The organism is Ureibacillus aquaedulcis, from assembly GCF_030418165.1.
GTDB classification, from domain to species: Bacteria; Bacillota; Bacilli; order Bacillales_A; family Planococcaceae; genus Ureibacillus; species Ureibacillus aquaedulcis.
The window spans coordinates 346030-403700 of sequence record NZ_JAUHTQ010000002.1 but is presented as its reverse complement, the minus strand read 5'-3'; the positions used below and the strand labels follow the sequence as shown (position 1 = coordinate 403700).

59 protein-coding genes, 1 riboswitch and 2 other annotated features (2 of these 62 only partly in view) are annotated in these 57671 nt (G+C 38.1%); of the genes, 48 read left to right on the top strand and 11 right to left on the bottom strand.

Going from position 1 to position 57671, the window contains the following annotated elements:
* A protein-coding gene (putP, locus tag QYB95_RS04570; RefSeq protein ID WP_301136989.1) for a sodium/proline symporter PutP crosses the window boundary here: on the top strand, positions 1 to 652 show its 3' portion. Its footprint begins 818 nt before the window's first position; 652 of the gene's 1470 nt are visible here — the last part of the coding sequence; its start codon lies off the left edge, out of view; the stop codon is at positions 650 to 652.
* Positions 653 to 1199: 547 nt separating this feature from the next.
* On the opposite strand, the gene QYB95_RS04565 is transcribed toward putP, so the two are convergent.
* On the bottom strand, positions 1200 to 3401 hold the full coding sequence (locus QYB95_RS04565; RefSeq protein ID WP_301136988.1) for a YhgE/Pip domain-containing protein: 2202 nt from the start codon (positions 3399 to 3401) through the stop codon (positions 1200 to 1202).
* Positions 3402 to 3615: 214 nt separating this feature from the next.
* Positions 3616 to 4509, bottom strand: a complete 894-nt coding sequence (locus QYB95_RS04560) for a LysR family transcriptional regulator (protein WP_301136987.1) — start codon at positions 4507 to 4509, stop codon at positions 3616 to 3618.
* Between the two features lie 303 nt (positions 4510 to 4812).
* Here QYB95_RS04560 and QYB95_RS04555 point away from each other — a divergent pair, with 303 nt between their 5' ends.
* A complete protein-coding gene (locus QYB95_RS04555; RefSeq protein WP_301136985.1) occupies positions 4813 to 6882 on the top strand; it encodes a DNA topoisomerase in 2070 nt (689 codons plus the stop codon).
* A 48-nt stretch (positions 6883 to 6930) separates the two neighbouring features.
* Here QYB95_RS04555 and QYB95_RS04550 read toward each other — a convergent pair whose 3' ends face one another.
* Complete coding sequence (locus QYB95_RS04550) at positions 6931 to 7194, bottom strand: hypothetical protein (protein WP_301136983.1); 264 nt, start codon at positions 7192 to 7194, stop codon at positions 6931 to 6933.
* A 4-nt stretch (positions 7195 to 7198) separates the two neighbouring features.
* Between QYB95_RS04550 and QYB95_RS04545 the strand changes: the two genes are divergently transcribed.
* The 3 genes from QYB95_RS04545 to QYB95_RS04535 all read left to right on the top strand — a co-directional run bounded on the left by QYB95_RS04545 (position 7199) and on the right by QYB95_RS04535 (position 9203).
* On the top strand, positions 7199 to 7576 hold the full coding sequence (locus QYB95_RS04545; RefSeq protein WP_301136981.1) for a hypothetical protein: 378 nt from the start codon (positions 7199 to 7201) through the stop codon (positions 7574 to 7576).
* 23 nt (positions 7577 to 7599) lie between these two features.
* A complete protein-coding gene (locus QYB95_RS04540; protein ID WP_301136980.1) occupies positions 7600 to 7806 on the top strand; it encodes a hypothetical protein in 207 nt (68 codons plus the stop codon).
* Positions 7807 to 7895: 89 nt separating this feature from the next.
* The gene (locus tag QYB95_RS04535) at positions 7896 to 9203 is read left to right on the top strand and encodes a copper resistance CopC/CopD family protein (protein WP_301136979.1); all 1308 of its coding nucleotides are present in this window, start codon (positions 7896 to 7898) and stop codon (positions 9201 to 9203) included.
* A gap of 1 nt (position 9204) precedes the next feature.
* Here QYB95_RS04535 and QYB95_RS04530 read toward each other — a convergent pair whose 3' ends face one another.
* A complete protein-coding gene (locus QYB95_RS04530; RefSeq protein ID WP_301136976.1) occupies positions 9205 to 9612 on the bottom strand; it encodes a hypothetical protein in 408 nt (135 codons plus the stop codon).
* An 84-nt stretch (positions 9613 to 9696) separates the two neighbouring features.
* On the opposite strand from QYB95_RS04530, the gene QYB95_RS04525 reads away from it, so the two are divergent.
* From QYB95_RS04525 to epsC, 10 genes are all read left to right on the top strand, one after another.
* A complete protein-coding gene (locus QYB95_RS04525; RefSeq protein ID WP_301136975.1) occupies positions 9697 to 10392 on the top strand; it encodes a hypothetical protein in 696 nt (231 codons plus the stop codon).
* A 163-nt stretch (positions 10393 to 10555) separates the two neighbouring features.
* Entirely contained in the window at positions 10556 to 10846 is a 291-nt protein-coding gene (locus tag QYB95_RS04520) for a hypothetical protein (protein ID WP_301136974.1), read from the top strand.
* Between the two features lie 33 nt (positions 10847 to 10879).
* On the top strand, positions 10880 to 11194 hold the full coding sequence (locus QYB95_RS04515; protein ID WP_301136973.1) for a hypothetical protein: 315 nt from the start codon (positions 10880 to 10882) through the stop codon (positions 11192 to 11194).
* Complete coding sequence (locus QYB95_RS04510; RefSeq protein WP_301136972.1) at positions 11187 to 14981, top strand: multicopper oxidase domain-containing protein; 3795 nt, start codon at positions 11187 to 11189, stop codon at positions 14979 to 14981. The genes QYB95_RS04515 and QYB95_RS04510 overlap by 8 nt, the downstream gene beginning before the upstream one ends.
* A gap of 35 nt (positions 14982 to 15016) precedes the next feature.
* Positions 15017 to 15745 carry a hypothetical protein gene (locus tag QYB95_RS04505; protein WP_301136971.1) on the top strand — a complete coding sequence of 243 codons (729 nt, stop codon included), beginning with the start codon at positions 15017 to 15019 and terminating at the stop codon, positions 15743 to 15745.
* A 427-nt stretch (positions 15746 to 16172) separates the two neighbouring features.
* Complete coding sequence (locus QYB95_RS04500) at positions 16173 to 17534, top strand: aspartate kinase (protein WP_301136970.1); 1362 nt, start codon at positions 16173 to 16175, stop codon at positions 17532 to 17534.
* A 182-nt stretch (positions 17535 to 17716) separates the two neighbouring features.
* Positions 17717 to 18247, top strand: a complete 531-nt coding sequence (locus tag QYB95_RS04495; protein ID WP_301136969.1) for a tubby C-terminal domain-like protein — start codon at positions 17717 to 17719, stop codon at positions 18245 to 18247.
* 18 nt (positions 18248 to 18265) lie between these two features.
* Positions 18266 to 18493: a thymidylate synthase gene (locus QYB95_RS04490; RefSeq protein WP_301136967.1), complete on the top strand. Its 228-nt coding sequence runs from the start codon at positions 18266 to 18268 to the stop codon at positions 18491 to 18493.
* Between the two features lie 434 nt (positions 18494 to 18927).
* Positions 18928 to 19902, top strand: coding sequence for a 2-hydroxyacid dehydrogenase (locus tag QYB95_RS04485; protein WP_301136966.1), 975 nt, complete (start codon positions 18928 to 18930; stop codon positions 19900 to 19902).
* A 182-nt stretch (positions 19903 to 20084) separates the two neighbouring features.
* Positions 20085 to 20984 carry a serine O-acetyltransferase EpsC gene (epsC, locus tag QYB95_RS04480; protein ID WP_301136965.1) on the top strand — a complete coding sequence of 300 codons (900 nt, stop codon included), beginning with the start codon at positions 20085 to 20087 and terminating at the stop codon, positions 20982 to 20984.
* Between the two features lie 111 nt (positions 20985 to 21095).
* On the opposite strand, the gene QYB95_RS04475 is transcribed toward epsC, so the two are convergent.
* Both QYB95_RS04475 and pdxR read right to left on the bottom strand, forming a co-directional pair.
* Positions 21096 to 21305, bottom strand: coding sequence for a hypothetical protein (locus QYB95_RS04475; protein ID WP_301136963.1), 210 nt, complete (start codon positions 21303 to 21305; stop codon positions 21096 to 21098).
* Positions 21306 to 21380: 75 nt separating this feature from the next.
* Positions 21381 to 22745, bottom strand: coding sequence for a MocR-like pyridoxine biosynthesis transcription factor PdxR (gene pdxR / locus QYB95_RS04470; protein WP_301136962.1), 1365 nt, complete (start codon positions 22743 to 22745; stop codon positions 21381 to 21383).
* Between the two features lie 93 nt (positions 22746 to 22838).
* Here pdxR and QYB95_RS04465 point away from each other — a divergent pair, with 93 nt between their 5' ends.
* Positions 22839 to 23426, top strand: coding sequence for a GNAT family N-acetyltransferase (locus QYB95_RS04465; RefSeq protein ID WP_301136960.1), 588 nt, complete (start codon positions 22839 to 22841; stop codon positions 23424 to 23426).
* Between the two features lie 213 nt (positions 23427 to 23639).
* Here QYB95_RS04465 and QYB95_RS04460 read toward each other — a convergent pair whose 3' ends face one another.
* A complete protein-coding gene (locus QYB95_RS04460; protein WP_301136958.1) occupies positions 23640 to 25112 on the bottom strand; it encodes an amidase family protein in 1473 nt (490 codons plus the stop codon).
* A 115-nt stretch (positions 25113 to 25227) separates the two neighbouring features.
* On the bottom strand, positions 25228 to 25728 hold the full coding sequence (locus tag QYB95_RS04455) for a GNAT family N-acetyltransferase (protein ID WP_301136956.1): 501 nt from the start codon (positions 25726 to 25728) through the stop codon (positions 25228 to 25230).
* A gap of 92 nt (positions 25729 to 25820) precedes the next feature.
* Between QYB95_RS04455 and QYB95_RS04450 the strand changes: the two genes are divergently transcribed.
* The 3 genes from QYB95_RS04450 (at position 25821) to QYB95_RS04440 (ending at position 29228) form a co-directional block, all read left to right on the top strand.
* Positions 25821 to 26267: a MarR family winged helix-turn-helix transcriptional regulator gene (locus QYB95_RS04450; protein WP_301136955.1), complete on the top strand. Its 447-nt coding sequence runs from the start codon at positions 25821 to 25823 to the stop codon at positions 26265 to 26267.
* 68 nt (positions 26268 to 26335) lie between these two features.
* Positions 26336 to 27685, top strand: a complete 1350-nt coding sequence (locus tag QYB95_RS04445) for an NAD(P)-binding domain-containing protein (RefSeq protein ID WP_301136954.1) — start codon at positions 26336 to 26338, stop codon at positions 27683 to 27685.
* An 835-nt stretch (positions 27686 to 28520) separates the two neighbouring features.
* Entirely contained in the window at positions 28521 to 29228 is a 708-nt protein-coding gene (locus QYB95_RS04440) for a DNA alkylation repair protein (RefSeq protein ID WP_301136952.1), read from the top strand.
* 99 nt (positions 29229 to 29327) lie between these two features.
* Here QYB95_RS04440 and QYB95_RS04435 read toward each other — a convergent pair whose 3' ends face one another.
* Together QYB95_RS04435 and QYB95_RS04430 are read right to left on the bottom strand one after the other, a co-directional pair.
* Entirely contained in the window at positions 29328 to 29525 is a 198-nt protein-coding gene (locus tag QYB95_RS04435; RefSeq protein ID WP_301136950.1) for a YwbE family protein, read from the bottom strand.
* Positions 29525 to 29716, bottom strand: a complete 192-nt coding sequence (locus QYB95_RS04430) for a hypothetical protein (RefSeq protein WP_301136948.1) — start codon at positions 29714 to 29716, stop codon at positions 29525 to 29527. Before QYB95_RS04430 ends, QYB95_RS04435 begins: the two co-directional genes overlap by 1 nt.
* 15 nt (positions 29717 to 29731) lie before the next feature.
* Between QYB95_RS04430 and QYB95_RS04425 the strand changes: the two genes are divergently transcribed.
* The 18 genes from QYB95_RS04425 to QYB95_RS04340 all read left to right on the top strand — a co-directional run bounded on the left by QYB95_RS04425 (position 29732) and on the right by QYB95_RS04340 (position 47505).
* Complete coding sequence (locus tag QYB95_RS04425; protein WP_301136947.1) at positions 29732 to 30055, top strand: hypothetical protein; 324 nt, start codon at positions 29732 to 29734, stop codon at positions 30053 to 30055.
* 383 nt (positions 30056 to 30438) lie between these two features.
* Positions 30439 to 30485, top strand: a riboswitch (PreQ1 riboswitch).
* A 123-nt stretch (positions 30486 to 30608) separates the two neighbouring features.
* Positions 30609 to 31109 carry a preQ(1) synthase gene (gene queF / locus QYB95_RS04420; protein ID WP_301136945.1) on the top strand — a complete coding sequence of 167 codons (501 nt, stop codon included), beginning with the start codon at positions 30609 to 30611 and terminating at the stop codon, positions 31107 to 31109.
* A gap of 114 nt (positions 31110 to 31223) precedes the next feature.
* Positions 31224 to 31883: a 7-cyano-7-deazaguanine synthase QueC gene (gene queC / locus QYB95_RS04415; RefSeq protein WP_301136944.1), complete on the top strand. Its 660-nt coding sequence runs from the start codon at positions 31224 to 31226 to the stop codon at positions 31881 to 31883.
* A gap of 3 nt (positions 31884 to 31886) precedes the next feature.
* Positions 31887 to 32360 (top strand): 6-carboxytetrahydropterin synthase QueD, encoded by a 474-nt coding sequence (gene queD / locus QYB95_RS04410; RefSeq protein WP_301136941.1) that lies wholly within the window; start codon positions 31887 to 31889, stop codon positions 32358 to 32360.
* Positions 32353 to 33081 (top strand): 7-carboxy-7-deazaguanine synthase QueE, encoded by a 729-nt coding sequence (queE, locus tag QYB95_RS04405; RefSeq protein WP_301136940.1) that lies wholly within the window; start codon positions 32353 to 32355, stop codon positions 33079 to 33081. The genes queD and queE overlap by 8 nt, the downstream gene beginning before the upstream one ends.
* Before the next feature lie 41 nt (positions 33082 to 33122).
* Positions 33123 to 33662 (top strand): VUT family protein, encoded by a 540-nt coding sequence (locus QYB95_RS04400; protein WP_301136939.1) that lies wholly within the window; start codon positions 33123 to 33125, stop codon positions 33660 to 33662.
* 479 nt (positions 33663 to 34141) lie between these two features.
* The gene (locus QYB95_RS04395; protein ID WP_301136937.1) at positions 34142 to 35161 is read left to right on the top strand and encodes a mannonate dehydratase; all 1020 of its coding nucleotides are present in this window, start codon (positions 34142 to 34144) and stop codon (positions 35159 to 35161) included.
* Positions 35162 to 35290: 129 nt separating this feature from the next.
* Positions 35291 to 36229 carry a 5-dehydro-4-deoxyglucarate dehydratase gene (kdgD, locus tag QYB95_RS04390; RefSeq protein WP_301136936.1) on the top strand — a complete coding sequence of 313 codons (939 nt, stop codon included), beginning with the start codon at positions 35291 to 35293 and terminating at the stop codon, positions 36227 to 36229.
* Positions 36216 to 37676: an alpha-ketoglutaric semialdehyde dehydrogenase GucD gene (gucD, locus tag QYB95_RS04385; protein ID WP_301136935.1), complete on the top strand. Its 1461-nt coding sequence runs from the start codon at positions 36216 to 36218 to the stop codon at positions 37674 to 37676. Before kdgD ends, gucD begins: the two co-directional genes overlap by 14 nt.
* 179 nt (positions 37677 to 37855) lie before the next feature.
* Entirely contained in the window at positions 37856 to 39202 is a 1347-nt protein-coding gene (locus tag QYB95_RS04380; protein ID WP_301136934.1) for an enolase C-terminal domain-like protein, read from the top strand.
* A 69-nt stretch (positions 39203 to 39271) separates the two neighbouring features.
* Positions 39272 to 39952, top strand: a complete 681-nt coding sequence (locus QYB95_RS04375; protein ID WP_301136933.1) for a FadR/GntR family transcriptional regulator — start codon at positions 39272 to 39274, stop codon at positions 39950 to 39952.
* Between the two features lie 502 nt (positions 39953 to 40454).
* Positions 40455 to 42053, top strand: a complete 1599-nt coding sequence (gene nikA, locus QYB95_RS04370; protein ID WP_301136931.1) for a nickel ABC transporter substrate-binding protein — start codon at positions 40455 to 40457, stop codon at positions 42051 to 42053.
* Entirely contained in the window at positions 42054 to 43001 is a 948-nt protein-coding gene (gene nikB, locus QYB95_RS04365) for a nickel ABC transporter permease (protein ID WP_301136930.1), read from the top strand.
* Complete coding sequence (gene nikC, locus QYB95_RS04360) at positions 42998 to 43846, top strand: nickel transporter permease (protein WP_301136928.1); 849 nt, start codon at positions 42998 to 43000, stop codon at positions 43844 to 43846. The genes nikB and nikC overlap by 4 nt, the downstream gene beginning before the upstream one ends.
* The gene (locus QYB95_RS04355) at positions 43843 to 44643 is read left to right on the top strand and encodes an ABC transporter ATP-binding protein (RefSeq protein ID WP_301136927.1); all 801 of its coding nucleotides are present in this window, start codon (positions 43843 to 43845) and stop codon (positions 44641 to 44643) included. Before nikC ends, QYB95_RS04355 begins: the two co-directional genes overlap by 4 nt.
* A complete protein-coding gene (locus QYB95_RS04350; RefSeq protein ID WP_301136926.1) occupies positions 44640 to 45401 on the top strand; it encodes an ABC transporter ATP-binding protein in 762 nt (253 codons plus the stop codon). Before QYB95_RS04355 ends, QYB95_RS04350 begins: the two co-directional genes overlap by 4 nt.
* A gap of 139 nt (positions 45402 to 45540) precedes the next feature.
* Positions 45541 to 46878, top strand: a complete 1338-nt coding sequence (locus QYB95_RS04345; RefSeq protein ID WP_301136924.1) for an MATE family efflux transporter — start codon at positions 45541 to 45543, stop codon at positions 46876 to 46878.
* A gap of 129 nt (positions 46879 to 47007) precedes the next feature.
* Positions 47008 to 47505, top strand: a complete 498-nt coding sequence (locus QYB95_RS04340; RefSeq protein ID WP_301136922.1) for an SRPBCC domain-containing protein — start codon at positions 47008 to 47010, stop codon at positions 47503 to 47505.
* Between the two features lie 124 nt (positions 47506 to 47629).
* Here QYB95_RS04340 and QYB95_RS04335 read toward each other — a convergent pair whose 3' ends face one another.
* A complete protein-coding gene (locus tag QYB95_RS04335) occupies positions 47630 to 48391 on the bottom strand; it encodes an MBL fold metallo-hydrolase (RefSeq protein WP_301136920.1) in 762 nt (253 codons plus the stop codon).
* A 131-nt stretch (positions 48392 to 48522) separates the two neighbouring features.
* On the opposite strand from QYB95_RS04335, the gene QYB95_RS04330 reads away from it, so the two are divergent.
* The 11 genes from QYB95_RS04330 to QYB95_RS04280 all read left to right on the top strand — a co-directional run.
* Positions 48523 to 48936, top strand: coding sequence for an Lrp/AsnC family transcriptional regulator (locus QYB95_RS04330; RefSeq protein ID WP_301136919.1), 414 nt, complete (start codon positions 48523 to 48525; stop codon positions 48934 to 48936).
* Positions 48937 to 49119: 183 nt separating this feature from the next.
* Complete coding sequence (locus QYB95_RS04325; RefSeq protein ID WP_301136918.1) at positions 49120 to 49464, top strand: metal-sensitive transcriptional regulator; 345 nt, start codon at positions 49120 to 49122, stop codon at positions 49462 to 49464.
* 12 nt (positions 49465 to 49476) lie between these two features.
* A complete protein-coding gene (gene copZ / locus QYB95_RS04320; protein WP_301136917.1) occupies positions 49477 to 49683 on the top strand; it encodes a copper chaperone CopZ in 207 nt (68 codons plus the stop codon).
* Positions 49684 to 50070: 387 nt separating this feature from the next.
* Positions 50071 to 50323: a binding site (T-box leader), on the top strand.
* Between the two features lie 90 nt (positions 50324 to 50413).
* Positions 50414 to 51628, top strand: coding sequence for a tyrosine--tRNA ligase (gene tyrS, locus QYB95_RS04315; protein ID WP_301136916.1), 1215 nt, complete (start codon positions 50414 to 50416; stop codon positions 51626 to 51628).
* A 183-nt stretch (positions 51629 to 51811) separates the two neighbouring features.
* Positions 51812 to 52062, top strand: a binding site (T-box leader).
* Between the two features lie 79 nt (positions 52063 to 52141).
* On the top strand, positions 52142 to 53497 hold the full coding sequence (locus QYB95_RS04310; RefSeq protein WP_301136915.1) for an amino acid permease: 1356 nt from the start codon (positions 52142 to 52144) through the stop codon (positions 53495 to 53497).
* 126 nt (positions 53498 to 53623) lie between these two features.
* A complete protein-coding gene (locus QYB95_RS04305) occupies positions 53624 to 54220 on the top strand; it encodes a class I SAM-dependent methyltransferase (protein ID WP_301136913.1) in 597 nt (198 codons plus the stop codon).
* A 79-nt stretch (positions 54221 to 54299) separates the two neighbouring features.
* Positions 54300 to 54515: a hypothetical protein gene (locus QYB95_RS04300; protein WP_301136912.1), complete on the top strand. Its 216-nt coding sequence runs from the start codon at positions 54300 to 54302 to the stop codon at positions 54513 to 54515.
* 122 nt (positions 54516 to 54637) lie between these two features.
* Positions 54638 to 55588, top strand: coding sequence for a nucleoside hydrolase (locus QYB95_RS04295; protein WP_301136911.1), 951 nt, complete (start codon positions 54638 to 54640; stop codon positions 55586 to 55588).
* Between the two features lie 199 nt (positions 55589 to 55787).
* Positions 55788 to 56186, top strand: coding sequence for a cytidine deaminase (locus QYB95_RS04290; protein WP_301136910.1), 399 nt, complete (start codon positions 55788 to 55790; stop codon positions 56184 to 56186).
* A gap of 245 nt (positions 56187 to 56431) precedes the next feature.
* Positions 56432 to 56884, top strand: coding sequence for a carbon monoxide dehydrogenase (locus tag QYB95_RS04285; RefSeq protein ID WP_301136908.1), 453 nt, complete (start codon positions 56432 to 56434; stop codon positions 56882 to 56884).
* Positions 56885 to 57107: 223 nt separating this feature from the next.
* Positions 57108 to 57671, top strand: partial view of an MFS transporter gene (locus QYB95_RS04280; RefSeq protein WP_301136907.1) — the start only. It continues 681 nt past the right edge of the window; only the first 564 of its 1245 coding nucleotides appear in the window; its start codon is at positions 57108 to 57110; its stop codon lies off the right edge, out of view.

Genomic DNA, 57671 nt, shown 5'->3' with positions numbered 1-57671 from the left:
AATCTGGAATGTAGCGGCCATATTAGGTGCGATTTTCACGGGCTTTTTTGGAATCGCTTACTTTGTTGGAGACCCTCTAGCCAATCCTGAAACAGTATTTATCGTTTTTGCACAAACGCTGTTTAATCCATGGGTTACGGGTTTATTATTAGTCGCCGTTTTATCGGCTATTATGAGTACGATTAGTTCCCAGTTAATTATTGCGGCTTCTGCTTTATCTGAAGATTTGTATAAGGGGCTTTTCAGAAAAAATGCTTCTCAGCGTGAGTTGATGTGGGTAGCACGTTTGGCTGTTCTAGCAATTTCAATCTTCGCAACTATTTTGGCACTCAATCCGGAAAGTTCCGTGTTATCGTTAGTTGGTTATGCATGGGCAGGATTTGGGGCTGTATTTGGTCCAGCAATACTACTATCGTTATTCTGGAAGAAAACAACAAAAAATGGTGTTCTTGCGGGCATGATTGTTGGCGGTGTAACAGTTATTGTTTGGAGTGAACTTACGAAGGCCGGGATTATTCCATTTTATTTATACGAAATTATACCAGGCTTCTTCGGATCTCTATTAGCAGTGATTGTTGTTTCTCTTATGAAAGATACTGTTTCGAAAGAAATGGTAGAGGAATTTGAAGCCGTAAATCTAAGTGAAATCTAAGATAGAGGTGATCTTTATTTTTTTAATAGCTGTGTATAGAAAACAACGTATATCTTTCTATGAATTTGAATGCCAAAATGAAGCAGTCCAATTCTTCAATAAGATTAAGGGAACAAAAATTTTCACAACTTATGTTGATTCGACTAAGGCACCTCTAAACAATCCAGCCCAAGTTATTGTTGAAGAACCAGTGAGTAAAAAAGAAATAGCAATTGGATAGTAATGAAGAAACATCGTAAAAGTGGTGGGTACCTTTATATTGAGACGATTCAAGGGGGAAACAACTCCAAAAAGTGGCAAAGCGCTTGAAATTGCGAGGATTCAAGAAGAATACAGAATCAAAAGGTAACAAAGTGCCAGGTATTACGACGATACAAGCGGAAAAATACTCCGAAAGGTAGCAAAGCTCGGTGATATTGCTGCGATTCAGTAGAATAAGCGTTTTCAATAACAGGTTTTTAAAGGGCAGGATTATGAGACAAGATTCTAAATTTTAAAAGAGGAATTGCTACTTAATGCAGCAATTCCTCTTTTAATCATTTGCTATTTAATTAACAATTTCTTTGTTTGTATTCAATTGCTTCTTTACCGTAAAAGTTAAGTACAAATTAGTTAGTATGATAAAGACAACACCAAATACACTCAAAATCAATGCTTGATGGAGTAAGTACTCATAGTCAATTGTATTTGACATTAACTCTCTGAAGCCATTTATAGCGTAAGTTAACGGTAAATAAGGATTGATATCTTGGAAGAATGCTGGTGTTAAGACCTTTGGAAATGTTCCGGCACTGCCTCCAATTTGAAGCAACAGCAGGATGAAAATTAGATATTGTCCTGTTTTGTCCAATGCTACCGTCAAGAATTGTATGATTGTATAAAGCGTCAAACTTGTGAAAATAGTAAATACATAAAAAGAAAATTCACTTTGCACGTCCAACCCTAATCCGTATATCAAAATTGTATCGGCAAAAATGGCCTGAAAAACACCGACAACTAATAATACACTATATTTACTGATGAAATAAGAAAAACCGGAAGTCGGATTTTCCAGGGTTGTTCTCATCGGATAGGATGAAGTGAACATTAATCCTCCCGATAAAAGTCCAATCGCAAGTATATATGGAGCTAGGCCCTCTCCATAATCTTTAACATCATCAATTTTGTGAGCAACTAGATTAACGGGACTTGCAAACATACTATTTGTTTCTTCGTTCGTATTTAGATCATTGATTTCGTCGGCACCATCCTTCAATGAGTGCTGAAGCTCACTTGTTCCATCCGAAAGGTCGTTTGTTCCTGTTACTAATTCATCCGATCCGGCTGCTAACTTTTCTGAACCATTATATAGCTGGTCGGAACCGTTGTTTAATTGTTGAACACCATCAACCAGTTCATTGCCGCCTGAGTTCAATTGTTCTAGACCAGCAGCTAATGCAGAACTTCCATCGCTTATCTTTTCTAAACCGTTAACTAAATCATTACTTCCTTGCGTCAGATTTTGTGAACCGGCTTCGGCTTCACCAAGTTTACTATTAAATAAGGCAAAATTAGAGCTGAATTCATTCTGCCCGTTTATAAGACTACCTGAAGCTGTATATAATTTATTTTGACCCTCTGCAAGTTGGGAATAATTTGTATGAATCTGTTGCCCACCTTGATTTAATTGGTCCATTGATTGTGCAATTGTTTGAAGTTGAACAAGCACTTTTTGTAAATCCTCCTGGGAGGTAGATTCACTCTTACTTAATGCAGAGATTTCATTAGTTACGTTTTGAATAGAGCTATTTACAGAGGAAATGCTATTAGTATATTGAACAATATTGTCTTGAAGTTCCATTGTCCCATCAACGGATTCTTTTAATCCGATAGCCAATTGATTGTTCCCATTGGATAATTGATTGAATCCATCCTCTAGCTCTTTGCCGGCTTCCGATAAACCCTGTAGTCCAGTATGAAGGTCGCTGGCTCCTGTTCTTAATGAATTAGCTCCATCCGAGACTGTTTCAATACCAGTGTTTAACTCGTTTGCTCCATCACTGGATTGTTTAATGCCATTGGCAACCGCTACAGTACCTGATTGTAATGTGGCTGCTCCATTTTTAAAATCTAAGGTGCTTTCTTTTAATTTCTTCAAGTTTTCGTTTAATGTTGTTGTCCCGTTTGCAAGCTGGTTAACCCCATCGTTTACCTTTTTGGCACCGTCACTTGCATCCTGCATACCATTGCCGACTTCTTTAAAACTTTTAAAAACCGTATCCGCATACTGTTCAGTGACTTCCTTTGAAATACTTGTGTTTATTTCCTTAATTGCACTAGCGCTAATTTGAGAGCCTGAATAGTTTTTTCCGGGATTTGTATAATAGCTCAACTTCATCTTCTGTGGATTTTCATCAAGTAATGTTGAAGCATTTTCTGAGAAATCACTTGGAATCTCTATTACCATGTAATAGTCTTCATTATTTAGTCCTTCCATAGCTTTTTCTTTGGTCGTAAATTTCCAATCAAATTTGTCATTTTCTTTTAATCCGTCTACAAAATCATTACCGATATTTAATGTTTTGCCATCCAGTTCAGCACCATTGTCGTTATTAATTACTGCGATAGGCAGATGATCAGTTTTGGAATACGGGTCCCAATATGCTGATAAAAAGACTAAAGAATATAACATTGGTACTAGTATGATTGCCAATATAACTACTATTAAAAAGGGATTTTTATATATATTTTTCCACTCTTGCTTTAGCATCCGATAACCTCCTGAAATAATATTATCTATATACCTAAATGAGTTCATTTAGCACGATGAAACATATTCTATCAGCAGTTGTATTAAAGGTAAATTTAAATAAAGTTAATCTACATTAAATTATTTTTAAGTATAAACACACTGAATTAATAGCAAAAAGACCTTGCAAATATGGCAAGGTCTCCCGGTATTTGTAGATGCAGTCGTAACGGGGTCAGGTTAATTGTGATAAAAGATGTTCTGTAAACTGTTCAAGAATTGTAGAGACCTTCTCATTCTGCCTTGTTAATCTCCAAAGGAAATTAGATTGTATCGCGTATTCATTAATGGAAATCGTGATTACTTCATCTTTAATATGAGAAGGCAGTGAGTTAACAATATAATCTGTAGCGATGGTGATGGCATTTGCTTTGACAACCATTTGGAAAATGGCATCTACATTATTGGAGATTAAACTGACCTTATTTGATGATTGGTCATCAAGGAGGAATTTTTCAGCAATCAATTTTATATAAGGATCATTGTATAACACAATTGTTTCATCTTTTATTTCATTACTAGAAATACTTTGGTGAAACCGGAATGCTGAACTTTTACTAACAACCAATATTGCCTCATCCTTGATGATAGGTTGCCAGGATATTGCCGAATCATGATTCGTTGTTGAAAATGTGACGAAGCCCATATCAACAACACCATTTTTGACGTGATTTAAAACAGTGGCAGTATCACCTTCAACAATTTGTACATTTATATAGGGATACCTTTTCTGATAATCCAACGTGGTATTTATGATCTTCGGAACGATTCCGGGAATAGTAGCAATTGAAATACTTCCCTGATTCGTGTTTCTGGAAATACTTATATCGTTTTTCATTTTATCGATGGTTTTAAGAATCGAGATGGCATACTGTATGACCTTTTTACCTTCATTTGTGGGAGTTACGCCTTTCCTGGAACGCGTAAAAAGCGAAACCTCTAATTCTTCCTCTAGTTGGCTAATGGATATACTTATAGCTGGAACAGTCATAAGGTTTTTTTTAGCTGCTTCTGTAAAAGTGCCGAGCTCTGCTACATCAACAAGGTATTGGAGTTGTATTATATTCATTTTGTTCACCTTAAATAGTATTTAATAATGATTAGCTTTTGTTATATTTATTTTATCAAAAATGCAATTAAGAATACATAATTACAAAATACCTTGGTGGTTCCCGTGGTTCGGGTTCGGGTACAAAAGGTAAAGCAGGTTAAATATTTAACATGATTCCTTGGAAATTTTCAATAGCCTTTCATTTCTATTAGTACAGCCAATCATAAGGGGTGCGAAATAATTAATTTAGCAATAAAATAGATTTCACTTAAAAAGTGAGTCTATTTTATATTATGATGAATAGAAAAGGGGGATCTGCTAATGAAAGCATTGCTAATCGCAGAAAAGCCATCTCTCATGCGTGATATTCAAAAAGTTTATAAAAAGATGCAATTACCCTATGAAATTGATTTTACATCTTTTGTCGGGCATGTCGTGGAATTAAAAGAACCACATGAATATAAGGCGGAATGGAAAAAGTGGGACTTGAATCTATTGCCGATGATTCCTGAACGTTATGAATTTCGGGTAAAGAAATCAGCTTATAAAGTATATAAGGAGATTGAACAAGTACTGAAAACGAATCGCTATGATTTTATCATTAATGCCTGCGATGCCGGAATGGAAGGGGAAAACATCTTTTACTCGTTCTATAAACGTGTTGGGTGCAAGCTGCCGGTGAAACGTTTTTGGACATCTCAAACAACAGACAATGCGATTTTCAAAGCTTTATTGAATTTAATCGATGAACAGGATCTATTAATTCGGAACCTGCGTAATGCAGCAATGTACCGAACGATCTTTGATTGGCTAATCGGCTTGAATTTAACGCGAGCAGCCACTGTCAAGGGCGGACGGATTATTAAAATTGGGCGAGTGATGACACCGACACTGGCTATTGTAGTGAAAAGAGAGTTAGAGGTTTTGCAATTTAAGCCTGAACCATATTTTCAAATCGAACTGGATTTAGGTCAATTTAAAGCTCTATGGTTTAGCCCAAAAACGAATGAGAACAAGCTAAAAACAATGGAAGAAGCTCAAAGCATCCTTTCACGAATAGGTAATACCGCCACTGTGCAGGATATTAAAACGGAACGAAAAACGATGAGTGCACCACCTTTACACTCACTTCTTGAACTGCAAAAGGAAGCAAACAAGTTTTTTGGCTTTACTTCCTCGGAAACTTTAAAAATAGCTCAGAGTTTATATGAGAAAAAGCTAATTACCTATCCTCGTACAGAATCCAAGCATTTGCCGACAAGCTTTGCCCAAAATATCAAGATGCAACTGCAGACACTGGCATCTTTAAATGAATATGGCTCTATTGTACAAGAGGTACTAAATCGTCCGGATGCTATACAAAGGACAATTCGTTCAAAAAAATATGTGGATGATAAGAAATTAACGGATCACCATGCCATTACAGTGACAGAAGTTGCCATTGGAAAGAAGAAGTTATCGCTGCAAGAACTGAAAATCTATCATCTGATTGCAAGAAGGCTGCTGGCGATTTTCATGCCTGCTTATGTGATTGATAAAACAGCCGTCCTATTAAAATCAAATGAAGAATTCTTTAAAGCAAACGGCAATATGGTCATTGATAAAGGATACACGATACTATACGATGCATTCAAAAAGAAGCAGGAGTTGCCGTTGCCTCCGCTCCAGTTGAGTATGCAGTTGCCAATTAAGGATGCAAAAATTCTATCCAAGGTGACGGAGCCACCTGCACGGTATACAGATAGTACGCTATTGGATGCGATGTTCCATGCGGGACGCTTTATAGAGGATAAAGAATTGCAGAAAATCTTAAAAGATGCCGAAGGAATTGGTACGTCTGCCACTCGCGCAGAAATAATAGAGAAGTTGATTTCCATTGGCATGATTGCCCGTGAAGGAAAATCGTTTAAGGCAACGCAATTTGGTATCGATGTCATTCAAAGCATAGGTGAACACGATATCGTTTCGCCTGAATTAACGGCTATCTGGAGTAAAAAGCTAAAGGATATTGTGGATGGCCAATTAAGCTCAGGTCAATTCTACAAAGAGATGCTAGCTTATGTAAAACAAACGACAGATGGTTTTGTATCATTGAACTTGAATGTAGCAGAGAAACAAATGGTCGTTGTAGGGAAATGTCTGCAATGCGGACAAGCGGTTGTAGAAGGATTTAAAGGGTATTCTTGTTCCAATAAAGCCTGTAAATTCTTTATTAGCAAGACCATCATGAAGGGGAAGATTACCCCTACAGATGCAAAGAAATTATTGAATGGTAAAGAAACGCGAGAAATCCGATTTACATGGAAAAGTGGGAAAAAGGGGAAAGCAAAATTAAAATTAGTAAATGAAAAACTAGAATTTGTTTTCCCTGCCCCGACGAAAGATAAATAGTTCTATAATATGTTTTAGCCTCCCTTGGGTTAGTAAAGTTTGCATATATTAAATGCAGATTCTCAAATCTAGAAGGGAGGTTTTATTTTGAGAAGGAAAACGAGAATCGAAAGAAACCGCGCTAAACGCAATCGACAAAGAAATAACGAGCATGATTACTTTGATAGATTCCATCATAACTTTGTAAAAAATGGTTTCGATCACCACGTAAAGAACCATTGCGACTGTAGATGCTGTCACAATCATGAACACCAATGCGAGTGTGGATGTGGCCACTGTCACGAGCATCATTGCAACTGTGGATGCGGTCACCGTCATGAGCACCATCACGACTGTGGATGCGATCACCGTCATGAGCACCTTGATGACTGTGGATGTGGTCACCGTCACGTGCATCATCATGACTGTGGATGCACTCAACAACATCATGGGCACCATCATGACTGCAAGTGCCATCACAATTCAATGCACGACCATGATTGCGAATGTGAGCATGACTGCGATTGTGATCACCGTGATAAACACCATCATGATTGCGGCAGCAGCCACTGCCGCGGAAATCATCATGATTGCAACTGCCGTCACCAACGGAGGAAAAACCATTTTGTTCTATTCGATTGTGATAGCTGTAATAAGCATCGCGATTTTTCCCATTCTCACAACCGTTGTGATTGCAGATGTCATTTATGCCTAAACTTGGCACGCTTAGATGATAATTTGAATTTTAAGCTGTTGAGAAACCAGCGTCGTCCGTTGGAAATGGTCACAGTCGGGAACAGACGTCTTAGAGGGAAAACGAAGCATGTAGGTATTGACTATGTAGATATTAAAGGAAACAACGGAAAAATGGTCACAGTTTTAAAGGACAAAATTGAGTTTGTTGATTGGAAAAAAGAAAGAAATAACGAACGGGAACGTTGGTAATCGCTTTATCGGGAATTTTAATCTGTTAAAAAGGATTCCAAAAATGAAGGCAATGAATAACATAGGTAGTAGAAAAGGAGATAAGGAAGATGATCTTGAAAATTTCCCGAATTACTATCTATTGCTTATTTATTGCTTTTCTTTTTGTTTCGATGGGCAAGCAAGTCAATGCCCACGTCTTTGTGGAAGAAGAGTCGCCCGTTTCAGGTAGTGTGTCTGAAGAGTCACCGAGTGAAGTTTCAATCAAATTTAGCGGTAAAGTAGACAAAAGCTTTTCAATGAAGGTATTCGATCAAAATAACCAGGAAATTATCACGAATTCTCTTTCCATCAGTGATGATCGTAGAACTATTTCCATCCATATTCCGGCACTGCCCAATGGACATTACAAGGTACAATACTATGTGATTTCATCGAATGATGGGCATACGATTGAAGGTTCCTACTTATTTCAAGTGAAATGGCAACATCACCCGTCAATTAATGAGGAACATATAAAAGAGGAGGCAGCCGGTGGAGCCGTTAATAAAGAAGACTCAGGGAATGGAAAAAATACGGCCACGACCCAAGGTGATAACGGTGTAATAGACATTTCGGAGTTATTTAATTATAGCGCCAAAGCAATCTATTATCTTGGATTATTATTGATTATGGGCTGGTTAATGATTTGGCAAGTCATAAGGTCCTATTCTATTGAACTTAGAAAAAGATTTCTATTCTATGGGATGGTTTTCCAGTTCCTGCATTTGATAGGTTTAGTCGCATTTCTATTAATCCAAATGAACACTTTTACGGCAAATGGCATTAGTTTTGAATTCGATTTCCCTTTGGAGACGAACTTTGGCAAGCTATGGATTGTTTCTCTGGCATTATCATTAATTGGTTTTCTAACATTGTTTAAGAATCAATGGCTTGATTATCTATGGATTCTATTGATTGGCATCGCAAAAAGCCTTAGTGGTCATACGCAAGAGTTTGAACCCTCTTCACTATTGGTTGGTTTAAATAGTGTCCATATTTTTGCTGGTGCTTTTTGGGCCGCGGGGTTGGTTTTTATCCTGCTATTTTGGCGTAAGCAGCAGCTCTATGTTAAATCTTTTCTACCTGTATTTTCAAATGGCGCCTTGATTAGTGCTGTTTTGCTGAGTATCTCGGGCAGCATGATTTCCTATTTCTATTTACCGGGAAAAGAGGCTTTGTTGACGGATTGGGGAGTTGTTTTATTGTCGAAAATTGCCATTGTGCTCGGCGTCGTCATTATGGGGGCAATCATTCGTAAAAGAATGAAAAGAGGTAGACTAGCGGATTTAAAAATACCGGTAATGATAGATTTTATCTTTATGATTTTGCTGATTATTGTCGTTGCTATTTTAACATCTTTAAATCCGCTGCCTTGATTTAGGACCTAATGGAAAAACACATCAAGCCAAACATCGCGTATACAAGTAAGGAACAAAAAGTGACAAGGGTAAGATCGGCTACAACCCCGATCATTGGACCCATTATACCTGCCATCAGTCCGCTTGATACACCGGTAAGCAATGTTTGGTAATCGACTAATGCGCCAAAAATGGCCCCAATAACCATCGCCAGTAAAGTGGCAACAATCGTAATAAGTGAATAATGTGAGGGGAATGCATAGCCAAGTAGTGTTCCAACGGCTATTCCCATCACGCCGCTGCTTGTCATAGCCAGGTTCATCCCTAAATGATAGCTAATCAAATACCGCAACTTCTTTAAATATAAATAAGTAAAGCTACATACAAACAAATAACTAATCAAAACAAAGAGTATTAATAAACTCATGTTCATCTCCTCCATGTATTTAGTATATGAAAACGATAAGTAAGCTGGTTACTTGTAAAACATTGAAGGGATGATTGGGCTTTTATGTATGAAAATGATTATCCGGAATTAAAAAAAGAGGATAGATATACTTCACCGGCAAGTCCTAAGCCATTACATGAATTGAAAATGCTGCAAGAGTATATTCATAGTGTGAATTTGCAGAATTTAGGTACCATCTTGCCTCATTATAAACAGCAGATGATTTTACTGAAGTTTTTCAAGTCGAAAAAAAATCAACTAGTTGAAATCTACTCAAGAAATAAAGATGAGGTCATTCATACCATCGGGAAAGTATCTGTTGTGGGAAGAGATTTTGTCATGGTCCGGACACTCCTAACTAGAATCTGGATTCCATACAGGGCAATCCATTCAGCAAAAACCCCTTTTGGTCTTCCGGATATGCCTGGTTCGCATCAAAATATATTGATAGACGAAGAATTAAGAAGAAAATTACTAACGAATTTTGCAGTAACCGTTGCGGAAAAACAAACACTTAGGCAGCAATTTTTTGAGGAATTGCTGCAGACTAATTTGAAAAGTTGGATTGGCACGAACTTAACCATCTACACCAGTAATATCTTCAACGGAAAACTACGAGGAGTAAGCCAAGGAAAGGTAACATTTAAAGAGAAGGAAATTGCTATAAGCAACATTACTTATATGAAGCAAGGCAGAATCCTCTCTTTCTTTGAAAAAATTCTTAAGAAATTGAAAATAACAAAATCGAAAAATAGTTAGCAAGAATGTCTCAATGGTCAAAAATACCGCTTTAGCTTTTGAGCCATTCTTATTTAGATGGACTACGTTATTTGAAATTGATTGTGTTTTTGTTTAAGTCTTTAACTTTATTTTCCATAGAATAGGTTGAAGAAAAAGTATCGTTTTGGAGGGGGAAAGTTAGATGAAAGAATCCCAAGATGTATTTGGTGATCAATTGTTCAGGGAAGTGCTCGGTAAATCCATCCTGCTTGTAACTGAAAGTAGACAATTAAATATCCTGGGCCAAACATTCAGACCGATATTCACCGGGGTTGTTACGACCGTGGGTAACGGTTTCATTACCTTAGATCCAGTAATTATTAAAATGCATAATGCACCATTTTTTAGATTTCCTACACCATTAAGTTTTCCAATAGAGCATATTGCGATATTTACCGAATTTGATCTGGATAGAAGAATACCATTGATTTAATCGACCAAAATCTAAAAAGAAAGGGTGAAAACGATGGGAAATGATTATAGGAATGAATGTGACTACCCAACCGATATCAATGCTTTTCGGGAATATGGCGTAACACAAGAATTCAGGGAAAATATAGGAATGAGGGCTTTAATTTTAATTGCTCCATTTCCATTTTTGATAATTGGCAGGATTGAAGATGTGGTAACCGATTATCTGATCATTTGTGCTGAGGTTACAAATATAAATGAGCTGGATGGCGAAGAATTTAGAATTCATATTGATGATATTGAAGTGTTTTATATAGAAAAGGATAATCGACGTCCGATTCCTGACATTAGGAATGGTTTTCATGCTTAGAAAGTACCATGTTGTAGCAATTCCAATCCGAATTGTGGTGAACCGGTTTGGAGATCATGATCCAAACGGCATGATGTATGTGTTGAAAGAAAATGAAAGTCTCGTAAAAAAGCAAGTAGAATTAAATCCTTATTCTACAGTAGATTTAGTGGAACCCTTGGTAATTCGTGCGAACGTTGGAGATGAAATTGAAGTTCTATTTGAAAACCAGCTCCCGTTTAACACAGGGATGCATATTCAAAATGCTGAGTATGATGTCTTTACGTCGGACGGTGCATTTGTCGGAATTAATCCGGACACTACAGTACCCAAAGGGAAAACCATTCTTTATAAATGGAAAGTGGATAATGAAGGAGTTCATTTTTTCTCGGATTTAGGAAATCCTTTATCCAGTGAAAAAGGCAGTAATGTCCATGGTTTATTTGGTGCGCTTTTCGTGGAACCAAGGGGCTCATGGTGGACCGATCAAGTCACGGGCAAACCGATAAACAGCGGGTTATATGCAGATATCCATAATCCATTTTTACCTTCCTTCAGGGAATATGGGTGGTTTTTCCATGATGAGATGGAAGTCGATGACCTAACTGGCCAAGCACCAATCAGCCCTCATACACTTCAGCCAGAAGCTACACATCTTGTAAATTACCGATCCGAACCCATGCGAAATCGAATGCGCCTCATTCAGGAAGGTGTAGTATGTCCGGACTGCGAGGGAGAAGAGGTTCACCATGATTCATGGGTCTTTGGTGACCCGGATACACCGATTCTGCCAGCATATATAGGAGACCCCGTCAAGATTCGACTTGTCCATGGTGGAGTTCAAGAAACCCATTCTTTCCATTATCATGTGCATCAATGGTTATTTGATCAAAATGATATGGATTCGGCTGTTCTTGATGTTCAGGCAATTTCACCTCAGGCCCAATATACAGTAACCCCGGCATATGGTTCGGGAAGTTTGCATGGCGCCTTTGGAGACGTAATCATCCACTGTCACCTTTACCCACACTTTGGGGAGGGGATGTGGGGGATGCAGAGGATTTTTGATACGTTGCAGGATGGCAGCATGTGCTATCCAAACGGTGTACAGATAAAGGCGCTGCAGCCGCTGCCGGATAGACCATGTCCACCAAAACCAACTCCTGAAAAACCCGGCTTTCCAAACTTTATCCCCGGTATTCCAGGGTTTAAGGCGCCAAGACCACCCCTTGGTATAGAGGGCGGCAGAGAGTCAACCAAACTTGAAGAAAATCACTTTGCTAAAAATGCTGTCCCTGGTGCTGTTTTTGTAAATCCAGCAACTAAGAAAACGCCAATCCGAGAATTTGATGTTGCCTTAATTCAAATGCCGATTGTTTATAACAAAGAAGGTTGGTATGACCCGGAAGGCAGACTTTACGTTTTGGAAGAAGATGAAGAAGATATCAGATGTGGTCGAAAACAACCTGAACCACTCACAATCCGTGCCAACGCTGGTGAAGCGATACGTTTTAGATATACAAATAAATTGCCGGAAATAATCGGGGGCAATGCATTTCAATTAGTCAACAGAACTTATGAGGCAGGGATGCACGTACATTTCGTTAAATTTGATGTTCTTGTTTCAGATGGGGCCAATGTAGGATGGAACTATGATTCTTCTGTATTGCCGGGTGAAACAATTAGATATCAATGGTTTGCAGATGTCGAGCTAAAATCAACCTTCTGGCATGACCATCTTTTTGCAAACGAACATCAGCAGCACGGAGTATTTGCAAGTATCAACATTGAGCCAAGAGGATCACAATACCTGGATCCCTACACAGGGGAAAAAATGAATGCCGGAACCCAGAGCATGATTGTCAATCCACTTATTCCGGACTTTAGAGAAATTAATTTATTTGTTCACGATTTTGCCTTGTTGTTTGATAAAAACGGAAATCCACTAAATCCACCTCCTTTCCCGGGTTCACCAGATGACCCTGGAGTTATGGGTGTGAACTACCGGAATGAGCCATTGCAATTCCGATTAAAAGAGCCCCATTGTGATCCCGCCTATGTCTTCAGCTCATGGATGCATGGAGATCCTGTAACGCCATTACTCGAGACCTATAACGGAGATCCAGTACGTGTCCGCTTGATACAAGGTGCTCATGAAGAATCGCATAGTTTTAACCTTCATAGGCAACGATGGCACAGGGAACGAGGAGATCTGGATTCCGAACTAGATCAACAACGACATCTTGCCATTGCCGAATCATTTACATTGGAATTCAGCATCGAAGGAAAAGGCGATTTCGACATGCTTTACCATTATGGATCGATTGATGATCTCTGGCTTGGCAACTGGGGAATCTTCCGTACATTTGAAAAACGCGTAGAGCATTTGAAACCATTGCCTGATCGTTCAGATATCCCATGGAGAGAAGAACCGCTACCGCAAAAAACGGGTGAAAGACCACTGCCAGCTATCGTAGAAAAGACAAGATATCCAAAAGGTGCCAAGGTTCGAAAATATGATATTGTGGCACTCAATACCAATATTGAATATAACGATGATGGGGATCATGACCCCTATGGTATTATCTTTGCCATGATGGAGGATGTTGAAGATATCCTAAGTGGGAAATTAAACCCGGAACCACTAATTCTACGAGCCAATGTTGGAGAGTATGTGGAGGTAACGTTAACAAATTTATTGACTGGCAAAGATCATCACCATGGCAGACACGGCTATCCAGAAGTGCCTGTAGATGCATTTTTCCCGCCATCGAGTCGCATCTCGTTACATGCACAGTTGGCTGAATATGATGTAAGACATTCGGATGGTGCTACGGTTGGCTTTAATTATGACCAAACCATTGGGCAAGGTGAGTGCAGAACGTATTATTGGTATATTGATCAACGCTTTGGAGCAGCAAACCTCTGGGATATGGCCGATATCCGAAATCACCGCCATCATGGAGCATTCGGTATGTTAATAGCGGAATCTAGAGGCGCAATCTATCTAGATTCAAAAACACGAGAAGAAGTTGATAAAGGAAGCCAATTGATTGTCTCCGTTCCGATCCTACCTGAATTTAGGGAATTTTGTCTTCAAATGCATGATGGTGTGAGGTTGTTGGATAAGAATGACAACTTAATCATCGACCCTCAAGTACTGTTTGAAGATGAGGATGAAGAAGACCGTCCTGATTTCGAAGACCAAGGTTCAAGGGGATTCAACTACCGAAACGAAAGATTCAGTAATCGTATAAAAAAATTCAGGGATATCCACAAGGTGTTTAGTTCCAAGAAGTTTGGAGATCCAAGTACCCCAATTTTTTTAGCCTACCCTGGAGATCCCATTATCATGAGGTTGACTTTCCCTGCCGATCGTGCAAGAGCTCATTCCTTTGCGATACATGGCCATAAATTCCTTAGTAGTGAAAGGGATATGAATTCGGCTATTGTATCTGTAGTGGATCATAACACAGTAGGGTCCAATGATAACCTCCAACTATTCTATGGTGCTGGTGGATTTTTAAATAGACCTGGCGATTATATGTATCGTTCAGGCAACATTCGTTGGGATATTGAACTTGGTTTATGGGGGATAATGCGTGTACTAAAAAGAAAGCATAAAGATTTGGCCCCTTTAAAGAAAATTAAAGTAAGGGCAGGCAGGACTCTTAGAGTCAATGCAATTCCAGCAAACAGCAAAGAGGATACTCATTCGAGGCGTACGATTAAAGGGAGAGTAAAAAGGAATATTGAAACAGTAAGAACAACAAAGAATGAAGGTAAAGATATATGGAAAGATGTATAAATTGCCATAATTCACCATGCAGATGTCCTCGGCCCATGGATTTGTTTGGTTCTCCTTATTTTTGCCAAAGGCGGATACGGACAAGAAAGTTTGCATCACCAAATAGCCCATTAGATCAAGAAGCGTTGGATGACTTGCAATCCTGTATAGAAGGAGCTAATGATCTACTGCGTTCATTAGGATCCAGGAGAGATGAAGATAATACAAGACAACTACAGCTTCATTTTATGGAAATGAGGGGAGAGATTGTTTCAGCCAAGATTCTTTGTGAATGTGAAAGCTTTGAAGCTGAAGAATCGCCTAATACACTGGAAAACAACAGCACAATGACAAGTACGATTTGTTTGGATGGAAAGATTGCGACAGCAGGTAAAGACTTCTTGCAAATCAATCAAAATGGCTCAGCAGTTTTTATTCTCTACAAAAAGCTCCTTTCCATAAAAATGAATGATTTTATAGAAGAAGTAGATCTAGAACCGCAATTTATTGACGCAGAAAAAAATCTCAGAAGAAAGTTGGCCTTCAATTTTGGTGAATTTGTTTCAAAAAATCCAAACTTTCTAAATCTCTTTTTTGGAGTCCCATTATTCTGTATACTTACAGAGTACTGTGGTAAAGACTCGATTGTTTTTACTACTAAAGGAATGGTTAAAGGGACAATCAGCGGGATTGATAGGGATCAAGTAACACTTCTAGATAATAGAGGAGAAATTGATATCGATCTTGATGAGATTTGTTATCTAAAAGTTATCAATCTTAAATAATTTTGTATACAAATTACAATAATTGTGTCTTGCGAAACAGGCAAGATGTTATATAATAAATTGACGCATTAAATTGTTGATACCAGTAACCGTATTAATAATCAATCGTGTGCATCGTGTGCTGCGATGTACACGGTTTTCTTTCTTTATTGAGGATATCGTCTATTAGAATGGATTTCTTTGATTTTAGGCAATTATGCTTTTCTGAGTTTTAGCTGTTACATATAATATATTGACTCATTTAAGCAACACTTATCTGATTGGCTATCAATCGGTAGCGTCGCTCTCTGTTTTAGTGCTCGCTCTATTATACAAAAATAATCAATATCTATAAATAGTCTTGACGACAGAGTGTAAAATTTGTACACTGTGAACAATCAAATGTTTTTTCGGGAAATACAATTTTGAATAGTAAGGATTTGGTGAAATGATTGTATGTAAATTTGGTGGTACATCCGTTGCTAACGCAGAACAAATTAGAAAAGTAGCGAATATAGTAAAATCCAATCCTGCAAGAAAGATTATTGCAGTATCAGCTCCAGGTAAACGTTTCGGCGACGATATTAAAGTAACGGATCTGTTAATCGAATTAGCTGATGCAGCACTGCATAATGGGAATGTAGTGCAAAAACTTGAGGTAGTTGTCAACCGATTCAAAGAGATTGCAGATGATCTTGATCTTGACAATTCAATATGTGAAGTGATTGCAAAGGATTTGCAAGAACGTATTGAAAGTGATAAATCAAATGAATTTGTATTTATAGATAATATTAAAGCTAGTGGGGAAGACAATAACGCAAAACTAATTGCGGAGTATTTTAACTCTATCGGGTTGCCTGCAAAATATGTAAGCCCTAAAGATGGCCTAGTATTAAATGATCCTCCAGAGCGTACGTACGCACTGCCAGAAACTTATGAGAATCTAAAAGATTTGGCAAGTGGTGACGAAATTGTTGTATTTCCTGGGTTCTTCGGCTATACGAAAGATGGTACTTTACGTACATTCGACCGAGGCGGGTCCGATATTACAGGCTCTATTTTGGCGGCTAGCGTTAAAGCGGATCTCTATGAAAACTTTACGGATGTTGACTGTGTATTCTCTGCCAACCCTAAAGTTGTAAATGATCCTGTAGGTATCTCGGAAATCACTTATCGCGAAATGCGTGAATTATCGTATTCAGGATTCTCCGTATTCCATGACGAAGCATTAATGCCCGTCTATAAATTAGGGATTCCTGTTAACGTAAAAAATACCAACAATCCATCTGCTCCAGGAACAAAAATACTCCCAACTCGTTCTCTTACAGGAAGACCTGTGACTGGTATTTCGGCAGATAGCGGTTTTTCGATTCTTTATGTTTCAAAATATCTGATGAATCGCGAAATCGGTTTCGGACGCAAACTTCTTCAGATTATTGAAGAGGAGCAAATTTCTTATGAGCATACACCTTCGGGTCTGGACGATATTTCTGTAATAATTCGCTCTAACCAATTAACCGAAGAAAAAGAAAAACGAATTGTTAAGCGTGTCAAAGAAGAATTGCATGCAGATGATGTATACTTCCGCAATGGTATTTCCATGATCGTAATCGTTGGCGAAGGTATGCGCAATAACACTGGCCTTGCAGCCCGTGCAGCAGCAGCGATTTCCAGAACTGGCGCCAATATTGAAATGATCAATCAAGGTTCTTCAGAAGTAAGCTTGGTATTTGGTGTTCTTTCACAAACAGAAAACCAAATCTTGCGAGCACTATACGACGAATTTTTTGCTCCCATAACAGTGGGCTAGGGAAGCCCGGCACTTAAAAAAGGTTCTACGGTTTAATGCTGTAGAACCTTTTTGCACGGTATGATTACCGTGTTTGATAGTGAATGTTGAAATTATTTTAAAATAAAGGATGTTCAAACTTTCTAAATTTCGAGTTATCAACTACTATTGTTAGTGGAAAATACTGATTTGGTGGAGATAGAATGAAAATATATACATATTGTCACCCAGAAGCAATCCAGTATACTGGTGACGTACCTATTTTGGATGATAGTGGGAAAGTAATTGCTTTTTCAAGACGCGTCTACGATAATTTGTTAAAAAAGACTTTTGATGAGATATTTGATTTTCGATACTTTTTAAAATATGATGTGATGAGTCTTAATGGGGAAAAACTTTTTACTGTGAAGAAAATTAGTAGAAGAGGCAAGCTTTGGTTCGAGGGTATGGAAGTCGCGATTGGAAAAAAATATATCATATCCTACGAGAATTGGCGCATAGGGATTCCTACTCTATATATTACAGATAAAAAGATTAAAATCCAGCTTGAGAAAGAAGCAGAAGATTGGTCGAGATTTCTTCTTGACGGAGAGGAAATCGCACGATGGAAAGCGGAATATAGGGAGGGTGAGGGTGAATTTCACATAACCCTACAAATCAATGATATTAGCCCTATTCAACAACCGTACTTTTTTATAGCAATATGCCAAGCAACACTGTTTGTTGGGGCGTAATAAAGGAGATATGAAGGTATGAATGTTATTTTTGTCATAACAGCAACTGGAGAAGAAGTGCTGGAAATGGTATCTAATGATGTGGCTGGTTTACTCGCCGCTGTTCAAGGAGAGAATGTGACCTTCCCATTCGGAAGCTTCAAGTATGATTTCCATACTTTAGATCACTATTTGGAGGATTCTGTTTATCGTCAAGAACTGGTTGTATATTTGAAGGTAGATAATAATAGCGGAACAACGTTGTAGAATTTGCAGAGTTGTTTTGCTTGATTGGTTATCGAAAGTGAGAGGAAAACCGTGATTCAGCTTTTTTTTATAGGCATGCTTCTTTATGCCATCTTATTTATCATAGCAAAACTCAACATATTTAGTGGGATGAACCGTGTTTTAAAAATGGTAAACACTATCGTAATTGTAGTTTTTACTATCTTTATACTAATAAAAACAGGGCTGCTCCGCATGATAGCAACCTCAATTAGTCTCCTCTTAATTCGCTTATCTGAACTGATTGGTTCATTATTCTAATAAATTTTTACCGTCTCGTTAGGAATTGAGGCGGTTATTTTTTTAGCTGTCGCTGTAACGAAATTTACTTCAATACATTAAACTAAATTTGATAATGGTTTCAATCAGGGGATTGCTGTAAAATTGGTTATAAAAGAGAAGTGGGGTGTGTAAAAATGAAAATATTATTTACTCGTTTGATCCAGTCTCCTCTGTTGGAGCAAATTCCCAAAGAATATGAAGTGGTGATGTGGGAAGAAGAGAATAAAATTATGCCGAGAAACGAACTGCTGAAAGAGGTTTCAGATGCGGATGCTATTTTTGCTAATTTGACGGATCGTTTGGATTCCGAGTTTTTTGAGCACGCTAAAAAGTTGAAAATTATAAGTACGATGGCTGTTGGTTTTGATAATATTGATCTACAAGAGGCTACAAAGCGTGGTATACCGGTAGGCCATACACCGGATGTATTATCCGAAGCGGTAGCAGAACTTGCGTTGACATTGATGTTCGCTTGTGCAAGACGAGTTGTAGAAAGCATGCAATTCATTAGAGAAAACAAGTGGGAAAGTTGGGGACCTTATTTATTTGCCGGCCAAAAAATCTCCGGTGCCAAATTGGGGATTATTGGAATGGGACGTATCGGGAAAATACTCGCAAAGCAGGCAAAGGCATTAAATATGGAAGTAGTCTATGCGAATCGTCGCCGAGATGAGGAAACCGAAAAAGCACTAAATGTTCAGTTTCGTGATTTAGATAGCCTTTTAAAGGAGTCTGATTATGTTGTGATGCTTGCGCCTGCATCTGAAGAAACTTATCACATAATGGGATACAGAGAATTTTCGCTTATGAAAGCGACGAGCATCTTTGTTAATGTTTCAAGAGGATCCACAGTGGATGAGGAAGCATTATATAAAGTTTTAAGTGAACATGGGATATTTGCTGCAGGACTTGATGTATTTGAGATCGAACCTATTCAAAAGGACCATCCTTTGCTTTCGTTGGATAATGTCATTGCTGTGCCTCACATAGGAAGTGCTACAAAGGAAACCAGGGATAAGATGGTTGAAATTGCATTGAAGAATATTTTCAATGGCCTTAATAATGAGCAATTATTGTATACAGTGAATGAGGAAGTGTACAAGATATAAATTATTTTTAATAAAAAAAAGTGATGAAGAAATCAAGCAAATTCCTCATTTTATAAAATAAAAAGATTGAATATAATGAAATCTTACAACGCTTAGACTCGAAGTTATTTACTTAAGGCATAGAGTATTTTACAATAATAAGCATGCCATATTAGAATATTGCTAAAAAGGGGAAGAGTAAAATGAGTTTAAATGATTGGTTGAATAGTGAAATCCCGAAAATTTCGAAATCACTTGAGGATATACATAAAGATCACTTTTCGATTGACGAGACAATCGGTTTTGAAGGGCAGGAATCAATCTACAAAATACTGAGAAATTTCCGTTCCGCACTTTTCCCATGCTTATGTGATAAATTTAAAAATGAAGATACAAGGCTAAATATTACAATTGGGAATAATTTAAGAACATCGGCACTGGATTTAAAAGATTTAATCGAGAAAGTAATTTCTAGAGACAGCAATTTGAAAGAAGCTGAAATTACTTCAATTGCCGAAGAAATTGTGATCAATCTAATCAAGAAGTTTCCGGAACTTCGCAGAACACTCCAAACTGATATCCAGGCTGCATATAATGGAGATCCTGCAACAACCTCGACGGAAGAGATTTTGCTAAGCTATCCATCAATTCAGACAATAACAATACATCGGGTTGCCCATGAATTATACAAAGCGGGTGTGCCAATCATTCCTAGAATCATGTCGGAATATGCACACCAGTTGACAGGTATTGATATTCACCCAGGTGCATCGATAGGGGAGTACTTCTTTATTGATCACGGTACTGGTGTTGTTATCGGGGAAACTTGTACAATTGGAAAGAATGTGAAAATTTACCAAGGTGTAACATTAGGAGCGAAAAGCTTCCCTCTAGATGAAAATGGAAATCCGATTAAAGGAATAAAACGCCATCCGAATATTGAAGACAATGTTGTTATTTATGCAGGTGCAACGATACTTGGTGGAGACACGACAATCGGGCGTAATTCAGTAATTGGAGGAAATATTTGGTTAACGCAATCTGTTCCTGAAAACTCAAGAGTATACCAAACACAGCCATTGCCAAATATCAAGGTCGATTAATTCTATATATTAACCAAGGAAACGTTTAGCTGTTTTCCTGACGAGAAAAGCCTGTGGGTCTCTTCAACCTAGCAGGCTTTTTTGTAGTCCACTGTTTTCAAGAATGACTTATTAGGCCATACCGCCCTGATTGTTGTCCATCTTCTTGATAACATCCTTCATCGATAGCTTTTCAGAGTTATTCTTCCCTGGGTGTTCCACTGTGATTAATCCAAATTCCTCGTCTTTACTAAAACGAACCTCTTCCTTGGAAACATCTAAAGGATTTTTATTTGTATATTCTGTATTTAAATTTTCACCGTTGTTTTTATTAGTTGGCATGTACTCAGCTCCCTTCTTGATTAATATGAGTATTTTAAATTTGTTTATGTAATGGGGGAGTAAAAATTCGATTACTTAGTGAGGATTTTTCCATTGATCAGCAAGTAGGATTACTGCTTCTTCAATGGCATCATAAGGGATTGCCCCGTACCCAATCATGACGAAATTTACTACCTTATTTTGCTGATAGGAAGTGGAAATTGGGTCGATAATGATACCCGCTTTTTCTGCAAGGCGAATTGCATTGGTCTCATTTAAGCTATTTGGCAACCTTACGACGATATGTAAACCGGCAGCATCTCCAATGATTTCAAATTCATTACCCAAAAGAGTATGTAAACAATCGAGTAGTTTTATTCGCTTTTTCCGATATAAGGTCCGCATTTTGGCAATATGCCTTGTATACAAACCACTTTCCATAAACTCAGAAATTACATGTTGATCCACTTTAGACACAGTCGTTTTTTGGTCTTTATAAAAAGTATTAAATTCTTCCACTAGAGCTTTTGGCAAAATCATGTAGCTGATTCGGACAGAAGGTATTAATGTTTTTGAAAACGTACCAAAATAGATGACACGCTGAAGCTGATCAATTTGCGCTAATGGAGGTATTGGATTTCCTTTATAGCGAAATTCAGAATCATAGTCATCCTCAATTAAAAATGAATCATTGTCATTTGCCCATTTTAACAAGTCGATTCTTCTTTCAATAGGCATAACACCACCTAAAGGAAACTGATGTGCGGGTGTTATATAGTAATACTTACATGGTTGCGAGGGAATAGTTGCTCCTTTTCCATCAATGGGAATAAAATGAATACCTAGTTGATTTTGCTGAAAAATTGCGGTTGCTCTTCTAAAACCAGGTTCTTCGATTGCAACGTCCACTTTACCAAAAAAACGGCTCAGTTCGTTGAGCTGGTGCTGCGTTCCGCTGTAAATATAAATTTGGTCCAAATCACAAGCGAAGCCCTTGGATTTTTTAATGTATAGAGCAATTTGTTCTCTTAAAGTCACTTCTCCTTGCCAGGAACCGTTTGAGACTATATCTGTTTTCAGTACACTTTTATAGATTTTTAGCCATGTTTTTATGGGAAACTCCTGTTCATCCACTTGGCCGTTTCTAAAGTTGTATAAGGCAGCTGGAACAGGAATGTTGATTTTGTTTGCTTTAGCTTGTAATGGCTGTTCCCAGTCCACATCAAAGGCGGATATATAATAACCGGAACGCTCAACGCTATAAATATAGCCTTCACTTGCTAACTGCTCATATGCTTCCTGAATTGTATGGATACTAACGTTTATATGTGCAGCAAGGCTTCTTTTAGATGGTAGTTTGGCATTTGCAGGTAATGTTTGATTGATAATCATGCTTCTTAACTGTTCATAGATGTCTAAATATTTTGGCTGTTTGTTTGAAAATATAATGGAAATCTCCAAAATTCCACCCCCCTGGTATGGTCGAAAAAAAACATTTTGATACTGTTTATCATACCAAAAATCTATTTTACTAGTAATGGGAGGGAACAAAAATTGAGAAAACAAATTCACTTAGAAAATGACGTTGTACGATTAAGGCCGGTTGGAGTAAAAGATGTGGAGGGCATAGCAAAAGCAGCAAATTATCCCGAAATTTGGGAGCATATGTCTGTTTCATTATTAACAAAGGAAGCCGTTCAAGAATATGTGGAAAATGCAATCAAGGAACGAGAAGAACAACAATCCTATATGTTTGCAATAATTCATAAAGCAACAAACCAAATTATCGGCACTACCTCTTTCTTGGATATTGCTCAAAGCCATAGACGAGTCGAAATTGGCTCAACATGGATTACGCCGTCTTATTGGGGAACAAACGTTAACACGAATTGTAAGTTTCTTTTATTAACATACTGTTTTGAGGAAATGAATCTAAATCGTGTGCAAATTAAGACGGGACATGAAAATATCCGTTCCCAGAAAGCCATTGAACGGTTAGGCGCCACAAAAGAGGGGATACTCCGAAACCATATGATTCGTAAGGAGGGGACAATCCGTCATACGGTGATGTACAGCATGATACATGAAGAGTGGCCGGAAATAAGAGTTCGATTCCTCGAAGAACTGCTAACTAACAAATAGCTACTTGTAAACGAGGAGCTTGTATTAGATTCGAAATACCCGATTATTTATGTGAAGCCAGATTTTAAAACAATCAAAAGTTGCATTATAAAATGTAAAAGTTAGCTTGCCTGTAAGCAATTAGAGTCCTTGGATTATAATGAAAGAAAAATCCCTGCTTGTGTAAAAGAAGAGATTTTTCATCTTTCGAGGTGTAATATAAAAATTTAAATTTTATGGTTTAAGCTGTGGGGCCTGTCTATGTTTAGTGGCTTGCTCATAGGCATATGCTATTTTTATTAATACCCCTTCTGAAAATGCTGTGCCAGCAAACGTTATGCCAAAGGGTCTGCCACTTTTCTTATAGCCAGCGGGGACGGCGATACTCGGGTATCCCGCTTTTGCACTAATAGTTGAACCTGTATAAGAGGGGAAGAGAATTGCATCCAGATTATATTTCTTTAAAGTAAAGTCGATTCCTTGTTCTTGCGAGAAATACAAGTCTTCTAGCTTTGAATTTAAATAATCAGGACTGCTTAATGTATTCGATAGACCAACCCTTTGCTTCAATTTATCCTGGCCATATTTTAAAGCCTCTTCGCCAATCTCCTCATTAAACTCTATTAATTCTTTAATAGAATGTACAGGGGAAAGCGGTGATAACTGTGCAAGATAGTTATCTAAACTGTGCTTAAGTTCATATAGACTAACCCCCCAGCTCCAGTTTCTGCTGAAAGAAGGGATATCAACATTTTCAACTATTATGGCCCCTTGATCCTTAAGTGTTTGAATAGCATCATTGTATAGTCTTCCATCATATTCATCCGAAAGAAGAAAGGCTTCTGTAGCATCGATAAAAATTCCAATTCTGGCACCTTTTAAACCAGAAGCGTCTAAGAAATCACTATACTTCACCCCCGGTATATGCTTGTATTTATGAGTTGCTGGATCACTTTCATCAACACCAGCCAGAACATCAAGCAGCAAAACAGCATCGGCTACATTCCTTGCAAAAGGTCCGGCAGTATCTTGTGAATAGGAAAAGGGAATGATTCCGCGTCGACTAATTAAGCCAACTGTTGGTTTAATACCTACGACTGAATTTTGTATTGCCGGGCTGAGTATAGAGGCATCTGTTTCTGTACCTATAGAACCTACAGAGAAATTTGCCGCAACGGAAACCGCCGATCCTGAGCTGGAACCCCCAACAAATAGACTACGCCCCCCATATGGATTAAATACTTGACCACCCCTGGAACTATAGCCAGCCCACATTTCACTTGACATACCATTTGCTAATTCTGTCATGTTCGTTTTGCCTAGAAGGATTGCGCCTGCTTTCCGTAGCTTTTCAACTAAGAAGGCATCTTTAGCTGCGATATGACTACTTAAAGCAAGAGTACCTGCACTAGTATGCATAGAATCATGCGTTTCGATATTATCTTTAAGTAATATGGGGATGCCATGTAAAGCTCCTCTTGCTCCCGAAGCTTTTCTCTCAAAATCTAGTGCTTCGGCAATAAAAATAGCATCAGGATTTATCTCTAATACGGAATTTAACTTCGGACCACTTTGGTCGAATTTGGCAATCCTATGTAAATAGTACATCACCAATTCTTTTGATGTAATGACTCCTTGATCCAAAGCCTTTTGAATCTCGACTATCGTTAATTCATCTTTTAAAAAGTCATTAAATTTTATAGCCATATATAAACTCCTTGTCAATAACTTTAATAAAAATCACTGAAAGTACTCCTAAACAATGTACCCCTTTGTCTTCCCATATTCTTACATCATATGTTTCAAAGCATAAAAAAATAAGCTAATCTCGTCCAACCAACCGGCTTCTTCTTTCTAATAGCAAAGTATCTTTCCAGATACCATCCATTTTTGCAATTTTTTCACGGATGCCGACCACTTTAAAACCGTTTTTCTTATGTAAACGAATGCTTGCTTCATTTTCCATGAATATTTTGGCTTCCAATGTCCAGAACCCCTCTGCTTCTGATTGTACAATCAAGTGATGAAGCAGAAGATTTCCAACACCTTTGCCCGTAGCCTCGGGATGTATATAGATACTGTCTTCTCCGACACCTGAATACACTTCTCTGTAAGAGACTGGAGTCACCTTACACCACCCCAGTATTGTGTAGTCCTCTTCGGCCACCAGTGAGCAGGAAAGATTCGCTTGCCCAATCCACTGCTCGTAGGAAAGGGGAGCTTTTGGTTCAAATGTGGCATTTCTAGTTGCAATGCCAGCTTCATAAATGGATTTTACTTGTTCCCAGTCATCTTTCGTAACTTTCCGGATTTTAATTGTCATAATTGTTCCTCCAAAATAGTTTAAATAAATATTATCCAAAATACTTGTAATTTGCAAATAAATAAAGTATAAAGAAATTAAGAGGTGAAAATATGGAAAATAAACGCGAGATTTTCCATGTGCTAACGAGAAGATTCGGTTTATTGGATAAAAATTGTTGTGCTGTAGGGAACTTCGAGATATCTATTGTTCAAAGCCATATCCTTTATGAGATCGATAAACAGTTTGAACCATCCATGCAGCAAATAGCCGAATCCCTGGCCATGGATATAACAACATTCAGCAGACAGATACAATCGTTGGTTAAAATGGAATTAGTAAAGAAAGCACCTGCACCGCAAGATAAACGGGTATCCATACTAAGTTTATCGGCACAAGGAAAATTTGTAGCAGCATCTATCGATCATTCCATGAATGCATATCTAGAAGAGGTATTTTCCCATATGAATGAATTTGAAAGAGAAACTGTTATTCGTTCCTTAAAGTTATTAAACGAGGCCATGTCAAAATCCTCTGTTTGCTGTAAACCTTTATACTAAGCAAGAGAAATCTTGCTTTAATTTTTAAATAATACTTGCAATATGCAAATAAAATAACTGGAGGTTTTATGATGACTAAGTGTGGAAAAGGTAACGAAATTGTATATGGTTGTACTCGTTCTGGTGAAAAAGTTCCAAATAAAGAAGGTGAATCTAAAGAGTTGCCAATCGCGGTTATAGGTGGGGGACCAATTGGTTTAGCTGCTGCTGCCCATCTAGCGGATCAAGGGCAAAATTTCATCTTGTTAGAATCAGGATCAAGCATTGGAAGCAATATCATCGAATGGAGCCATGTTCGTCTTTTCTCACCTTGGCAATACAACATTGACAAAGCTGCAAAAAAATTACTGATTGCCAGTGGATGGACTGAACCCCCGGCAGGAGTTCTTCCTACAGGGAAAGAATTAGTTAAATCTTATTTAGATCCTTTATCAAAATTACCCGATATCCAAAGAAATTTATATTTAAATTCAAAAGTAATCTCCATTAGCAAAAAAGGTTTGGATAAGATGAAAAATTCGGGAAGAGAACAAGCGTCATTTGTTATGTATGTCGAGCAACTAGGGATTACTAAAAGAATTAAGACAAGAGCGATAATTGATGCAACGGGTACTTGGTCAAATCCTAACCCGATCAATGCAGATAATGTTTGGACAGAGGAAGAGGGAGCGCTCAGCAAAAACATTCACTATGGAATACCAGACATAGCGGGAAATAACCGGCATCGATATACCGGTAAACGGGTGGCGGTTATCGGAGGCGGTCACTCAGCGATTAATTCCATTCTGGAGCTTTCACAATTAGGGGATAGTGTCGAAATCCATTGGCTGATGCGCAAGAAAAAAGTTGAAGAAGCGTATGGAGGAGAAGAAAAAGACGCCCTTACTGCACGAGGAGAATTAGGGAGTCGTATCCATCATTTAGTTGATAAGGGTAAGGTGAAGGTTTATACACCATTTAGGATTGATAGGTTAATACGTGGAAACAATGGCATTGAACTAAGCGGGGAATTTAAAGGAGAAAAATATACACTTTCCGAAATTGACGAAATTATTGCGAATACGGGAAGCAGACCTGATTTCTCCTTTTTGCGAGAAATTAGAATAAATATCGATTCCGCAACCGAAAGTGCAGGGGCACTTTCTCCTTTAATTGATCCGAATCTGCACAGCTGTGGAACAGTTCGCCCCCACGGAGAAGAGATACTAAGACAGCCGGAGAAAAATTTTTATATCGTTGGTATGAAAAGCTACGGTCGTGCTCCAACATTTTTAATGGCTACAGGCTACGAACAAGTTCGTTCAGTTGTTTCGTATCTTTCCGGAGATATTGAAGCTTCCAAAAAGGTAGGGCTTGAATTGCCGGAAACAGGTGTATGCAGCATTAATCTTGCCAACAATTTAACGTGCTGCAATTAAAATGGGGGCGAATTGATATTATGATTGTGAATAACGGGGGCAACTTATCCAAAGAATATTTCATTGCTTATTTCAGGCTTATAATAAATGCCAGGGGTTACTCAATAGAAAAAGCTCAGGAATATATATTGCAACATTTCTTTAACGGTAACTTAAATTCATTTGGGCATTATAGTTATACTAATTATTTGAAGGCAGTAGAGGAATTAACTTTCGTTAAATTAGAGTTGTAAACGGGAGTTTCAATTTGCATGTGTTCTTCTGTTTGTATGTAGAATGAAAAAATTGGAAGTGTTTTGCGACCATGTGACAAATCGTAGGTGGACCGTCCTCGTGGTGTTTCAAAGTAAGTGTGAAGTGACAAATCATTTGGCAATAACAAGAATTTGCCCAAAGCATGGAGTCTACGTGCCAGAACATATGGCAACAACTAAATACTATCCCTGTGAGCTTCATAAAATTTCCGAAGCGACAGTTCATTCCCAAATATCTGCCATAAAATTAAAAACCCGGAATAAATTCCGGGTTTTGATTACACTTACATCATGTTATCCACGACACACTGCCTCGCTTTCGCATCGAATCTTAAGATTTTACCTAAGAAAACTGTGCTTTAGCAATTCAGTTAAATGTTCTTCAATGAAAATCAATGAATCCCATCCATCGGGTTAACCCTCCCAATCATTGGAGTTGAAGTGAAATCTTTAATAGTATAGCGCATCATGAATTTTTTATACGTTTTTTTAAAAATTAGATAAAAAAGTAAAGATTGCAGGATACTTATGGTAATCTACATGTAGATAAATACCATGAAACAAGAAGGAAGTGCTACAGTATGGATTTCGAAACGGTTATGGAGGAACTCGAGGCCCTTGGTAAGGAGCGGACTAAAAAAACTTACATAAGTAATGGAGCATACGAACCAGTATTTGGTGTGGCTACAGGTGCAATGAAACCACTTGCGAAGAAAAACAAAAGCAATCAGGAATTGGCTGAGCAGTTATACGCAACCGGAAATTACGATGCCATGTATTTTGCTGGTATGATTGCAGACCCTACAATAATGACCGAAGCAGATTTTGAACGATGGATAGATAAAGCCTATTTTTATATGCTGTCGGATTATGTAGTTGCTGTAACATTGGCAGAAACGGATATTGCACAAAAGGTGTCAGATCAGTGGATAGAAAGTGGGAAAGAGCTTCGAATGTCAGCGGGCTGGAGCTGTTATTGCTGGCTATTTGGAAATCGCCCGGATGATGAATTTAATTCAAGGAAGATCTCAGTTCTTTTAGATCAAATTGAAAAAACAATTCAAGACTCTCCTGAGCGCACGAAGGCTTCGATGTGCAATTTTGTATATACGGCTGCAATATCATTCATACCTGTCCATGAAAAAGCGGTTGAAATTGCGAAATCCATTGGAACTGTTGAAATCAAGCGAGACAACAAAAAAAGCAGTATTGTAGATATTTCCGCTAATATTCAAAAAGATTTGGATCGAGGGGCATTGGGTTTTAAAAGAAAATATGTTAGATGTTAAGGTGTTTATAATATTATTATGTAAACTAAAAATCTAATACTTAAAATAGTATAGAAGCATTCAAGACATTGTGATGAGCTTGAATGCTTTTTTATATCTCTATTTAGAATGGATTTCCTGTACGCGGCCAATCTGCCCATCCATAAGCCTGACCTTGATGCCATGGGGGTGGTTCGGTGATTTGGTAAGAATGTCTTTTACGATTCCCCTAGTAAGTACTCCGGTTCTTTGATCCCTTTTTAAAACGATATCAACAGTGATACCTGGTTGAATATCTTTACGACTTTGCCCGTTCATTAAACACCCATTTTTCTGCGAGTATTGCTGGCTTTTTTAGTTTGCTGGCTTTTCATTTTCTGGCTTGAAAGGTCGGTTTTCATTTTCCCTTTGCCATTGGATGCGTTGTTTTTTTTGTTTTCAAGCTGCTGCTTTACTAGTTCTTGCAAGCTTTTCTTTTTTGGCGCATCATTTTGATTGTTTTCTGTCATAGGAATTTCCTCCTTATGGAATTTGTTAGTCAGTCAAGTATAATCGATTTTTATGGCTTTGGAAAGAATGTACTTACTGCAAATTCTAGTGAAAATCTATCCAATAGAGTTTCCTCAAAGACAAATAGTGAGTTGAAGAAGAAAAATTGTCAAATAGAAGGTGCCTCAAAGACAAATAGTGAGTTAAAGGTGAAAATGTGTCCAATAGAAGCTGTCTCAAAGACAAATATTGAGTTAAAGAAGGAAAATTGTCAAATAGAAGGTGCCTCAAAGACAAATAGTGAGTTGAAGGTGAAAATTTGTCCAATAGAGATGCCTCAAAGACAAATATTGAGTTAAAGGTGAAAATTTGTCCAATAGAAGGTGCCTCAAAGACAAATAGTGAGTTGAAGGTGAAAATTTGTCCAATAGAGATGCCTCAAAGACAAATAGTGAGTTAAAGAAGGAAAATTGTCCAAAAGAAGGTACCTCAAAGACAAATAGTGAGTTAAAGAAGAAAAACTGTCCAATAGAAGGTGCCTCAAGACAAATATTAAGCTAAAGAAGAAAAATGTTAATAGAAGAACCTTCATGGACAATTACTGAAATGATGGAGATAAATCTTATAATAGTTAATGAAAAATGGAATTCTCGAATTCTATTTAAATAGGAGTTATGGAAAAATGTATTGACTTCCTCCATAGTTTTCTATACCATAATGAAGAATAAATTGCCCGAACATATCGGGAGAGGTTCATAGCTGATACCCTCTATAAAAAACTATGGAAACATGACATTATGCCATGTCCATATCAGGACACGGCTTTTTTTATTTGTTTCATATTTTTTTATATTGCTGTGCTAAAGCCTCTCTTGAAAAGTATTGGGATACATTTTCAAGGAGGATTTTTTTATGTCAGGCCGCAAAAATACAGAAGGTTTAAACGATTTAACATTATTAGGAAACCAAAATACACAATATCCATCCGATTATGCGCCGGAAGTTCTGGAAGCTGTGGATAGTCTTCACTCAAACCGTGATTATTTTGTAAAGTTTAATTGTCCGGAGTTTACGAGTCTTTGTCCGATTACTGGTCAACCCGACTTTGCAACAATGTACATTTCCTACATTCCAGATCAAAAAATTGTAGAAAGCAAATCACTAAAGCTGTATTTATTCAGCTTCAGAAACCATGGGGATTTCCATGAAGACTGTGTGAATATTATTATGAATGATCTAATTAAATTACTGGACCCGAGATATATTGAAGTTTGGGGAAAATTCACTCCACGTGGCGGGATTTCGATTGATCCATGGTGCAACTACGGAAAACCAGGGACGAAGTATGAAGAAATGGCGAATTATCGTTTAATGAATCATGACCTGAACCCGGAAAAAGTTGATAATCGTTAATCAAATACTCCTTCTTGCAAAGAAGGAAGAGGTTTTAGCTACCCTCTTAAAAAAACTAAGAAGAAACAGCATTTCTCTTAGGGTGCTGTTTTTTCAATTAAGGGAGTTTTATAAATGATGCGAGATAAAGCATTGGTTGTCTTTAGTGGCGGTCAAGACAGTACTACTTGCCTGTTCTGGGCAAAGGAACGTTATTCACAGGTAGAAGCGGTGACTTTTGATTATGGTCAACGGCATAGCCTTGAAATTGATTGTGCAAAAGAGATTGCTAAGGAACTAAATGTAAAACATCATATTTTGGATATGTCGCTTCTAAATCAACTTGCACCTAATGCATTAACTAGAGCAGACATGGAGGTAACGGATGGAAACGACGGAGAGCTTCCATCTACATTTGTTCCTGGTAGGAATTTACTGTTTTTATCATTTGCTGGTGTATTAGCAAGTCAGATTGGAGCAAAACACATCGTAACAGGTGTATGTGAAACGGACTTTAGCGGCTATCCGGATTGTCGTGATATTTTCATCAAGTCGTTGAATGTCACGTTAAATCTATCTATGGACGATTCTTTTGTTGTTGAAACACCTCTCATGTGGCTGAACAAAGCACAAACCTGGGAGCTTGCAGACAAATTAGGCGCTCTTGAATTTATTCGTGAAAAAACGTTGACTTGCTATAACGGTGTGATTGCAGACGGGTGTGGGGAATGTCCAGCTTGTAAGTTGCGTCAAAAAGGGCTTGATGAATATTTAAGCTTTACTAAGGAGTCCTAACACATGCGTGAATTTCGAATTGTCGACAAGCTTCAAAAAATTGACGAAGATATAAAGAGTAATGAATTAAAATACCATTCTAAGCGTGTTCTCGTCAGCAAAGAATTTACCTTTGATGCAGCACATCATTTACATAACTATGAAGGTAAATGTAAAAACCTACATGGCCATACCTATCGCGCAATATTAGGGATAAGTGGCTATACAGATGAACGTGGCTTAGTAATAGATTTCAGCGATATAAAAGAAATTTGGAAACAAAAAATTGAGATAGATTTAGACCATCGCTATTTGAATGAAACACTGCCTTCAATGAATACAACTGCAGAAAATATTGTTGTTTGGATTTATGAAAAGCTTTCGGAAGCGTTGCTTCAGGTACAGGAAGCAAACGATTTGAGAGTAGAATTCGTTCGATTATACGAAACGCCAACAAGCTATGCAGAAGTAAGATGGGAGTGGATGAACCTTGAGTAAAATTCCCGTTATTGAAATTTTTGGACCGACTATACAGGGTGAAGGAATGGTAGTTGGTCAGAAGACGATGTTTGTGAGGACAGCTGGTTGTGACTATTCCTGTTCATGGTGCGATTCTTCATTTACATGGGACGGTAGTGGAAAGCATTTAATTGCTCAAATGTCAGCTGAAGAGATATGGGCTGAGTTGAAGCGTCTTGGAGGCGATGGATTTTCATTTGTGACGATTTCGGGCGGAAATCCTGTACTTCTTCGGAATCTAGAATCACTCATTTCGATCTTAAATGCAAATGACATAAAAATCGGAGTGGAGACACAGGGGAGCAAATGGCAAGATTGGCTATATAAGATAGATGAATTAACAATCTCGCCAAAGCCCCCGAGTTCAGGAATGGATACGAATTATTCAATCCTTTCTGAAATAGTAGAAAAACTTGAAAATCCAGACAGCAATCAGCATATTTCACTGAAAATTGTTGTCTTTAATGAAGAGGATTATGATTATGCAAAGAAAATTCATTTCATGTACCCTGCAATTCCTTTTTACCTTCAAGTAGGTAATGACGATATTGCAGAGAGGAATAATCAGCAATTGATCAGTCGTTTACTGGAGAAATACGAAACATTGATTGACAAGGTAGTTGCAGACAATGAATTAAGGAATGTTAAAGTCCTGCCGCAACTACATACGCTTGTTTGGGGAAATAAAAGAGGCGTATAGTTATGAATCTAAAATTTTTAAGATGATTTAAGGAGAGACACATGAGAATATTATTTTATTTATTATCAATTGTGATTGCCAATGTAGTCACAGCGCGATTTGCACCATTAGAGCTTGGTATGTTCATCATTCCGATGGGGACGCTTTTTGTTGGGGCAACCTTCATCTTTCGTGATCTCGTACAAAATAAATATGGAAGAAGAAAAACGTATCTATTTATCTTCACGGCATTGTTTTTGTCGGCACTGGTATCTTACTTATTAGGTGACACATTAATGGTGGTTGCGGCATCAGCACTTTCATTTTTAATCGCGGAAACGGCGGATACCGAAATCTATACACGCTTGAAGCTGCCAATGGCTTGGCGGGTATTTTACAGCGGAATTGCTGGGGGGCTGCTGGATTCTGTCGTGTTCGTCATCATCGGCCTAAGTCCACTTGGAGCAGGCTTCTTGCCATGGGAAGCAGTACCCGCGGCCATTATAGGTCAAGTCATTGTAAAAACGGTCATTCAAATGATTGGTGCCTTGGTCTTATCTCGAATTCAGGGAATGAAAGAAAGAGACATGATTACAGGGTAACATTTAAATCTTGAATAGATTCATATAAAAAGCAATAGACTAAGGACTTTCAACATTTAATGTTGAAGGTCTTTTTGTCATGCTCATGAACAAAAATGCACGTAGAAACCTCTGTTATGTCTATTTTTGCTAGTTTTTTATTTGGAAAAAAAGAATTTTCTTCAAAAATTGAAACTTATTAAAAGAAACATATTGACTTATATTGTATGATTGTCTTACAATTAATTTATCAGAAAATTCTATAAAGATAAGGGGGATGAAATGTTTCACCCGGAACCTGAGTAAGGATGAAGGTAGCTGCTCTTATCTCTGTTTGAAATCGCTTTCAGTTCTGATTTTTTAAGTGGCATTAATTCGGGGAAGCAGCATTCCATGATTTTTTAGCAGGTCAGTATATATATATAAATACTGAGGAAACTTCATCATCTATTTAAGCATTATAAGAGTTTAATAATTTGCGATTGGGAGAGGTGACATCTGTGAAGATTTCAGTAACCGTCAATACAACTGATCTATCTGATCTGGATTTACAACAGATGGTGCAGCTGGGAATTGATTGTGTTGACTTTGGGATCGGCCATTCTTTTAAAGGTGTTAAAGAACAAGGCTTTCCGGATTTAGACGAACTTTTAGTGTTAAAAAAGCGTTTGCGCAGCTGGGGATTAGAAATGAATCGTGTCACACTGCCTAATATTACAAGCGCTTTTATGGAAGAGCAGCCAGGTAGTGAAAAGGAACTTGAAAATTCTATTAATGCGGTAAAAGTCTTTGGGGAGGCAGGTATCTCGATTGTACGACAACGCTTTGAAGGCGATGTGTTCTATGGTCGTTCCCAAAGCTATAAATCTATACAACGTGGTGGCATGATTGGCAGGGGGGAGAGTGTAGGCTTATTAAGCAAGAAAGACCCTACCCCTACAAGTGAGGAGCTAACACGTTGGTGGGGTAACTTCCAACGGGCATATCGAGAAATTGTAGACGTGGCACTAGATAAAAACGTAAATGTTGCGATGCATCCATCTGATACACCGCACCCGGATTCTCCTTTTGGAGGGATTGGTCTTCACCGCATTATCGATGACTTCCCTCAAAAGAATGTCGGTTTCGTATATTGTATCGGAACTAGAGCTGAAGCTGGTGGCTCGTCATTGGTTATGGATGAAATCAACCATTTTGGAAGAAAGAATCGTATCTTCCTGGTTCACTTCCGAAATGTACGTGGAAGCCTTCCAACAGCAGGCGCTTTTGAAGAAGCAATGTTGGATGATGGGGATCTCAACATGTTTAAAATCTTACTTGAACTCGACAAAGTTGGGTACAAGGGATGTATCAATCCTGATCACGTTTTAACTTTTGCAGGCGATACACCAGACCTGGATGATAAATGGGCATATTCGAATATTGGATGGAAACATTCCAGCTTAGGCTTTGCATACTCGATTGGGTATATGAAAGCCCTTCTGAATGCACTGGTGGAATATAAAGGAAGAGCATATTAGGGAGGGGATTTATGAATAGCACAATAGCATAAGCGTGTTGAGGAAATGCAACCCTCATCAAATTTTAATTGTCTAACAATATTACAAATGGGTAAAAAAATAATAATAGAATGAAAGAAGGTTAATAGTATGCAAACAAGAGAAATTCCAAGAGGTATTTTAGGTTTTCCTGTAACACCAATGAATGATGATTTATCAATTGATTATGTAGCTTTTCAGCGAAATGTTGAATTCTTGATTGAAAATGGTTTAGAGTCTGTATTTATCGCTTGTGGGGCGGGTGAATTACACGCAATCGATAATGAAGAGTATGAGCAATTGATTATTAAAGCGAAAGAAGTAGTAAATGGCCGAGTACCGATTTACACAGGAGTTGGCGGGAACATTACCGCTGCATTACAGCAAACAAAATTATCGGCGAAGCATCAAGTTGATGGCTATCTTATTTTACCGCCATACTTGATTGAACCATCACAAGATGGAATCTATGAATATGTGAAAACAATTGCAGAAAGTACTGAATTGAATGCAATTGTGTACCAACGTGATAACTGTACTTTGACAGTGGACACATTAAAGAAATTGGCTGAAATCCCACAACTTAAAGGATTTAAAGATGGAGTAGGGAATATTGAGGTGAATGTCGAATTTACACAAGCATTGGGGGACCGTTTTGTATGGATCAACGGTATGCCGCTTGCAGAGGTAACAATGCCAACTTATGTCCATATTGGCTATGACACATATTCATCCGCTATTTCGAACTATATTCCTTATGTTTCAAAACAATATTTTGAAGCTTTACAAAATGGGGATAAACAAAAAGTTAGCGAGATTTATGAGGACATTATTTTCCCGATTCATAATATTCGCAGACAAAAGAAAGGCTATGCGGTTTCCCTGATCAAGGCAGGTATGCAAATTGTTGGATTACCGGTAAGTACTAATGTTCGTCCCCCAATTGCTCCAGTAGAGCCTGAGCATTATGAAGCACTAAAAGCGATTATTGCAAAAGCTGAGGAAAAATACGGCAACTTAAAAGGAGATGGATCTTATGTCAGTAACTAATCAAGAATCTGCAGTAAAAGTATATGGCAACTATATTAATGGTGAATGGGTAAATTCTGCAACTGGTGAAGTATCTGAAAGTACTAATCCAGCGAATCCTTCGGAAGTAGTGGGGATTATTCAAAAATCTTCCATTGAAGAAGTAAATGAAGCATTTACAGCAGCAAACGATGCACATAAATCTTGGAGTCGTCTAGCTGCACCTACACGCGGAGATTACCTGCTTAAGGTATCTAATATATTAGAAGAAAGATTAGACGAAATTGCATTAACAATGACGAAGGAAATGGGTAAAACTTTTGCAGAAGCAAAAGGGGAAGCAGCTCGTGGAGTAGCCATTTTACGCTATTATGCAGGCGAAGGAATGCGTTCAACTGGAGATGTTATCCCATCAAGCGATTCAGATGCCTTGATGTTTACTAAACGTACTTCACTAGGGGTTGTTGGTGTCATCACACCATGGAACTTCCCGATAGCTATTCCTATCTGGAAAATGGCACCTGCACTTGTTTACGGAAATACTGTCGTTTTAAAACCGGCTAATGAGACATCTGTAACAGCAGCAAAAATTGTTGAATGCTTCGATCAAGCTAATTTGCCAAAAGGTGTCATCAACCTAGTAACTGGATCAGGTGCTGTAATAGGAGATGCAATGCTTGCAAACCCACATATTAAAGCTGTTACGTTCACTGGTTCTAACACAGTAGGTAAACATATTGGCCGACTGGCATTCGACAAGGGCATTAAATATCAGCTTGAAATGGGCGGGAAAAATCCTGTTATTGTAGCAGAAGATGCGGATTTAGATCTAGCAGTCGAAGCAACAATCAGCGGGGGCTTGAAATCTACTGGACAAAAGTGTACAGCGACAAGTCGCGTTATTGTACATGAGGCTGTATATGAAGAATTTAGAAAGAAACTAGTAGAAGAAACTGCGAAGATTACGGTTGGAAGCGGAGAAGATTCATCCACTTGGATGGGGCCATGTTCAAGTGCTTCCCAGTTGGAAACTGTGCTGTCGTATATCGAAATTGGACAACAAGAGGGTGCCGAACTATTGCAGGGTGGAGAGCGCGTTGATCGTGAGGGCTACTTTGTAACGCCGGCAATCTTCGATAAAGTAACACCAGATATGCGAATCGCACGAGAAGAGATCTTCGGACCAGTACTGGGCTTGATGAAAGTTTCAAGCATGGAAGAAGCTATTGAATTGGCAAATGACTCCGAATTCGGTTTAAGTGCATCAATCTTTACGACTAATATTCAAAAAATGCTGACATTCATCAATGAAATGGATGCAGGATTAGTACGTATCAATGCTGAAAGTGCTGGGGTTGAGCTTCAGGCGCCATTTGGTGGAATGAAGCAATCTAGTTCTCATTCACGTGAACAGGGTCGTGCTGCAATCGAATTCTTCACTTCTATTAAAACTGTGTTTGTAAAGTAAGTTTATTCTCAGCCATGGTGCTTCGCCATGGCTGCCAATAATTTTTGTAAAACATAGGCAAAGTTAATCGGTACACTTTGAAAGATAGTGTCCATAACTTAATCGCAATGCTCATTTTCATCTTCTAATTAAGGATAATCGGGATTTTAAATTGATTTCACAGTAGTGGAGGGATTGTAATGGAAACGGCAAATCTTACGTCAGTTGTTCCTGTAGTACGGGATGTAAAAGTGTACCCTGTTGCTGGGTATGATAGCATGTTACTAAATTTGAGTGGTGCACATAGTCCATTCTTTACAAGAAATATTTTGGTATTGGAAGACAGTATGGGGAATATCGGTGTTGGTGAAGTTCCTGGAGGAGAAGAAATTGCTAAAACACTAGAGGAAGCTGCATCGCTGATCGTAGATAAGAAAATAGGTCAGTACAAAGCAATACTTTCATCGATTCGCCAAAAATTCTCTTATAAAGATAGTGGCGGGCGTGGTTTACAAACTTTTGACCTGCGCACAACAATTCACGTTGTAACTGCAGTAGAATCTGCGCTGCTTGACCTCCTGGGGCAGCATCTTGAAGTACCTGTATGTGATTTATTGGGAGATGGCCGTCAAAGAGAAAGCGTAAAAATGCTGGGCTATCTATTCTATATCGGGGACCGCAACAAAACTAATTTGCCATACTTAACAGGCGAAGGATCTGTGGATGATTGGACATATTTACGCCATCAAGAAGCTATGACGCCAGAAGCGATTGTGAAGTTGGCGGAAGCGGCATATGAGCGTTATGGTTTTGAAGATTTTAAGTTAAAAGGTGGTGTCTTATCACCAGAAGAAGAAATGGATGCAATCGAAGCACTTGTTAAGCGCTTCCCGAATGCAAGGATAACTCTAGATCCTAATGGTGGATGGACACTTGAGGAAGCTGTTAAAGCGATGAAAAATCGCGGACATTTGCTTGCATATGCTGAAGATCCATGCGGTGCCGAGAATGGCTACTCATCCCGTGAAATAATGGCGGAATTTAAACGTCGCACTGGTTTGAAAACGGCTACAAACATGGTATCGACGGATTGGCGCCAATTTGGCCATGCGCATACGCTGCAGTCAGTTGATATTCCTTTGGCAGATCCACATTTCTGGACAATGGAGGGCTCGGTTAAAGTTGCCCAACTTTGTCATGAATGGGGTTACACATGGGGTTCTCATTCCAACAACCATTTTGATATTTCTCTGGCTATGTTTACACATGTAGCAGGAGCGGCTCCAGGTGATATAACAGCAATTGATACACACTGGATCTGGCAGGATGGCCAACAGTTAACGAAAGAACCATTTAAGATTGTAAATGGAGAAGTAGCTGTACCAACCAAACCGGGATTAGGAGTCGAGCTTGATTGGGAAGCATTAAAAAGAGCTAACGAATTATATATAGAAAATGCGCTAGGAACGCGTGATGATTCCGTAGCTATGCAGTTTTTAGTGCCGAATTGGAAGTTTGATCCGAAAAAGCCGTGTCTTGTTCGCTAATAAATTCAATTCTTTTTCATATATAGTATAATAAATCATGTAGATGACAGAATAGGTGTGTGAATTAGATTGAATAAATTTTCTTCTGGAAATATTAAACGAACAACACTTTCTCAGCAAGTGCTCGACAATGTTGTCAATTTATTGATGAGCGGACAATTAAAGCCAGGAGATCGGTTGCCTTCGGAATTCGAATTAATGGAACAATTCGCGGTAAGTCGTCCGGTACTAAGAGAGTCGCTAAGTGCGCTGGAAACCTTGGAAATCGTTACACGCAAGCCGAGGGATGGCACAATTATTAATGATAAAATAAGCAGTTCGCCCTTCAAGGCGATGCTGGCCCTATCCATTAATGATGTACCGGCCATTATAGAAGCTCGTATGGTTTTGGAACTTGGCCTTGTGACGATGGCTTGCGAGAAAATTACGGATGACGAGCTGGAAAGATTAAAAAGCACGATTGATGCGATTGAACAAAATCGCGATAAGGATTACGGTTATTTAGATCAAGAATTCCACCGAATTATTGCAGAAGCAGCTGAAAACCCGGTTGTGGAGGGGATGATTGTAGCATTACTGATTGCTCACAAGAAAACGGATAGTTTAATTACTTATCGTGACCCTGATATAACAATAGAGCATCACTTGGCAATTTATTCGGCACTACAACAAAGGGATCACATGGCAGCCTATAATGCCATGTATAAACATTTATCCTTTGTTCGTACAAAGATTTTAAATAAGCAATAATGTTGTCTATATTTTTACTAAAGGGAGCGACACCGAAAAAAGGTGATCGCTTTTTTCATATGCGATTAGATTGAAAGTAGGTAATCTCCCTAGAACACTATCGATTTCAAGGCGGAGAAGACCATATCCTTATTGTTTCTATGTAGTTCAGTTTTAAGTTATAGGATTTGCTGAAATAATCAAGAGAAAGTGAAGTACCGCTTTCTCTTTTGTTTTGTTTTATTCTATTTCCGTAATCATCCTTTAAGTTTTTTCAAGAAATATAATTAAATAATAGAGCTATTCTGGTCTTTACATAGTTATATAGAATGCAGACGACTTACTTATTCAACCTTGATTAGAAATTAAATTTAGGAATTTACTGTAAAGAAGTACATTTAAAGTTCCGCTGCTTTTAGTTTTGGAGAGGAAAAATTCTCCTTGATAAATCGTAATCATTACTATATAATTCAAAGCGTAATGATTACGGTTTAAAAAACAAAAAAGGTAAGAGGAGGTTTCTATGAAATCTATTAAAGGAAAGAGTGGGTATCAACTCACTATTTTTAAGGGTTCCCATAAATTTTTGGGAAGTAAGTTGCTTCAAGTAGGTAGCTTGTTTTTATGTATTTTCTTGTTAAGTGCTTGTAACCGATCAACGGAAGGTTCCGTTGAAGAAAGTTCTCAGGAAAGGCATATCAATTTTCTCTATAATTTTGCCACTAATTCATTAGATCCCCATGTTGATTCAAGTTATGTTCCACTAAGAGCTGGAATAACGGAAACATTAGTAAGATTGGATGAAGAAAATTTAACTGTTGCCCCTTGGCTCGCCGAAAGTTGGGAAGGGGAGGATGGTCAACATTGGACGATTCAACTACGTAAAGATGTTACATTCCAAAACGGTAAAGAAATGGATGCAGAAGCAGTGAAAGCTTCCCTTGAACGGGCACTGCAGGAGAGTGTTGCCATTCAAAATGCGCTCAAAATTGAAAAAATCGAAGCGGATGGGTATACATTACATATTTCGACGAAGGAACCTTTCCCGGAATTTATTTCTGAGCTAGTTAACCCCAATGTATCAATTATTGATGTAACAGAACAGGATATTGTCAATAATCCAGTTGGTACAGGACCCTTTGTATTGAAGTCATTTTCACCAGGAAGCAAACTTGAGCTTGATCGTTATGATGATTACTGGGATGGTGCTTCCAATTTAGATTCAGTCACATTTTCTTTTAATGAAGATGCTAATGCCCGTTCACTTGCTCTGAAGTCGGGGCAAGTAGATATTGTCTACCGTCCTGAGGTAGAGAGCCTGGAATCCCTGGAAACAATGGATGACCTGAAAGTTGAATCTACTGCGACTTTCCGTGTTCATCAGATGACGATGAATATGGAGCGAAAAAGCCTGCAGGACATTAATGTTCGTCGTGCAATTGATGCATTGATTGATCGCCAGAAAATTGTTGATAATATCCTTTTAGGTTATGGTGAGGCAGCCGTCAGCCCATTTTTACCATCCCTGCCGTTTGCCCCATCTTATGAGGAGAGCGAAACGGGAGCACATATAGCGGAAAAGTACTTGGAAGAAGCGGGCTATTCTCTGGAAAATGGAAAAATGCAAAAAAATGGAGAACAGCTTAAATTTACTCTTTTAACTTATAGTGCGAGAGCGGATTTGCCATTAATCGCTCAAGTTTTTCAATCTGATGCGAAACAAATTGGAATTGATGTAGAACTTCGCCAAATTGATATTCCCGAAGAATATATGGCGTCCAACCGAGATTGGGATTTGGCGACCTATAGTAATTTAACAGCCCCACGGGGGGATGCGGGCTATTATTTAAATGCTACCTATCATCCAACTGGTGCCCTCAACTTTAGTGGTGCTCATGAGCCTGAACTCACTGCCATCATCGATAAGCTCAACCAAACCGTTGGACAGGAAGAACGAGCAGTACTTGCAGAGCAGGCAGCAGATTATGTACATGAAAATGTCATTAATTCTTTTGTCCTGCATCCTTCTACGATTGTTGCCTATAACGAAAACAGAGTTGAGAATTGGGTGACTGCAAAGAGTGAATATTACATGATTACTAATCTATTGGATGTGAAGTAGATGCTCCGAATTGTTGCTCGAAAATTTTCTGAAATCCTTATTTTTATGTTATTTATTACCTTTATCAGCTTTTTGGTTGTTCGTCTTGCACCAGGTGATCCTGTTTTGACAATTTTGAATGTCGATGAACTATCTGTTAATCAAGAGCAAGTGGAGGAACTGAGAGAAGAAATGGGATTCAACGAACCATTGCTCGTCCAGTACGGGCTTTGGTTGCTGAAATTTGTTCAACTTGATTTCGGTGTATCTTATGTCACGGGCCAGCCTGTAATGGATATGATACTAACGGGGCTGCCGGCGACAATGGAATTGGCTTTTGGTGCATTGACTGTGATGCTGGTTATATCGATACCACTAGGATCGCTATCGGCCTTATACCGTAATAGCTGGATTGATCAATTTGGCAGGACCCTATCAGTTCTTGGTGCTGCTATCCCAAGTTTTTGGCTTGGCCTTATTTTAATCGAACTATTTGGTGTCCGTGTAAACTGGCTGCCGACCATGGGGAGAGATGGATTCACCTCCTTAATACTGCCGTCATTAACACTTGGTCTGGCTATTTCTAGTGTATATGTTCGTTTGCTTCGATCCAGTCTTCTGGACTCGCTCAGTCAGGAATTTATCCGTGCAGCAAGAGCACGAGGGATATCGGAGAAGCGTATTTTTTTGATGCATGCTTTTCGGCATAGCCTTCCTCCGGTGATCACCGTTTTTGGGGTGAGTTTAGGCAGCCTGATTGGCGGGGTTGTAGTAATTGAAGTATTGTTTGCATATCCAGGATTAGGAAAACTCGTTGTTGAAGCTATACGACAACGTGATTATCCAGTTATACAAGGATATATTTTAATCATGGCAATTGTTGTTTTTGTCGTAAATACATTTGTGGATCTTTCTTATAGATCTTTAAATCCCGAAATGAAACTTAAAGAGAGGGGGACAAATCGATGAGTGGATTATCTTTGCGTCTGCCAAAATCGAAGAAGTCTAGATTGCCAAGATTAGTGACTTTACTAGGCCTACTTTTTATCATATTAGTAGTCATATATACATTTGTTTATTTGCAGCATGATCCAAATTTAACAAACCTGGATGATCGACTTCTGGGAACGAGCATCCAGCACCCATTAGGTACGGATCAGCTTGGCAGGGATGTTTTAACCAGACTGTTGCTAGGTGCACAGCAGACGATAGGTTTTAGTTTACTGGCACTTATTTCTGCACTTATAATCGGAGTCCCCTTTGGTCTCATTGCGGGATACAAACGTGGTGTGGTTGATCGTTTATTTATGCGTATTGGGGATGGATTTTTAGCCTTTCCCGACACTATAGTAGCTATTGTTCTAAGTGGTTTACTCGGACCGGGGATTGGTAATTTAGTACTCGCCATTATCTTGGTTAAATGGGTGAACTATGCGCGTCTTGTTCGCAGTACGGTTTTATCTGAATCTCAAAAAGAATATGTGTTAGTTGCACGTACTAATGGACTTTCTTCAGCAAAGATTATACGAAAGCATCTATTTCCTCATATCGTTGGCCATGTACTCGTCCTTGCAAGTCTGGATCTCGGCAAAATTATTCTCCTCATCTCGGCTTTTTCGTACATAGGTCTTGGTGTACAGCCCCCAACACCTGAATGGGGAGCGATGTTAAATGAATCCCGACCGTATTTCCAATCGAGACCTGAACTAATGATATTCCCAGGATTGGCTATTGTGGTGGTTGTGTTATTAACAAATATGGCAGGCGATTATCTACGCGATCATTTTGATGTAAAAAAAGAGGTGCAGCAGTGATTTTATCAATTGAACAGGTATCAATTAGCAGCAGCAAAAAGAAAATAGTAGATAATGTATCGCTTTCTGTAGGAGAAGGCGAATGGTTTGCACTAGTGGGCCAAAGCGGAAGCGGTAAAAGCTTGCTTTCACAGGCAATAGGTCAAATGCTTCCTGCAAATCTGAAGGTGGAAGGAAAAATTTATTTTAAAGGATTGGAGTTGCTTTCATTAACAAAAAAACAATTCCAATCAATTCGAGGGAAAAAAGTGGCATATATTTTTCAAGATTATCAAGGCTCTTTTACCCCATTTAGGACGATTGGTCAGCACTTTGATGAGTATCATAGGACTCATGGTGAACTGGATGCAAAAAGCAGAAGACTAGAGTCAATCCATGCACTGGAATCTGTCGGTTTAGATGAGAATTTGTACGATAAATATCCATTTCAGTTAAGTGGGGGACAACTTCAGCGAGCATCTATTGCGATAGCACTTATGCTATCTCCGGATTTACTGATTGCAGATGAAATAACAACCGCCCTTGATAGTGTTTCCGGACACCGGATTTTGGAGCTGCTCGCAAAGAAACAAAGAGAAACAGGGTGTGCCATTTTATTCATAACGCATGATTGGCGTCATGTGAGGCGTTATGCAAGTCGTTTAGCTGTCATGAGGGAAGGGGAGATTGTTGAGTCCGGGGGGAAACACCGAATACTCGATCATCCGAAACATGAATATACAAAACGATTAATCGAAGCTGCACCAATATTAGATCAAGGTCTGCCATCGGGTTTGGAGGAGGTGGAAGAAAGATGAGTCTACTCACTATTAAAGAGTTAACCAAATTTTATCAAGCTGATAAAGTAGCAGTCGATCATGTCTCATTTGACCTAAAAAAGGGTGAGTGTCTTGGGCTGGTTGGGGAGAGCGGCTGTGGCAAAAGTACGTTAGCTCGCTGTTTGTTGCGGATTGAACCGATTGATAGTGGTTCAATTTATTTCGGGAATCAAGCAATTGAACACCTTAATGAACGAAATTTACATCTTTTCCGTAAAAAGATGCAAATTGTGTTTCAAAATCCTTCCGCCGCTTTAAACCCCAAGTTGAAAGTAAAAGAGTCACTTATTGACCCTTATAATCAATATAAAAAGGAACTTGACCTTAGTTATTTTTCCTACACATCCAAGGATGCTTTTGTAAAACAATTATTGGAAGCTGTTGGGTTGCCATCTCATCTAGCAGATCAATATCCCCATGAATTAAGTGGTGGGCAAAGGCAACTGGTTACAATTGCTCGTGCAATAAGCATTGAACCTGAGCTGATTGTTTTAGATGAGCCAACCGCAAGCCTGGATGTTATCTCACAGAAGGCAGTGCTTACTTTATTAACTGAGCTCAGGAAAACTTTAAATCTTTCATACTTGTTTATTTCTCATGACCTTGCTGCTGTGAGCCAAATGTGTCAACGTATACTTGTAATGAAAGAAGGCCGATTAGTTGATGAATTTGAAACCAACCATTTATTCGATAACGAACGTCACCAATATACAAAAGAACTTATTTCCATCTTCTAGGTTGACAATATAATTATTCGAAAAACGCACTAGGCGTAAAGTGGGAGAATCAAGATTAACTTCCATTAATCTACTGATGAATTAAGTTAATTATAGATTAAGAGGGGAAATTACAGAAAAAAGTTATGGAGGTGTTCCGGTGAATCACCGAACCTATCTTGCCCTAGCAATCCCACTTGCAATCTCGATGATAACCACACCTTTATTGGGAGTAGTAGACATGGCAGTAGTGGGCCAGTTGCCCAATCCTGCTTATATTGGTGGTGTGGCTGTCGGTACTGTCATTTTTAATACACTCTACTGGTTGTTTGGCTTTTTAAGAGTTAGTACATCCGGGTTTGCAGCACAGGCGGAAGGAGCAAATGACGAGAAGGAGCAGTTATTGGCACTTATTAGGCCTTTATTTATTGCTTTGCTTGTAGGTATGATCTTTCTTATTCTTCAGTGGCCAATTCTAAATGTGACTCTTGCTTTTATGAGTCCTGCTTCCGATGTTTATGAGTTCGCATCAGAGTATTATTCCATCAGGATTTGGGGAGCTCCATTTGCATTGGCAAATTATGTCGTGATGGGCTGGTTGGTTGGAAGAGCTCGTATAAAATTAACATTGACCCTTCAAATCCTTATGAATCTTATTAACATTATACTTGCTATTGTTTTTGTGAAGGTCTTTTCATGGGGAGTATCCGGAGTAGCTGCTGCCACACTTATAGCTGAAATAGCCACTGTACTATTAAGTGGGATCATAATAATTAAATTGCTTCCTCAATCATTCCGTTTCCCTTCCAGAGGAGAAATTCTAAATCCGGAACCCTTTAAAAAGATGGTGGCAATGAATCGAGACTTAATGATAAGAACGTTCTGTTTACTAGTTGTTTTTAATTTATTTACAGCAAAGGGCGCCGCTTATGGAACGGAAGTATTGGCTGCGAATGCTGTACTGATTCAAATCCATTACATGATGGCTTACGCTTTTGATGGGTTCGCGAATGCATCCAGTATTTATGTTGGTAAAGCAATAGGTTCACAGGATAGAGACTTGTATAAAAGAACGGTATCATTAACTTTCCAGTGGGCGATTATTTCTGCCCTTCTAATAACAGCTTTATTCTACTTATGTAAAGGGTTGATTATACCGCTATTTACACAGACCCAGAGTGTCATTGAATTGATTGGAACCTATGAACTATGGATTCTCCTATTTCCCTTATCGGCGAGCTTGGGCCTGGTTCTTTATGGTGTGTTTGTTGGTGCTACCGAGGCAAAACCAATCAGGAACTCAATGGTATATGCATTAGGTGTTTTTCTATCCGTGTTATATATATCCGTTCCATCCCTTCAAAACCATGGGCTATGGTTGGCCTTCATAGTATTTAGTTTGGGTCGCTCCATTTTCTTGGTTATATATATTCCATCATTAAATCGTAAACTTTTTCCGGTGATGCCGGTTGATGGAAAAACTACAAAATTTAGTTGAGTTTACTAATTTAGTAAACAATGTGAAGGAAATGGGAGTGTTTTCGAGAATATAGTAAGAGATTAGCCATTAACCTTCTATTGAACGCACAAAAGCTATCAAAATAAAAGAGCATATGGAGGATACAAAATGATCACTGCTATGGACGGAAACACAATCGTATTGGAACGTGAATTTAATGCAACGAAAGAACTTCTATTCAAAGCTTTTTCAGAAGAAGAGCATTTGAAAAAATGGTGGGGCCCTCGCGGGTGGATGTTGACATATTGTCATATTGATTTTCGGGTTGATGGCATCTGGCATTATTGCATGAAGTGTATCGACGAGAATCAAGGTGACTTTTATGGATTTGAATCATGGGGTAAGGGAGTCTACCAAGAAATTGTGCAGGATGAAAAAATAGTTTATATTGATTACTTTTCAGATGCCGAGGGTAATGAAGTAGAAGGTATGCCTTCAACAGAAAGCACTTTATTATTTGAAGAAGTTGAAGGAAAAACAAAACTGATAAATCGTGCGGTATATCCTTCCGAAGAAGCTCTAAGAAGCGTTTTGGATATGGGCATGGAGCAAGGTATCAGGGAGACCTGGGACCGATTGGAAGAGCATGTTTCCTCGATTAAGTAAGATATAAGGCAACCCGCTAAAATGGGTTGCCTTTTTAGGTTTATGCAGATAGATAAACATAGAAAAGAGACCCGTCGAGGATCTCTTTTTAATAATTAAGGATATTTAGAAATTACCCGTGGATTTAAAATTCGTAAAATTCACCATCATCCGGAACCAATACACTAGATGTCATTCCTTTTTCGTTGATGAAGCTTTTTAATTCTTCTCTGGATAATCCCCAGTGATTTACTGCTTCCATGTGGACTGCAATAATTTTCGAGTTTGGTGCAGCATTATAAACTTCAAATACATCCTCTTTCCCCATAACTAGAGAACCGCCTTCATTGAATTGGTTATCGCCTGCATTCACTACAATAATTTCTGGTTTTGATGTGTTGATTACTTCGTGAACGGCATCATACCAAATTGTATCTCCAGCGATATATAATGTTTTTTCGTCTGGATGTTTAAAGACAACACCGCATACTAAACCAGCAAGTTTCAAGATTTCGCCTCTTCCATGCTCGCCTTTTGTTTTCATTAATTGGATGCCTTCAAAGACAGTATCTTCTGTTAAAACCTCTACATTTTGGAAGCCAGCATTTCGAATCTCAGTTGCATCGTCTTCATTTTGAGCAAATAATTTAATCTCTTTTGGCAATGCCTCTTTAGCTGCATCATCCCAGTGGTCTAAATGTAGGTGAGTGACGATGACTGCATCGATATTTTGAATAATATTGTCAATGGATGATGGCAAACCTACCAACGGATTTTTTTGGTCTTGTCTCGGTGAATTTGGGAAAGGTGGGTAAGTACCTTTTTCCGCCAACATCGGATCTACTAAAAACCTTTTGCCTGCATACTCAACGACCAATGTTGCATTGCGAATTTGTTGTATATTCATGTCAATTAACTCCTTTTATTTTTAGATTTGCTGTGAACAATGTATATTGTATACTATGGCAAATTTAATAATACATGGATAAAATAAAGTGTTTTGCTTCTTTGACTTTATTAATGAAAGGAGTTAAATAAATGTTGGATCAAACAGATATGCAGATTTTGGAACAACTTTCTAGGAACAGTCGTATTACGATGAAAGAATTGGGAGAAATAGTCCATTTAACTGGGCCAGCCACATCAGCCAGAGTGGCAAAACTAGAGGATATGGGTATTATTGAGGGCTACACGATTCAAGTTAATCAAGCAAAATTAGGATATCTTGTACATGCAATAATACATATTTATACGAGAAGTACGAACCATCAACCTTATCTATCATTCTTGAAGGGATATGAACAAAACGTCGTGAATAATTTTAAAGTCAGCGGGGATAGTTGCTACCTTTTAGAATGCAGGTTTCAATCCAACGATAGGTTGGATGAATTTTTGACAGGATTAAGCAATAATTATGTTGGTTATCAATTATCGATTGTTATTAATAAATGAGATATATTAAAGAAATCTGATGAGGTAATGAACTACCTGGTAGGTTCACGAAAGAGACAGCTCGAATGAAGAATCCTATTTAAAGAAAGGCAATTTTTATCACTTTACATAGGGTGTGGGGGTATGCTAAAGTTTAGATATAGGGTGCAGCGTAATCACAAAGTGGATAAAGGAGAAATTGAAATGGAACTCCAACTAAATAAAGATTTGCAAATGGATATTGATTCATGCTGTTCAAGTTCCAATGAGCGGAAAAGTCATCATACGGATGCCACTAAGAAAAATCTCGTAACAAGGCTGAATCGTATTGAAGGTCAAATCCGCGGCATAAAAGGTCTGATCGAAAAAGACACTTACTGTGACGATGTGATTACACAGATATCTGCAGCCCAGTCCGCATTAAATGGTGTAGCTAAAATGCTTCTTGAAAATCATTTGAAAGAATGCGTTGTGGACCGAATCAATGAAGGTGATTTAGAAGTTCTGGATGAAGTCATTGTAACGATTCAAAAATTAATGAAAAAATAGGGGGAAATTAGGATGGAAAATGTAACTTTAAATGTAAACGGCATGTCTTGTGGGCATTGTGTAAAGTCAGTTGAAGGCAGCGTAGGCGAATTAGCAGGCGTAGAACAAGTAAAAGTTAATCTGGAGGAAGGTCAAGTAACTGTATCATTCGATAATGAAAAAGTTACACTAGACCAGATTAAAGAAACAATTGATGATCAAGGCTACGAAGTTGAATAAAATAGGTAACCTTAGTGGAAGAGTGCTGAAAGGACACTCTTTTTTTGTATTGTAACGCTAAATGTCTCGGGTTTTTGTGAGAATCTCGCCACTTCGAAAAATTACACGTTATTCTTATTAATTTTCAATCACTCATAATCTATTTATATTATCATTTTCTCGATACATTCACCTAAAACAAATAGCTTTTACTTCAAGCAGCTTCGTTTACGGGACTATGCGAGGATCTCGCCACTTTTACCGATAATGCCTACCACTTCCAGAATAACTCCAGCCACTATCACAAATAATTTTTTTAATATTGACAAAATGAAATAAAAAGTTAAAATGAATAACAATTAATATCTGCATAACGAAGATTTGTTTTAGACATTTCGGAGTATAAGAACAAAGGCTATGATAAGAAAGAGTAGCAATCATGTAAACAGACAGAAAGTTACCGGCTGATGAGAGGTGCATGTTGAACGATTGTGAATACATCTTGGAGCTGTGTACCGAAAAGAAGTACTTAGTAGGCTACACCGGTGAGGCACCCGTAACCATGTGCTAAAAGTATTGTCCATTGACTGTACTTTCAAAGGTAAGTAATGTGAATTACTTATAAATTAAAGGTGGTAACACGAGATGAATCGTCCTTTTGGTTAATCCAAAAGGGCGTTTTTTTTATCTTTAATTCTTTGTTCTTATAGAACTTGCAATATTAGAAATAATATTCCAAGGAGATGTTAGTATGTTTGTAAAACCTGAAGAACAATTAAAAATCATAATGAAGGGTGCTCAGCAAATTGTTGGGCAAGAAGAGTTGCTTGCAAAACTAGAGAAATCCTACAATTCACAAAAGCCGCTAATCATTAAATTAGGGCTTGATCCCTCTGCTCCCGATATTCACTTAGGTCATGCCGTCGTATTAAGAAAAATTAAACAGATGCAAGATCTAGGGCATCAAGTGGTGATTATCATTGGTGATTTCACGGGACGAATTGGTGATCCTACAGGAAAAGCAAAAGGACGTGTAGCTTTAAGTGATGAACAGGTTAAAGCGAATGCGGAGACATACTGTAAACAAATCTTCAAAGTGCTGGATGCTGAAAAAACAATTGTACGTTTTAACAGTGAGTGGCTGTCAAAATTAACATTTGAAGAAGTGATAAAACTAGCAGCCACTACTTCTGTTGCCAGAATAATGGAACGGGATGACTTTCAAAATCGTTATAAAAATCAAGTTCCAATCGGAATTCATGAGTTTTTCTACCCACTGATGCAGGCTTACGACTCAGTAGAGATTTCTGCAGATATCGAATTAGGGGGGACCGATCAAACCTTTAATATTCTGATGGGGCGCACCCTTCAAAAACACTGGGACCTAGAGAAACAAGTGGCAATTTTTATGCCATTGCTTGAAGGGCTTGATGGTGAAGAGAAGATGAGCAAAAGTCTCGGAAATTACATTGGAGTCGATGAACCTTCACAAATCATGTTCAAGAAGGTGATGGAAGTGCCGGATAAATTTATCATCAAATACTTTGAATTAGCAACGGACGAACATCCGGATGATATAGACAACATTCGGTACGAACTAGAACAAGGGATAAACCCAAGAGATATAAAATTAAAACTGGCAAAAATTATCACTAGTTTATACTGGGGAGAAGAAGAAACAAAAAGAGCGATGGCATATTTCAAAACAGCTTTCAGCAACAAAGGAATACCTGATGAAATCCCGGAGCTATTAATTGAAATCGGAGCAGAAACAATTTTAGATATCATTCCTCAGCTTGTAGAAAGAAAACTTGTAAAAAGCAAAAGTGAATTTTTACGCCTAATTAAGCAAAATGGCATACAACTCAATAAAGAGAGATTAAGTGAACATGATTTGGATCGAGTGTTAATGTCCGGCGAAGTGCTGCAAATCGGTAAAAAAAAATTTATACGTTTAATTAAATAATAGATATTATATTTAAAAGCTTAATACCTAAAAATGAATTAGTTAACTCGAAGTTCATTCAAAAATCTTCCGAAAGTGTTGAAGATTCAAAATAAGATTGACAAACTTAAATAAAACGCTAGAATTGTAAATAATTAATATTTGCATAACAATGATTTGTTCAAGACATTTCGAATAATAAGAATAAAAGCTATGATAAGAAATAGTAGCAATCACTAAACAAACAGAAAGTTACCGGTCGATGAGAGGTGCGTGTTGAACGATTGCGAATTCATCTTGGAGCTGTGTACCGAATGGGATTCCTTAGTAGGCTACACCGGTAAAGCACCCGTCATCATGTGCTGAAGTATCGTCATTTGGCTGTACTTACTAAGTTAAGCAATGTAAGTTGCTTATGAATTTAAGGTGGTAACACGAGTTGAATCGTCCTTTTGGTTAATCCAGAAGGGCGTTTTTTTTATCTTTTTTCTTATAGACTTGCAATATTAAAATAGATTTGAAGGGGTTAATTGAATGATTACAGAAGATAACAGCAAGAAACTACAGCGGGGTTTGGACAATCGGCATATCCAGTTAATTGCGCTTGGCGGTTCGATTGGAGTCGGGTTGTTTTATGGCTCCAGTGCAACCATCCAAATGGCTGGCCCATCTATTTTATTGTCGTATTTAGTTGGGGGATTGGTAATATTCACGATTATGAGGGCGTTGGGTGAAATGGCGGTAGAAGAACCTGTATCGGGGTCATTTAGTACATATGCAAACCGATATTTAGGCCCATTTGCGGGATACTTAACCGGGTGGACCTACTGGTTTATGTGGATTGTGGTCGGAATGGCGGAAATAACGGTAGTTGGCGTCTATGTGAATTACTGGTTCCCGGAAATCCCGCAGTGGTTGACAGCACTTGTGGTCCTGATCCTTATAACATTGATCAATCTTGCGAATGTCAAAGCTTTCGGAGAGTTTGAATTCTGGTTTGCGATGATAAAAATAGTGGCCATTATCGGAATGATTTTGCTTGGATTAGGAATCATCTTCCTTGGACTAGGAAATGACGGCCAGGCAATCGGTTTGGATAATTTGTGGGCTCACGGTGGCTTCATGCCAAATGGAATAGAAGGTATATTATTGTCATTGGTTCTTGTCATGTTTTCATTTGGGGGAGTAGAATTAGTCGGAATTACAGCCGGTGAGGCGAAAAATCCGGAAAAATCGATTCCTTCTGCCATCAATAATGTAGTATGGAGAATCTTGATTTTTTATATTGGTGCATTAGGAATTATGATGATTCTTTACCCTTGGGATGAAGTCGGGATGAATGGCAGCCCGTTTGTATTAATCTTTGATAATGTCGGTATTCCCGGTGCTGCCCATATCATTAACTTTGTTGTCATCACTGCAGCCTTGTCTGCATTCAATAGTGGCTTGTTCAGTTCGGGTAGGATGCTATACAATTTATCACATCAAAATAACGGTCCAAAATACTTCGGAAATCTTCATAAAAATGGCAGTCCAAGACGGGGTATCTTGTTTTCATCATTCATTTTGCTAGTGGCAGTTGTTCTGAATTATATTGTTCCTGAAAAAGTATTTTTGTATATTTCTGCCGTTGCAACGGTTGCAGTTATTACCAGCTGGACGATTATCCTGCTTACTCAATCGAAATTCAGAAAATCAAAAACGAATAAGGAAATTGAGAAGTTGAAATTTAAAGTCCCTTTATATCCCATTACAACTTATTTAGCATTGATCTTTTTGGCATTTGTCATTGTCATGATGGCATTTATAGACGATATGCGAATCGCATTAATTGTTGCACCTATTTGGTTTATTATTCTTTACATTGGATATAAACTTAAGACTAAATAAAATTCTACAAGGCATCAATCCTGAAGTAGTTCTCATACTAATGGTGAAAAAGCTCTTTTACGAATATAAGTTTTAATCTCAACTATCGACCAAGATGAACCCGAATAATCATAAGGTGGAAAGAATATGGAAAAAAGTGTTTTTGAAGAAATGGCAAAAAGATATGATACTGAAGAAAGAATTGAATTAGCTAAAGTTATAGTGAAGGAAGTAAGACAAGAACTACGAAATAGTAAAGCATGCTCTTTATTGGATTATGGAAGTGGGACCGGTTTGGTTAGCTTGCAATTAACCGATTTAGTAGATTCTGTCTTGTTGGTTGATTCCTCCAAACAGATGCTGGAGGTGGCTGAGGCTAAAATAGCTCATGAAGGTATTACGAACACTAAAGTACTTTTTGCAGATTTTACTAGGGACACTCCTAAACTGAAGGCGGACATAGTTTTAATGTCACTTGTCATGCTTCATGTTCCAGATACCAATAAAATATTACTGGAATTATCCAATATATTAGATGTTGGTGGCAAGTTAATCATCATTGATTTTGACAAAAACGATAAAATAAGTCACCCGAAAGTTCACAATGGCTTTTCTCATGATGAACTAGAAGAAAGATTATCTGAAGCCGGCTTTAAATCCATAGAAATAAAAACTTTCCATCACGGTAGAAGTATCTTTATGAATCAAGATGCCTCAATGTTTATGGCCACTAGTATCAAGTGAATACTTGGCCAAAAAATGTTATTCAATTTCACTATATTATTACCTCTTTTGGGCATATTACATTTTAGAGGTGATGATAGTGAGTAAACAAAAAGGAAACGACAAACAAAGAATCAATGTAGAATTAGGTGGAATGGAGCTTTTTGGGACAACTTCCAATGCAGAAGTAGGAGGTTATAAGGCTTCCGGTGATATCGAAAATGCCGGGAGACTAGATAAAGGCTTCCAAAAGGTTGAAGATGCCGACCTTAAGGCAAAAGCTTCGCTTAAAGAAGGAGACCAAGAGGGATACTAGCTCTAAAGTGCTGTAGCAAAATCAGTAAATCGAATAATCACGGGCATTGATCCAAGACGGATTAATGCCTTTTTAATGTTGTTTCTATCCTTTTGGCATGACCGCTCAATAATGGAATATATATGGGGAGAGGAGGGCTATCTATCGCGAAAAAAATACTTTTATTCTGTGACCCGGGAATTGATGATTCCTTGGCCATCATGTATTGCATACTAGAACCAGAAATTGAACTGGTTGGTATCGTAACAAGCTATGGGAATGTAACAAAAGACCAAGCAACAGCTAATGCTGCATACCTGTTGCAATTAGCGGGAAGAAGCGATATTCCTATTATCCCTGGAACTTCTATGCCGGTACAAGAGGAAGATACGACATTTTATCCTGAAATTCATGGACGAAATGGTATTGGACCCATTCAACCACCTAGCCGATTTCAATATCAGATTTATCCTTTTGACAGCATCCGCGTGATAATAGAAAAGCATAAGAATGAGCTTATTATAGTAGATACCGGCCGTTCCACTTCTCTGGCTACAGCATTCACACTATTTGCCGAGCAAATGAAGATGGTCCATTCTTTTTATGTTATGGGTGGTGCTTTTTTCGTTCCGGGAAATGTAACTGCACTTGCGGAAGCCAATTTCTATGGTGATCCGAGTTCTTCCAATTTCGTTTTAAAGTATGCACATAATCTGGTCATCACACCATTAAACGTTACCCAATCTGCTGTTCTTACACAAGAAATAGTAAATGATATTACTAAAAACAAGCAAAATGCTTATGCTTTCATGATGGATCCTATTTTCAAATATTATTATGAGTTCTACAAAAAATCTGTTCCTGGTATACCTGGAGCTCCAATTCATGATCTTTTGACTGTTATGATAGTTATCAATCCTGCGATCGTTGACTACATACACTATGATGCAAAAGTTATAGAGGATTCGGAAGCAAAGGGAATGTCTTATATTGACTATCGACCAACCAGTAAAAAGGGAAGAACGAGAATAGCCGTCAACTTGCATTATGAAGCTTTTTTAGAAGAATTTCGGAAAGTGATGGTCCCGAAATAAAAACCCCTACAATATCGGGTTCAAATCGGAGTCACTCATATTTCGAAAAAGAAGGCAAAGAGTTAACGAAAGAATGATTACTTGTTTTCGAATATTGACAAACATTTCAAAAAATAATATTATGAAAATCCTGCCAATCGGTTGGTTGGTGTAAAGGGAACTGTGAAAAGTTCATTCATATTTGAAAGGGATGGATATTATGAATAAAGAGCAATTGGTTGAAAGTGCACGGAAGATGAAGCAAAATGCTTATGTACCTTATTCAAAATTCCCCGTGGGAGTAGCCTTGCTATTAAAAGATGGTACTGTGACGAATGGTGTAAATGTAGAAAATGTGTCGTTGGGGGCAACGAATTGTGCTGAAAGAACCGCTATATTTACTGCTGTTGCAAATGGCTATAAAAAAGGTGATTTTCAGGCGATTGCTGTAGCGGGGGATACAGTAGATTTTCTTCCACCTTGCAGCATTTGCCGACAAGTTTTGGCTGAGTTTTGTTTACCCGAGATGCCAGTTTATTTAACAAATGAGAAAAAAGAAATCCTGGAATTATCACTAAAGGAATTACTTCCATATGCTTTTACAGATCTAGATATGTAACGAAGCTTATATAAAAAAATATCGGGGGACAAGTTTTGGTACAACGAATATCAACACTAGTCCTCTTTTTTGTATAGGCTAATAGTTATAATGACTTGCAATTAAAAACAATAAGGATGATTTTTACTGTTTTGGATAGACTAAACCTTAAAAGCAATTAGGGTGTGAATTCTTTGGCCATATATCGTAATTCGATATTCTTTATAGTAATTTTTTTATTTCTAGATATTAGTGGAGGCTCGGTTTTGGCAATTCCCCGACTTACGGATTCGTATTTTGAAGACCATTCAAGAAGAGTAGGCTATAAAACGGTAAATGAGGCGATCAAGGAATTTGAAAAGGATTGCAACTTTGAGGTGAAATTACCCACATTGATGCCAAAGATACCATTTACACATGAATTTGGCTCGCTTAATAATGAAAATGGTATAAAGAATAATATCCTAGAAATACTTTATGTAAATAGAAAACTTAAAGGCAATCAATTTAAAATTGAAATAAGAAAAGAAGAAACCCATTTTGATGGTGAAATTTATAGATTGCACGATGGGAAGAATGGAATCTATTTTGAGGATCATCTATTTACTTATTTGGTTTTTGAACAAAATAACTTACAGTACCAAATAGGACTTGATAAAAAAGTCGCTAACCAGGACACAGTAAAAGTTTTGATAGAGGTAGCCGATTCAATTAAGTAGTAATGAGAATTGAGTTGCAAAAATTAGGCATTAATCCCAAATAAGAGGATTGATGCTTTTTGTTTGGGGTTTAGCAGGGAATAAGCTGATTTAAAATTATTTTCATAAACGATAACAACTTTATCAAAGCATTTTATATTTGTTTGAGGCAAGAAAGCATGAAAGGGTTCCGACTTTTAAGTCCTGACATATATATATAGAAAAGTTAACAGGAGAGGGATCATTGGAAAAACAAAATAGTGCATTCCGCTGGGTAATCTTTGCTTCTGTCATATTTGCCTATTTAATAATGGCCAGTCAAAGAACAGCACCAGGTCTGATTACAGACCAAATTATGGGTGATTTTAATGTAACGGCTACAACGATTGGGTTGCTGGCAAGTATACAATTTTTCGTCTATACAAGTTTGCAGATTCCTATGGGGATTCTCGTTGATCGCTATGGCCCCAATCTTTTTCTTATTACCGGTGCACTTCTTACAGGTGTTGGTACAGTTGCTTATAGTCTAAGCACTCATGAGGTTGTCCTATTCCTGGCGAGAGTTTTGACGGGTATAGGAGATGCAACCATATGGGTCAGTTTAGTATTGATTTTAAGTCAATGGTTTAATGCTAAGGAGTTTGCTCAATTAATCGGTGTAGCAGGAATGACTGGCAGCCTTGGTTTTCTATTAGCAACAGTCCCACTCTCGGCATTCATAGATTCTGTGGGTTGGAGGAATTCCTTTTTTTCAGCAGGTGTTCTATTATGCTTAATTGGAATTCTTCTTTATTTTGTCCTCGTAAAA

Excerpts from the sequence above, each read along its gene's own strand:
- QYB95_RS04565 (WP_301136988.1), bottom strand. The coding sequence starts at position 3,401 with ATGCTAAAGCAAGAGTGGAAAAATATATATAAAAATCCCTTTTTAATA.
- QYB95_RS04560 (WP_301136987.1), bottom strand. The coding sequence starts at position 4,509 with ATGAATATAATACAACTCCAATACCTTGTTGATGTAGCAGAGCTCGGC.
- QYB95_RS04555 (WP_301136985.1), top strand. The coding sequence starts at position 4,813 with ATGAAAGCATTGCTAATCGCAGAAAAGCCATCTCTCATGCGTGATATT.
- QYB95_RS04545 (WP_301136981.1), top strand. The coding sequence starts at position 7,199 with ATGAGCACCATCACGACTGTGGATGCGATCACCGTCATGAGCACCTTG.
- QYB95_RS04535 (WP_301136979.1), top strand. The coding sequence starts at position 7,896 with ATGATCTTGAAAATTTCCCGAATTACTATCTATTGCTTATTTATTGCT.
- QYB95_RS04530 (WP_301136976.1), bottom strand. The coding sequence starts at position 9,612 with ATGAGTTTATTAATACTCTTTGTTTTGATTAGTTATTTGTTTGTATGT.
- QYB95_RS04525 (WP_301136975.1), top strand. The coding sequence starts at position 9,697 with ATGTATGAAAATGATTATCCGGAATTAAAAAAAGAGGATAGATATACT.
- QYB95_RS04520 (WP_301136974.1), top strand. The coding sequence starts at position 10,556 with ATGAAAGAATCCCAAGATGTATTTGGTGATCAATTGTTCAGGGAAGTG.
- QYB95_RS04515 (WP_301136973.1), top strand. The coding sequence starts at position 10,880 with ATGGGAAATGATTATAGGAATGAATGTGACTACCCAACCGATATCAAT.
- QYB95_RS04510 (WP_301136972.1), top strand. The coding sequence starts at position 11,187 with ATGCTTAGAAAGTACCATGTTGTAGCAATTCCAATCCGAATTGTGGTG.
- QYB95_RS04505 (WP_301136971.1), top strand. The coding sequence starts at position 15,017 with ATGGATTTGTTTGGTTCTCCTTATTTTTGCCAAAGGCGGATACGGACA.
- QYB95_RS04500 (WP_301136970.1), top strand. The coding sequence starts at position 16,173 with ATGATTGTATGTAAATTTGGTGGTACATCCGTTGCTAACGCAGAACAA.
- QYB95_RS04495 (WP_301136969.1), top strand. The coding sequence starts at position 17,717 with ATGAAAATATATACATATTGTCACCCAGAAGCAATCCAGTATACTGGT.
- QYB95_RS04490 (WP_301136967.1), top strand. The coding sequence starts at position 18,266 with ATGAATGTTATTTTTGTCATAACAGCAACTGGAGAAGAAGTGCTGGAA.
- QYB95_RS04485 (WP_301136966.1), top strand. The coding sequence starts at position 18,928 with ATGAAAATATTATTTACTCGTTTGATCCAGTCTCCTCTGTTGGAGCAA.
- epsC (WP_301136965.1), top strand. The coding sequence starts at position 20,085 with ATGAGTTTAAATGATTGGTTGAATAGTGAAATCCCGAAAATTTCGAAA.
- QYB95_RS04475 (WP_301136963.1), bottom strand. The coding sequence starts at position 21,305 with ATGCCAACTAATAAAAACAACGGTGAAAATTTAAATACAGAATATACA.
- QYB95_RS04460 (WP_301136958.1), bottom strand. The coding sequence starts at position 25,112 with ATGGCTATAAAATTTAATGACTTTTTAAAAGATGAATTAACGATAGTC.
- QYB95_RS04455 (WP_301136956.1), bottom strand. The coding sequence starts at position 25,728 with ATGACAATTAAAATCCGGAAAGTTACGAAAGATGACTGGGAACAAGTA.
- QYB95_RS04450 (WP_301136955.1), top strand. The coding sequence starts at position 25,821 with ATGGAAAATAAACGCGAGATTTTCCATGTGCTAACGAGAAGATTCGGT.
- QYB95_RS04445 (WP_301136954.1), top strand. The coding sequence starts at position 26,336 with ATGATGACTAAGTGTGGAAAAGGTAACGAAATTGTATATGGTTGTACT.
- QYB95_RS04440 (WP_301136952.1), top strand. The coding sequence starts at position 28,521 with ATGGATTTCGAAACGGTTATGGAGGAACTCGAGGCCCTTGGTAAGGAG.
- QYB95_RS04435 (WP_301136950.1), bottom strand. The coding sequence starts at position 29,525 with ATGAACGGGCAAAGTCGTAAAGATATTCAACCAGGTATCACTGTTGAT.
- QYB95_RS04430 (WP_301136948.1), bottom strand. The coding sequence starts at position 29,716 with ATGACAGAAAACAATCAAAATGATGCGCCAAAAAAGAAAAGCTTGCAA.
- QYB95_RS04425 (WP_301136947.1), top strand. The coding sequence starts at position 29,732 with ATGGAATTTGTTAGTCAGTCAAGTATAATCGATTTTTATGGCTTTGGA.
- queF (WP_301136945.1), top strand. The coding sequence starts at position 30,609 with ATGTCAGGCCGCAAAAATACAGAAGGTTTAAACGATTTAACATTATTA.
- queC (WP_301136944.1), top strand. The coding sequence starts at position 31,224 with ATGATGCGAGATAAAGCATTGGTTGTCTTTAGTGGCGGTCAAGACAGT.
- queD (WP_301136941.1), top strand. The coding sequence starts at position 31,887 with ATGCGTGAATTTCGAATTGTCGACAAGCTTCAAAAAATTGACGAAGAT.
- QYB95_RS04400 (WP_301136939.1), top strand. The coding sequence starts at position 33,123 with ATGAGAATATTATTTTATTTATTATCAATTGTGATTGCCAATGTAGTC.
- kdgD (WP_301136936.1), top strand. The coding sequence starts at position 35,291 with ATGCAAACAAGAGAAATTCCAAGAGGTATTTTAGGTTTTCCTGTAACA.
- gucD (WP_301136935.1), top strand. The coding sequence starts at position 36,216 with ATGTCAGTAACTAATCAAGAATCTGCAGTAAAAGTATATGGCAACTAT.
- QYB95_RS04380 (WP_301136934.1), top strand. The coding sequence starts at position 37,856 with ATGGAAACGGCAAATCTTACGTCAGTTGTTCCTGTAGTACGGGATGTA.
- nikA (WP_301136931.1), top strand. The coding sequence starts at position 40,455 with ATGAAATCTATTAAAGGAAAGAGTGGGTATCAACTCACTATTTTTAAG.
- nikB (WP_301136930.1), top strand. The coding sequence starts at position 42,054 with ATGCTCCGAATTGTTGCTCGAAAATTTTCTGAAATCCTTATTTTTATG.
- nikC (WP_301136928.1), top strand. The coding sequence starts at position 42,998 with ATGAGTGGATTATCTTTGCGTCTGCCAAAATCGAAGAAGTCTAGATTG.
- QYB95_RS04350 (WP_301136926.1), top strand. The coding sequence starts at position 44,640 with ATGAGTCTACTCACTATTAAAGAGTTAACCAAATTTTATCAAGCTGAT.
- QYB95_RS04340 (WP_301136922.1), top strand. The coding sequence starts at position 47,008 with ATGATCACTGCTATGGACGGAAACACAATCGTATTGGAACGTGAATTT.
- QYB95_RS04335 (WP_301136920.1), bottom strand. The coding sequence starts at position 48,391 with ATGAATATACAACAAATTCGCAATGCAACATTGGTCGTTGAGTATGCA.
- QYB95_RS04330 (WP_301136919.1), top strand. The coding sequence starts at position 48,523 with ATGTTGGATCAAACAGATATGCAGATTTTGGAACAACTTTCTAGGAAC.
- QYB95_RS04325 (WP_301136918.1), top strand. The coding sequence starts at position 49,120 with ATGGAACTCCAACTAAATAAAGATTTGCAAATGGATATTGATTCATGC.
- copZ (WP_301136917.1), top strand. The coding sequence starts at position 49,477 with ATGGAAAATGTAACTTTAAATGTAAACGGCATGTCTTGTGGGCATTGT.
- tyrS (WP_301136916.1), top strand. The coding sequence starts at position 50,414 with ATGTTTGTAAAACCTGAAGAACAATTAAAAATCATAATGAAGGGTGCT.
- QYB95_RS04310 (WP_301136915.1), top strand. The coding sequence starts at position 52,142 with ATGATTACAGAAGATAACAGCAAGAAACTACAGCGGGGTTTGGACAAT.
- QYB95_RS04305 (WP_301136913.1), top strand. The coding sequence starts at position 53,624 with ATGGAAAAAAGTGTTTTTGAAGAAATGGCAAAAAGATATGATACTGAA.
- QYB95_RS04295 (WP_301136911.1), top strand. The coding sequence starts at position 54,638 with ATGGGGAGAGGAGGGCTATCTATCGCGAAAAAAATACTTTTATTCTGT.
- QYB95_RS04290 (WP_301136910.1), top strand. The coding sequence starts at position 55,788 with ATGAATAAAGAGCAATTGGTTGAAAGTGCACGGAAGATGAAGCAAAAT.